This window comes from Rhodopseudomonas faecalis (assembly GCF_003217325.1).
GTDB lineage: Bacteria > Pseudomonadota > Alphaproteobacteria > Rhizobiales > Xanthobacteraceae > Rhodopseudomonas > Rhodopseudomonas faecalis.
In genome coordinates this window covers 1-53,980 of sequence record NZ_QJTI01000026.1, presented here as the reverse complement: position 1 = coordinate 53,980, position 53,980 = coordinate 1, and the positions used below count along the sequence as shown (strand labels likewise).

At 61.7% G+C, this 53,980-nt stretch carries 48 protein-coding genes and 1 riboswitch; of the genes, 34 read left to right on the top strand and 14 right to left on the bottom strand.

The features are described 5' to 3' along the window. Positions 1-215: 215 nt before the first annotated feature. Positions 216-428, top strand: a complete 213-nt coding sequence (locus tag BJ122_RS19070) for a hypothetical protein (protein ID WP_210205469.1) — start codon at positions 216-218, stop codon at positions 426-428. Between the two features lie 216 nt (positions 429-644). Here the strand turns inward: BJ122_RS19070 and BJ122_RS16665 are convergent, their stop codons facing one another. Together BJ122_RS16665 and BJ122_RS16660 are read right to left on the bottom strand one after the other, a co-directional pair. After that, positions 645-1,568: a hypothetical protein gene (locus BJ122_RS16665; RefSeq protein ID WP_146227213.1), complete on the bottom strand. Its 924-nt coding sequence runs from the start codon at positions 1,566-1,568 to the stop codon at positions 645-647. A gap of 216 nt (positions 1,569-1,784) precedes the next feature. Continuing rightward, positions 1,785-1,992, bottom strand: a riboswitch (cobalamin riboswitch). 47 nt (positions 1,993-2,039) lie between these two features. Beyond that, a complete protein-coding gene (locus BJ122_RS16660) occupies positions 2,040-2,936 on the bottom strand; it encodes an SDR family NAD(P)-dependent oxidoreductase (protein ID WP_110782327.1) in 897 nt (298 codons plus the stop codon). Between the two features lie 262 nt (positions 2,937-3,198). Here BJ122_RS16660 and BJ122_RS16655 point away from each other — a divergent pair, with 262 nt between their 5' ends. Then, on the top strand, positions 3,199-3,486 hold the full coding sequence (locus tag BJ122_RS16655; RefSeq protein WP_181418976.1) for a hypothetical protein: 288 nt from the start codon (positions 3,199-3,201) through the stop codon (positions 3,484-3,486). A gap of 14 nt (positions 3,487-3,500) precedes the next feature. Here the strand turns inward: BJ122_RS16655 and BJ122_RS16650 are convergent, their stop codons facing one another. Continuing rightward, complete coding sequence (locus BJ122_RS16650; protein WP_245407766.1) at positions 3,501-4,433, bottom strand: APH(3') family aminoglycoside O-phosphotransferase; 933 nt, start codon at positions 4,431-4,433, stop codon at positions 3,501-3,503. 34 nt (positions 4,434-4,467) lie between these two features. On the opposite strand from BJ122_RS16650, the gene BJ122_RS16645 reads away from it, so the two are divergent. The 3 genes from BJ122_RS16645 (at position 4,468) to BJ122_RS16635 (ending at position 6,419) form a co-directional block, all read left to right on the top strand. Continuing rightward, positions 4,468-5,229: a helix-turn-helix transcriptional regulator gene (locus BJ122_RS16645; protein WP_110782319.1), complete on the top strand. Its 762-nt coding sequence runs from the start codon at positions 4,468-4,470 to the stop codon at positions 5,227-5,229. 73 nt (positions 5,230-5,302) lie between these two features. Next, entirely contained in the window at positions 5,303-5,704 is a 402-nt protein-coding gene (locus BJ122_RS16640) for a VOC family protein (RefSeq protein ID WP_110782318.1), read from the top strand. 127 nt (positions 5,705-5,831) lie between these two features. Next, entirely contained in the window at positions 5,832-6,419 is a 588-nt protein-coding gene (locus tag BJ122_RS16635; RefSeq protein ID WP_110782317.1) for an acyl-homoserine-lactone synthase, read from the top strand. Between the two features lie 44 nt (positions 6,420-6,463). Here the strand turns inward: BJ122_RS16635 and BJ122_RS16630 are convergent, their stop codons facing one another. Next, entirely contained in the window at positions 6,464-7,078 is a 615-nt protein-coding gene (locus BJ122_RS16630) for a TetR/AcrR family transcriptional regulator (protein WP_110782316.1), read from the bottom strand. A gap of 68 nt (positions 7,079-7,146) precedes the next feature. Between BJ122_RS16630 and BJ122_RS16625 the strand changes: the two genes are divergently transcribed. Then, complete coding sequence (locus tag BJ122_RS16625; RefSeq protein ID WP_110782315.1) at positions 7,147-7,578, top strand: VOC family protein; 432 nt, start codon at positions 7,147-7,149, stop codon at positions 7,576-7,578. A 29-nt stretch (positions 7,579-7,607) separates the two neighbouring features. On the opposite strand, the gene BJ122_RS16620 is transcribed toward BJ122_RS16625, so the two are convergent. Continuing rightward, the gene (locus tag BJ122_RS16620; protein WP_110782314.1) at positions 7,608-8,081 is read right to left on the bottom strand and encodes a MarR family winged helix-turn-helix transcriptional regulator; all 474 of its coding nucleotides are present in this window, start codon (positions 8,079-8,081) and stop codon (positions 7,608-7,610) included. Between the two features lie 126 nt (positions 8,082-8,207). On the opposite strand from BJ122_RS16620, the gene BJ122_RS16615 reads away from it, so the two are divergent. Then, the gene (locus BJ122_RS16615) at positions 8,208-8,555 is read left to right on the top strand and encodes an ArsC family reductase (RefSeq protein ID WP_110782326.1); all 348 of its coding nucleotides are present in this window, start codon (positions 8,208-8,210) and stop codon (positions 8,553-8,555) included. On the opposite strand, the gene BJ122_RS16610 is transcribed toward BJ122_RS16615, so the two are convergent. Then, on the bottom strand, positions 8,539-10,032 hold the full coding sequence (locus BJ122_RS16610; RefSeq protein WP_110782313.1) for a pyruvate kinase: 1,494 nt from the start codon (positions 10,030-10,032) through the stop codon (positions 8,539-8,541). The genes BJ122_RS16615 and BJ122_RS16610 overlap by 17 nt on opposite strands. 276 nt (positions 10,033-10,308) lie before the next feature. On the opposite strand from BJ122_RS16610, the gene BJ122_RS16605 reads away from it, so the two are divergent. The 6 genes from BJ122_RS16605 (at position 10,309) to BJ122_RS16580 (ending at position 15,691) form a co-directional block, all read left to right on the top strand. Continuing rightward, positions 10,309-11,064 carry an ABC transporter ATP-binding protein gene (locus tag BJ122_RS16605; protein ID WP_110782312.1) on the top strand — a complete coding sequence of 252 codons (756 nt, stop codon included), beginning with the start codon at positions 10,309-10,311 and terminating at the stop codon, positions 11,062-11,064. Next, complete coding sequence (locus BJ122_RS16600) at positions 11,057-11,803, top strand: ABC transporter ATP-binding protein (protein ID WP_110782311.1); 747 nt, start codon at positions 11,057-11,059, stop codon at positions 11,801-11,803. Before BJ122_RS16605 ends, BJ122_RS16600 begins: the two co-directional genes overlap by 8 nt. Positions 11,804-11,837: 34 nt before the next feature. Continuing rightward, positions 11,838-13,058: an ABC transporter substrate-binding protein gene (locus BJ122_RS16595; protein ID WP_110782310.1), complete on the top strand. Its 1,221-nt coding sequence runs from the start codon at positions 11,838-11,840 to the stop codon at positions 13,056-13,058. Positions 13,059-13,143: 85 nt separating this feature from the next. After that, the gene (locus tag BJ122_RS16590; RefSeq protein ID WP_110782325.1) at positions 13,144-14,007 is read left to right on the top strand and encodes a branched-chain amino acid ABC transporter permease; all 864 of its coding nucleotides are present in this window, start codon (positions 13,144-13,146) and stop codon (positions 14,005-14,007) included. A gap of 1 nt (position 14,008) precedes the next feature. Continuing rightward, positions 14,009-14,977, top strand: coding sequence for a branched-chain amino acid ABC transporter permease (locus BJ122_RS16585; protein WP_110782309.1), 969 nt, complete (start codon positions 14,009-14,011; stop codon positions 14,975-14,977). Positions 14,978-15,241: 264 nt separating this feature from the next. Beyond that, the gene (locus BJ122_RS16580; protein ID WP_027276937.1) at positions 15,242-15,691 is read left to right on the top strand and encodes a hypothetical protein; all 450 of its coding nucleotides are present in this window, start codon (positions 15,242-15,244) and stop codon (positions 15,689-15,691) included. 1,149 nt (positions 15,692-16,840) lie between these two features. Here BJ122_RS16580 and BJ122_RS16575 read toward each other — a convergent pair. Next, positions 16,841-18,754, bottom strand: coding sequence for a DUF4407 domain-containing protein (locus tag BJ122_RS16575; RefSeq protein WP_110782308.1), 1,914 nt, complete (start codon positions 18,752-18,754; stop codon positions 16,841-16,843). Between the two features lie 611 nt (positions 18,755-19,365). Here BJ122_RS16575 and BJ122_RS16570 point away from each other — a divergent pair. Next, positions 19,366-20,013, top strand: coding sequence for a DUF47 domain-containing protein (locus BJ122_RS16570; protein ID WP_430694792.1), 648 nt, complete (start codon positions 19,366-19,368; stop codon positions 20,011-20,013). 14 nt (positions 20,014-20,027) lie between these two features. Then, positions 20,028-21,032, top strand: coding sequence for an inorganic phosphate transporter (locus tag BJ122_RS16565; protein WP_027276940.1), 1,005 nt, complete (start codon positions 20,028-20,030; stop codon positions 21,030-21,032). A gap of 4 nt (positions 21,033-21,036) precedes the next feature. Here the strand turns inward: BJ122_RS16565 and sugE are convergent, their stop codons facing one another. Further along, positions 21,037-21,351 carry a quaternary ammonium compound efflux SMR transporter SugE gene (gene sugE, locus BJ122_RS16560; RefSeq protein WP_110782307.1) on the bottom strand — a complete coding sequence of 105 codons (315 nt, stop codon included), beginning with the start codon at positions 21,349-21,351 and terminating at the stop codon, positions 21,037-21,039. 195 nt (positions 21,352-21,546) lie between these two features. Between sugE and BJ122_RS16555 the strand changes: the two genes are divergently transcribed. The 6 genes from BJ122_RS16555 (at position 21,547) to BJ122_RS16530 (ending at position 30,235) form a co-directional block, all read left to right on the top strand. After that, the gene (locus BJ122_RS16555; protein WP_027276942.1) at positions 21,547-23,172 is read left to right on the top strand and encodes a peptide chain release factor 3; all 1,626 of its coding nucleotides are present in this window, start codon (positions 21,547-21,549) and stop codon (positions 23,170-23,172) included. Between the two features lie 367 nt (positions 23,173-23,539). Next, positions 23,540-24,787 carry a tetratricopeptide repeat protein gene (locus tag BJ122_RS16550; RefSeq protein WP_430694791.1) on the top strand — a complete coding sequence of 416 codons (1,248 nt, stop codon included), beginning with the start codon at positions 23,540-23,542 and terminating at the stop codon, positions 24,785-24,787. Between the two features lie 11 nt (positions 24,788-24,798). Then, positions 24,799-26,487, top strand: coding sequence for a FecR family protein (locus BJ122_RS16545; RefSeq protein ID WP_245407765.1), 1,689 nt, complete (start codon positions 24,799-24,801; stop codon positions 26,485-26,487). Positions 26,488-26,523: 36 nt separating this feature from the next. Then, positions 26,524-28,800 (top strand): CHASE2 domain-containing protein, encoded by a 2,277-nt coding sequence (locus BJ122_RS16540; RefSeq protein ID WP_110782305.1) that lies wholly within the window; start codon positions 26,524-26,526, stop codon positions 28,798-28,800. A 321-nt stretch (positions 28,801-29,121) separates the two neighbouring features. Continuing rightward, positions 29,122-29,778, top strand: coding sequence for an outer membrane protein (locus BJ122_RS16535; protein WP_110782304.1), 657 nt, complete (start codon positions 29,122-29,124; stop codon positions 29,776-29,778). Between the two features lie 76 nt (positions 29,779-29,854). Beyond that, positions 29,855-30,235 carry a hypothetical protein gene (locus BJ122_RS16530; RefSeq protein WP_347337814.1) on the top strand — a complete coding sequence of 127 codons (381 nt, stop codon included), beginning with the start codon at positions 29,855-29,857 and terminating at the stop codon, positions 30,233-30,235. Positions 30,236-30,416: 181 nt separating this feature from the next. Here BJ122_RS16530 and BJ122_RS16525 read toward each other — a convergent pair whose 3' ends face one another. The 4 genes from BJ122_RS16525 to BJ122_RS16510 all read right to left on the bottom strand — a co-directional run bounded on the left by BJ122_RS16525 (position 30,417) and on the right by BJ122_RS16510 (position 33,125). Beyond that, the gene (locus tag BJ122_RS16525; RefSeq protein WP_110782302.1) at positions 30,417-31,343 is read right to left on the bottom strand and encodes a cation diffusion facilitator family transporter; all 927 of its coding nucleotides are present in this window, start codon (positions 31,341-31,343) and stop codon (positions 30,417-30,419) included. Then, positions 31,340-32,008, bottom strand: a complete 669-nt coding sequence (locus BJ122_RS16520; protein ID WP_245407764.1) for a TetR/AcrR family transcriptional regulator — start codon at positions 32,006-32,008, stop codon at positions 31,340-31,342. The genes BJ122_RS16525 and BJ122_RS16520 overlap by 4 nt, the downstream gene beginning before the upstream one ends. Before the next feature lie 323 nt (positions 32,009-32,331). Next, on the bottom strand, positions 32,332-32,787 hold the full coding sequence (locus BJ122_RS16515) for a hypothetical protein (RefSeq protein ID WP_110782300.1): 456 nt from the start codon (positions 32,785-32,787) through the stop codon (positions 32,332-32,334). Positions 32,788-32,828: 41 nt separating this feature from the next. Beyond that, positions 32,829-33,125 carry a hypothetical protein gene (locus tag BJ122_RS16510; protein ID WP_110782299.1) on the bottom strand — a complete coding sequence of 99 codons (297 nt, stop codon included), beginning with the start codon at positions 33,123-33,125 and terminating at the stop codon, positions 32,829-32,831. Positions 33,126-34,041: 916 nt separating this feature from the next. Here BJ122_RS16510 and BJ122_RS16500 point away from each other — a divergent pair. Next, positions 34,042-34,692: a hypothetical protein gene (locus BJ122_RS16500; RefSeq protein ID WP_110782297.1), complete on the top strand. Its 651-nt coding sequence runs from the start codon at positions 34,042-34,044 to the stop codon at positions 34,690-34,692. Between the two features lie 146 nt (positions 34,693-34,838). Here the strand turns inward: BJ122_RS16500 and BJ122_RS19680 are convergent, their stop codons facing one another. After that, positions 34,839-35,471, bottom strand: coding sequence for a type II toxin-antitoxin system HipA family toxin (locus tag BJ122_RS19680; RefSeq protein ID WP_245407763.1), 633 nt, complete (start codon positions 35,469-35,471; stop codon positions 34,839-34,841). Here BJ122_RS19680 and BJ122_RS19675 point away from each other — a divergent pair. Together BJ122_RS19675 and BJ122_RS19850 are read left to right on the top strand one after the other, a co-directional pair. After that, positions 35,470-35,766 carry a hypothetical protein gene (locus tag BJ122_RS19675; protein WP_245407768.1) on the top strand — a complete coding sequence of 99 codons (297 nt, stop codon included), beginning with the start codon at positions 35,470-35,472 and terminating at the stop codon, positions 35,764-35,766. The two genes, BJ122_RS19680 and BJ122_RS19675, sit on opposite strands and share 2 nt — an antisense overlap. Positions 35,767-35,793: 27 nt before the next feature. Then, positions 35,794-36,063, top strand: coding sequence for a hypothetical protein (locus BJ122_RS19850; RefSeq protein WP_347337813.1), 270 nt, complete (start codon positions 35,794-35,796; stop codon positions 36,061-36,063). Positions 36,064-36,087: 24 nt separating this feature from the next. Here the strand turns inward: BJ122_RS19850 and BJ122_RS16490 are convergent, their stop codons facing one another. Continuing rightward, complete coding sequence (locus tag BJ122_RS16490) at positions 36,088-36,429, bottom strand: helix-turn-helix domain-containing protein (protein WP_110782296.1); 342 nt, start codon at positions 36,427-36,429, stop codon at positions 36,088-36,090. Positions 36,430-36,936: 507 nt separating this feature from the next. On the opposite strand from BJ122_RS16490, the gene BJ122_RS16485 reads away from it, so the two are divergent. The 10 genes from BJ122_RS16485 (at position 36,937) to BJ122_RS16440 (ending at position 53,727) form a co-directional block, all read left to right on the top strand. Next, the gene (locus BJ122_RS16485) at positions 36,937-37,875 is read left to right on the top strand and encodes a tyrosine-type recombinase/integrase (protein ID WP_245407762.1); all 939 of its coding nucleotides are present in this window, start codon (positions 36,937-36,939) and stop codon (positions 37,873-37,875) included. A 404-nt stretch (positions 37,876-38,279) separates the two neighbouring features. Further along, positions 38,280-40,262: an anti-phage ZorAB system protein ZorA gene (gene zorA, locus BJ122_RS16480; RefSeq protein ID WP_430694793.1), complete on the top strand. Its 1,983-nt coding sequence runs from the start codon at positions 38,280-38,282 to the stop codon at positions 40,260-40,262. 10 nt (positions 40,263-40,272) lie between these two features. Then, positions 40,273-41,145 (top strand): OmpA/MotB family protein, encoded by an 873-nt coding sequence (locus BJ122_RS16475; protein ID WP_110782293.1) that lies wholly within the window; start codon positions 40,273-40,275, stop codon positions 41,143-41,145. Between the two features lie 77 nt (positions 41,146-41,222). Continuing rightward, positions 41,223-42,533 (top strand): EH signature domain-containing protein, encoded by a 1,311-nt coding sequence (locus tag BJ122_RS16470; RefSeq protein WP_181418975.1) that lies wholly within the window; start codon positions 41,223-41,225, stop codon positions 42,531-42,533. Beyond that, positions 42,533-45,520, top strand: a complete 2,988-nt coding sequence (locus tag BJ122_RS16465; protein WP_110782291.1) for a DEAD/DEAH box helicase — start codon at positions 42,533-42,535, stop codon at positions 45,518-45,520. Before BJ122_RS16470 ends, BJ122_RS16465 begins: the two co-directional genes overlap by 1 nt. Next, positions 45,517-46,437 (top strand): ASCH domain-containing protein, encoded by a 921-nt coding sequence (locus BJ122_RS16460; RefSeq protein ID WP_110782290.1) that lies wholly within the window; start codon positions 45,517-45,519, stop codon positions 46,435-46,437. Before BJ122_RS16465 ends, BJ122_RS16460 begins: the two co-directional genes overlap by 4 nt. A gap of 154 nt (positions 46,438-46,591) precedes the next feature. Continuing rightward, on the top strand, positions 46,592-48,181 hold the full coding sequence (locus tag BJ122_RS16455) for a type I restriction-modification system subunit M (protein ID WP_110782289.1): 1,590 nt from the start codon (positions 46,592-46,594) through the stop codon (positions 48,179-48,181). After that, on the top strand, positions 48,178-49,302 hold the full coding sequence (locus BJ122_RS16450) for a restriction endonuclease subunit S (protein WP_146227211.1): 1,125 nt from the start codon (positions 48,178-48,180) through the stop codon (positions 49,300-49,302). The genes BJ122_RS16455 and BJ122_RS16450 overlap by 4 nt, the downstream gene beginning before the upstream one ends. 12 nt (positions 49,303-49,314) lie before the next feature. Then, on the top strand, positions 49,315-52,737 hold the full coding sequence (locus BJ122_RS16445) for a DEAD/DEAH box helicase family protein (protein WP_110782288.1): 3,423 nt from the start codon (positions 49,315-49,317) through the stop codon (positions 52,735-52,737). A gap of 42 nt (positions 52,738-52,779) precedes the next feature. Continuing rightward, positions 52,780-53,727, top strand: a complete 948-nt coding sequence (locus BJ122_RS16440) for a DUF5655 domain-containing protein (RefSeq protein ID WP_110782287.1) — start codon at positions 52,780-52,782, stop codon at positions 53,725-53,727. The last annotated feature ends 253 nt before the right edge of the window (positions 53,728-53,980 follow it).

Genomic DNA, 53,980 nt, shown 5'->3' with positions numbered 1-53,980 from the left:
GATCCTACCAGCGTCGAGTTGGTCCACCCCGAGACGATCGGCGTCAAGCGGATTCGGCTCGAAACAACCAGCGACGAAGTGACGACGGGGATCGAGAAGCGACTACCTTGGCTAAGCGATCGAGGGCCTTTGTTGGACTCACATAGTCGGATGACGATTCATCCTACGTTGGCCCAAACGATAAACCATGATGAATTTTGGCGGAGGTCGAAGCGGTGAGCAATGATCCGGCGACTGATGGCTGCCAGGCTGACCTCATCTACGCCATTGTTGCGATGGTCTCCGACAACCTTGGTGATGTAACGGCCATCGAGTACGTCGTACGTAGCCCGGATGGAGCGCAGCGAAATCCGGGTTGTTCGTCGGTTGCTTCCGTCCCGGATTGCGCTGCGCTCCATCCGGGCTACCTGCTGGGGCTTTCGACGTGAGTAGCTGCTCGTAGGGCGCAATAGCGAAGCGTATTGCGCAGCGATAATGGCGGAGGACCGGACGAGGGCGGCGCCGTTGCAATCGCTCTACCGCGCGTTGGCGACGCAGTCTGGTAGCAACGCGGATGTCACGGCCTGACCGTGATCATGACTGTGTTGATGGCGCGAAGCGAGGCCGGGCCCGCCGCGCGCCGTCGCGCGGCAGGCCGGATCGAACTAACTGAGCGTTGGTGAGCGTTGGTTGTCGGCCGTCATCGCCTCGACCTCCGCCGCGATCAACAGCCAGCTGGTCTCCAGATTACTATCAAGGGCCGGCGCCCAGATCGGCCGACGGCCAAGACGCCGCGAGGTTTCGAAATCGACGCTGCCGGGTGGCCCCGCAAGATCGATGATGACGGCTGTTTCCGGCAGCCGTGCCACCACGGTGGCGCCGACGGGCCGGGCGAAACTGGTCGAGATCAGCAGATCGATCTTGGACGCGACCGCCGGCATGTCTTCAAAGCGATGCGGCACGGCGCCCGCGCTGCGCAGCGCGGCATAATCATCGATGGTATCGGCAGTGGCGTGCACCCGAGCGCCAAGTTCGAGGAGACGATGAACAAGCGATGTGAACGCATCGCCATGACCCACGACGCCGACTGCGATCGCCGGGCTGTGGTGCGGCTGATCGGGCTCCATGGCGAGGGCGTTGATCGATGGCGTGGCCAGATCCGGCCCGGAGCAGCCATGGCCGATGCTGAGCTGACGCTGCCACGGGTCGTCAATTGCTGGGGCGCTCGGCGCTGCCGCGGCGGCCGATCGCAGGTCGAGCGGGCGCGGACGTTCACGCAGCACCGCGATCCGCATCAGCATCTCCACGGTGCGTAGCAGGTGGAACTGCAGCCGCCACAGGTGCGCTCGCCAATCGCGCCGGCGAGTGCTTTGCAGCGCTTCAGGCAAAATCGACGACGACGCATTGATGCGCCGCGCAGGCGGCGTCGCAGAGAGCTCGGGGTGATGGAACGCCGCAGGCGGCTGCACCGTGCTATCGCCATGCAGCATCAGTGTGATCGCGAGCGGCAGCCCAAAATCCTGGTGCCGCTCGGTCGACACGGATTGGCGCGGCCCTGCAACGAGCCGCTTGGAATGCTGTGCCTTCACCGCCTCATTCCCTCTGCTGCGCGAGCGCGACCAGCGGATCAGCGTGTGCGGGCCGCGGCGCGACCGGCCGCGCGGCGGCAACAAATTTGCTTTCGAAAGACATCACCCAAAACCCCGGGGTTGCTGGGGCAGGGGCCAGGCGGAGACATGAGCAACAAGGAGGCCTTAAGGACCGCGACCGCTGTCATGCGACCCACCGGGACACCCCGCCCAGGGACGATTGCATTTGTCGCGGCAGGTCTCCTGGCTCGCGGGTCCTTGCGTCGGTCCTGCCTTCCCGGGCCGTTCGGGCCCAGTGGCGATGTTCGGACGTCAGCTCGCCGCTTACAGTTGCGGGGGCAGCGCCGGTATTGCACCGGCTTCCCTCTTAGCTCTCGGGGCGCAAGCGAATGCGCCACGAAAGACCGTGACAGGCCGGCATTCTAGATCGGCCCCGCGACCGGTCAATCACCCGTGCATTGATTTAGGCGGTTATTGTTGGGAGGCACCGTGCCCTTCAGTCACCGTTTTCGCCGGCCCGCCGGTCAGCACTTCGCTGATTTGCCAGAGCTTGCGGTTCGCCTCGGCATCGCGCGCTTGCGCAGGGGCTAGAATGGTTTTGCGATGGCCAAAGTACTGACCGGTGACGTTGGCCAGCTCCGGCGCGTTGGCGAGGTAGAGCACCCGCTGCGCCGCGCGCGCGGCGGAGGGGATCGCCCAGCCAAACCAGTCGGCAAACAGTTTTAGCCACACGCCCTGGGCGCCATCGGTGCCGCCGAGATTTGATTTGAACACCCCGGGAAATACGCAATTGACGGTGACGCCGCTGCCATGCAGCCGGCGCGCCAGTTCGAACGTGAAATGCAGATTGCCGAGCTTGGATTGGCCATAGGCCTGCATCATGCGATAGCGCCGGCGCTGCCAGTTGAGGTCATCGAAATCGATCGCGGTGTTGATGCGGGTGCCGACATTGATGATCCGCGCCGGCGCGCTGTCCTTCAGCCGCTCCAGCAGCAGATTGGTGAGCAGAAACGGGCCAAGATGATTGGTCGCGAGCGCGCATTCGATGCCCTGCGGACTGAGCCGCCGCTCGGCGAACGCGGTGCCGGCATTGTTGATCAGCAAATGCAGCCGATCAAAGCGCGCCAAAATCGCCCGCGCTGCGGCGCGGATCGCGTCTTGGTCGGCAAGATCGGCGACGAACAGGTGCAGATCATCGTTGCCGGTCGCGGCGCGGATATCTTCGAGCGCCTTCTCGCCGCGGGCGCGGTCACGAACCAGCAGGCCAACGCGCAGGCCCTGCGCCGCCAGCGCACTGGTGATCGCCTTGCCGAGCCCGGAATTGGCGCCCGTCACCAGGGCGGTTTGTTGCGAGGCATTGCTGCTCATCGGACGCTCCATTTCGATCAAAGCAGGGCTAACACCTGAAGAGCTCAAAACAGTCAGCTGGCACAGCATAGCGCACACGCGATCGGCGCGCGACCTTCGACAATTGATGCGTTCTGCGGTAGCGGGTGATCGCGTTCGCCAGCGCTGCGTTATTGCAGAGAGAAGCGCACGTCGCGCATCGCGTCATCGGCGACCAGCGCAGGCAACGAGCCAGCGACGACCAGCAGTGGCAGCGCGGGGGCAGACCACCGATTTCACGCACATGACGCGCAAGGAGCTGTTCGACTGGATGAACTCCAAGATCAAGAGCGGCGAAATGTCGTTCGACCAGAGCGCCACCTTTGTCAGCATGACGCTGAGCTTTCCTGTCGATGGCGCCTACACTGGTCTCGATGATACCGAGCATGTGAATTTCATGCAGGCGGTTGAGAAAGGCATGGTGGGGGCCCAGCAGCGCAACGACTCGGAATTGTTCGAGCGGCTGCAGAACGCGCTGCGCATCATGGATCGCTATCAGGGCGAGATCAGCGGCGTGGATATCCGCGCCTGAGTGAGGCCGATCGTTCAGAAGAACTCATCGAGCAGCCGGTAGAACGCGGTCTTGTTCCAGTCGAGCGGCTGACCGTAGCTGTTGAGGAACGGCCCGACCCAGCCTTCGCCGAGCTCGGCGGCAATGTCGCGCGTCGCCAGTGCGAGATCCTGATGACGGTCAGCAACGCCGAGCCGACCGCAATCGATGAAGCCGGTGAAGCGACCGGCCTCCGCCATCAGATTGGGCAGGCAGGCGTCGCCATGCGTGACCACGGGGGCGGTGACAGCCGGTTGCTGCGCCACCAGTTGCTGCAGCAACTCGGCGGGTGGTACGCCAACATTCTCCTGATCGAAATCCTCGGGATCGACCAGGCCCGCTGCCAGGCGCTCGCGCGCCAGCGCGATCCTTTGATCGGCACTGTGATCGAACGGGCAACTGCCCGCGTCGAGCGCGTGCAACTGTCGCAGCGCTCCGGCGAATAGAGTGACCAGCTCGCGCGGTGACAATTCCGCAGCGCTCAGGTCGCGGCCCGGCACGGCGGATAGCAGCAGCCAGTCGCGATCATTGGTTCGCGTGCTGGCGAGCACCTGGGCGCAGGGCAGCCCGGTGCTTGAGAGCCAGCGTAGCCGCGCTGCTTCGCCGGCGAGTTCGCCGCACGGCTGCGACGGCGCGGTTTTGACGTAGAGCGTTGGCCGGTCGGGGGCCGCGAGCCGGAATACCGCTGCCTCCGAGCAGCCCGTCGTTGCACGCGTCCAGTCCAAGCCGTCGATGCGGCAGTGCCAGGCCGCAGGGACGGGCCACGGCACGCCCGCGGGGTGCGCGCTGCTGGCTTTGGCCGCTGCGCCGCTGCCGGTGTTGTCCGTGAGGCCGTTTGTCATCGAAGCTCTGCCACTCAATCCCGTTTCGCGTCGCCATCGCGAGGCGATATTTTTGTCTTTCAAGTGAGGCGGCTTTGCTGGAAACACTGCCGCAACTTAGGCTAGCCGGAATCTCTCCGCGATGCGTTATCTGGAACTGCTGACGGCGCCGCAGCATGGCCTTGAAGCGGTGTGGCTGTCGCTGAGCGCGCGCGCCGAGCATTATCGGGTGCTGCCCGATGGCCGCTGCGACGTGATCGTGCAATTCGACGCCAGTGCGCGGCCGCTGCGCCCGATCGCGGTGCTGATCGCCGGCCCGGCGACGCGTTTTTATGACGTCGCGCACGGACCGGAAATCGGCTTTGTCGGTGCGCGGCTGCGGCCGGGCTATGCCGCGCCGCTGCTCGACCTTGAGCCATCGTCGCTGGTCGATGGCCATGTCGGCGGCGAGGCGGCGCTAGCGCGCTGGCCGGCGCTGCGCCCGCTCTATGCCCCGGCGCAGGACGGCCACGAGATCGCCGCGCGGCTCTTGGCCTGGGCGGCGGAGCGGATCGCGGCGGCGCGTTTTCAGCCCGATGGCTTGCTGCGCGATCTGCTCGGCAGTTTCCATGGCGCCGGCGGCCGGCTGCGCATTCATGACACCGCCGCGCGCCATCAGGTCAGCGAGCGCACCGTGCAGCGGCTGCTGCGCGAGGCGATCGGGCTGCCGCCCAAAACCTTCGCCAACATTTTGCAATTCCACCACGCGCTGCGGCTTTTGAGCGAGCAGCGACTGTCGCCGGCCGAAGCGGCGCTGCAGGCCGGCTTTGCCGATCAGGCCCATATGAGCCGGGTGTTCCGGCGGCTCGGTGGTTTTACCCCGGGGCGGCGGCCGGAGCTGACCCTGGTCAACATCCGCGGCTGATGTCCGATTTGTTCAAGACCGAACTGCCGATCTGGCGTTTGCAAGGGCGATCGCCTTTCGGCAGGAGACCATCGTGACGTTGAAATCGGCTTCCCCTTGCATCACCACCCAGCAGATCGCCGCGACCCGCGCGTTCTATCAGGACGTCTTTGGCGCCAGCGTCAGCTTTGATTGCGGCTGGTACATCAATCTCGAACTCGCCAGCGGCGTCAGCCTGCAATTCATGGAGCCGCAGCAGGGCCAGCCGCTGTGCGTTCCCGCCGGGCTGACCTATAATTTTTGCGTCGACGACGTCGATGCCGAGTATCAGCGGCTGCAAGCGCGCGGCCTTGATTTCGTGATGCCGATCGCCGACCACCCCTGGGGCGACCGCGGCTTTGCGATCAGCGATCCGAACGGCATCATGCTGTATGTCTATTCCGACCGCGAACCGGCCCCGGAATTCAAGCCGTTCTTCCGACCCGCCGCGAGCTGACGCGCGGGGCCGCGCCGGCTGACAGCCGGAGCGCGACGAAATCATGGGTTGAGCGCGTCGGTATCTTCGCGTTCAATCCGTTCGCCGGGCGGCGCAATCGCACAAGGCGGCGCGCGGCGGGGGATACATGATCCGGATTGTCGAGGCGGCGAGCCTGCAGCGCCATGCCGTGTCGCTGCGCCAGCATTTTGAGCTGCGGCACGCGATTTTCGTGCGCGAGCGCGGCTGGACCGATTTCGACCGCGGCGACATCGAAACCGACCAATATGACAACCACCACGCGGTCTATGCGCTGTGCATCGACGCCGACCAGCAGGTGATCGGCTGTTTTCGGCTCTATCCGACCGTGCTGCCGCATATGATCAGCGAGAGCTTTGCCTGGACCGTCGAAGGCGCGGTGATCCAAGAGCCCGACGTGCTGGAATTGACAAGGTTCGGCATCAAGAAGGGCCATCGCGGCGGCCCGGTCTATCTGGAATTGTTTCTCGGCCTCACCGAATACTGCCTGCACAATGGCATCAGTGGCACCACGGCGCTGATCCGCGCGGTGCGCAAGCCGGTGATGGAGGATTATGGGCTGAGCGTGCGCGCGCTCGGCCCGCTGCTGCCGATCGACGGCGAGATGCATCTGGCGGTGCATTTTGCGATGGACGAGGCGGTGCTGGAGCGGCTGCGTCAGCGAGCCGGCGTGTCGGGTAGCGTGCTGGAAAATTGATCGCGATCAGCGATATATCATATGCTTAGTCGAGAATATTCGCGTTAATTCTGAATGTGAGCCGGTGCGTCGCGCTTCAGTCCGCCGAGTACGGCTTCGATCACGCTCTGGATCTCTTCGACCTTCTGCCCGGACGCCAGCGCCAGTGCGCCGCGGTCGTACAGCGCCGACAGCATCAAGGCGAGCGGCTCAACCGGCAGCTCGCGCAGCACTCCGGCCTTGATCGCGGCGTCCAGTCCCTCGGCCAGCGTGCGGCCGCCATGGCGGCGGTCGAGCGCCGCCAGCTCCTCAAAGCCGAGCACCGCCGGCGCCTCGATCAGCAGCAGGCTGATACGGCCGGGCTGCGCCATCGCGGCGAAGAACGCGCGCCCGCCTGCGATCAGCGCCTCGAACGGCGGCAATGCCGGCGGCGTGGCGCGCTCGATTTCGAGCGCCACCGCGGCCATCTCGGCGTCGATCACGGCCCGGAACAGCGCCTTCTTGTCCTCAAAGTGATGGTACAGCGCGCCGCGCGTCACCCCGGCTGCGCCGACGATCTCGGGCGTTGCGGTGCCGGCAAAGCCCTTGGCCAGAAACAGCGCGCGGGCGGCGCTCAGCAGTGCCTCGATGGTCTGTTCACGGCGTTGTTGATTGCTGCGGCGGGCGACGGTCTCTTGCATACATACAGCCTGTATGTTACGTATCTGGATACAGGCGGCATGTATATATCGCGACGGGAGGAAAGGCCATGCAATGCACCCAATTCTACCCCGTGATCATGACCGGCGACGTCGCCGGCACCGCGGCGTTTTATCGGGCTCATTTCGGCTTCGCTCCGCAGTTCGAGAGCGATTGGTACGTCCATCTGCAATCAACCCAGAATGATCAGGTCAATCTGGCGGTGCTGCACGGCGACCATGATACCATCCCGCAGGACGGCCGGGGCCGCGCCGGCGGGCTGCTGCTCAATTTCGAGGTCGAGGATGTCGATGCGGTCTATGCCCGGATGAAGGCCGCCGGGCTGCCGATGCTGCTCGGTCTGCGCGATGAAGCCTTTGGCCAGCGCCATTTCATCACAAGCGACCCCAATGGCGTGCTGATCGATATCATCACCCCGATCGCGCCGAGCGCCGAATTTGCCGCGGCCTATGGCTCCAGCCCGCAACAGGGCACTGCATAGCGACGGCCGGCGCGCCGGCCGGGCCCGGCTCAGTCGGTTGCGGCGTCGGCCGGCTGCTCGAGCCGCTCGCGCAAGGACGCCAGCAATTCGATGGCGCTGCGCAGCTCGGCGGGATTCACCCCGGCGATCAAGGCGTCGCCGACCGGCTGCCACAGCGCGCTGGCGCGCTCAAACACCTCTTGGCCGCGCGGCGTCATCACCACCAGCTTGGCGCGCTTGTGCGCCGGATTGGGCGCAAACGCCACCAGCCCGGCCGCGGCCAGTTCATCGACCACGCGCTGCACCGATTGCCGCGCCAGCCCCATATTGTCGGCCAGCCGCGCCACCGAATAGCTGCCCTGGCCGTGCACGACCGAGCCCAGCACCTGCCAGCGCGCGCTGCTCAGCCCGAGCGGTTTCACCAAAGCATCGCCGCATTTGATCAGCGCGCCGTTCAGTCGAAAAATCTCCAGCACCAGTTCGTTGACCGGGGCATCGAAGGGAATCGCAGCGGAGGGAGCCATGGCGACTGTCATCTCAAGCGGACAGCATGCTGTCAATAGCGGTCACCGGCATCCGCGCGGTCCGCATTGACCATGGCGCGGTGCTATGCCCCGATCGCCGCCAACTGGTCAGCCGGAGAATCGACGTTGAGCATCACGCTGTATGGCATCAAGAACTGCGACACCATGAAGAAGGCGCGCGCCTGGCTCGACAGCCACGGCATCGCTTACACGTTCCATGACTATAAGAGCGCCGGCATCGATCTGGCGACATTGCAGGGCTGGGTGCGGCAGCTCGGCTGGGAGCCGCTGCTCAACCGCGCCGGCACCACTTTTCGCAAACTGCCGGACGAGCAGAAGCAGGACCTGACGGAAGCGCGCGCGATCGCGCTGATGCTGGCGCAGCCCTCGATGATCAAGCGGCCGGTGCTGGTGCATGCCGGCGGCGTGCTGGTCGGCTTTAAGCCGGAGACCTATCTCAGCGCGCTGCGCTAGCGCGGCTCCAGCTTCGCAGCGCGCGCAGTTGCGGCGTCTTCTTGTGCTGATGGCCGCCCATCCGCGACAGCAGCGTGTCGAGTTCGGTGATCGCCTTGAACAGATAGGGACCCTTGTTCAGCATCACGCATTCGGCGCGCGCCGCCATTGCGGCGTCGGTCATCTCGCCGCGCGATGGCGTGCCTTTCTTGACCAGATGTTCCAGCACCTGGGTGGCCCAGATCACCGGCACATGGGCGGCTTCGCCGATCCACAAAATTTCCTCCTGCATTTCCGCCAGCCGCGCAAAGCCGATTTCCACCGCCAGATCGCCGCGCGCGATCATGATCGCGGTCGGCTGCCGGCCGGCGGCCTGCACCACGATGTCGGGCAGATTGGCGACCGCTTCCGGGGTCTCGATCTTCAGCACCAGCGACAATTGGCGCCAGTCGTTGGGCCGGCGCTCGGCCAGCGCCGCCTGCAGCATTTCGACATCGGCCACCGACTGCACGAATGAGAACTCGATACCGTCGGCCTGCGCGACGATGAAGTCGAGGTCGCTAAGGTCTTTGGCGGTCAGCGCCGGGATCGTCAGCGGCGTGTCGGGGAAGTTCAGCCCCTTTTCTGGTTTCAGCCGCAGCCCATTGGCGGGTGCGGCGGTGACCCGACCGAGCAGGCTGAACGGTTCGCGGCGCTCGATGCGCACGCACAGCTTGCCGTCATCAACGAACACCCGATGGCCGGCAGCGGCGATCGTTAGCGCGTCGGGCAGGGTGCATTCGATCGCGGCGTGCGGCTCGTCGAGCCGGATGCGGTTCAGCCCGCCTTGCGGCACGATCACCAGCAGATCGCCGACCGCGATCCGTTCCACCCCTTCGGGCAGCAGCGCGGCGCCGGTGCGGATTTTCGGGCCGGCGATATCCATCAGGATTTTGATACGGCGGCCGGTGGCTTGTTCGGCGGCATGAACGTGATTGATCATGCGCTGCCAGTGCTCGGGACTGTCATGGGCGCAGTTGATACGGACGGCATCGACGCCGCGTTCGGCCAGCCGCAGCAGAAACGACGGATCGTCGCCGGCCTCGGTCGGGCAGGTGACCAGCAGCGCGGTGTGGCGCGGTCCGGAACGCGGCCCGAACAGCTCACTGCTACGCTCAGCGAGGTAGTGCTCGCCGGCAAAGAACTGCCGCGACGAGGGCCGTTCGGTGGTGGGGGTGCCGCACAGCGCCGCGACGCTGGCGCTCACCGCTTTCAGAGTCGGCAGCACCCGGCTTTCCAGCCGGCCGAGCGAAGACATGCCGAGCGCCATCAACGCGCGTTGTAGCGGGCGCAGATCGTGACGGCGCACCGCCAGATAGTGCGCGAGATTGCTGGCGCTGGCCGCGAAGTCGGGGCGTTCGATGCGGTCCGCCCAGGAGGCCATCCGCAGGCTGCTTTCGGCAGCAATCTCGTCGATCAGCCGTTCGAGTTTCTTTTTCAGTGCCGCGACATCATGCATGCGAGCGCTCCCGGTATTCCTTTCGGCCGACCACGGCCGCAACAGGGTTCACTAGGCGATCTGCACGAAGCTGTTATGACGTTCGCCCTCACCGAACACAGCGACGATGCGCAGCAGGGTGGTGCCGGGTGCGGCGGTGCATTGCATCTTGCGCAACCCCAGCGGTTGATTGCATAGTTGCTATTCAAAGCGGACCCGCGGTGATCGCCGTCGAGGAGCTGCAGGAACAAAATCGGCAGGGCCCCAGCTATGGCACCGGCCGAGGGGGAGACGTGATTGGCCGATGACTTCATTCTTGAAACTCATAGTTTGACCAAGGAATTCGCCGGCTTCTTCGCCGTGCGCGACGTCAATCTGCGAGTGCGCCGTGGACATATTCATGCGTTGATCGGCCCGAACGGGGCCGGCAAGACCACGTGCTTTAATCTTTTGACCAAATTCCTGCGGCCGTCGGCCGGGCAGATTCTCTATAATAGCCGCGATATCACCACCATGGCGCCGGCAGACGTCGCGCGGCTCGGGCTGGTGCGGTCGTTTCAGATTTCGGCGGTGTTTCCTCACCTGACCGCGCTGGAAAATGTGCGCGTGGCGCTGCAGCGCCAGCACGGCAGTTCCTTCGATTTCTGGCGCTCGAAAGCGGTGCTCGATCGCTACAACGATCGGGCGCTGGCGCTGCTCGACGACGTCGGCCTCAACGAATTCGCCAATACGCCGGCGGTGGAAATGCCCTATGGCCGCAAGCGCGCGCTGGAGATCGCGACCACGCTGGCGCTCGACCCGGAGATGATGCTGCTCGACGAGCCGATGGCCGGCATGGGCCATGAGGACATCGACAAGATCGCGGCGCTGATCAAACGGATTTCGGCGAACCACACCATTCTGATGGTGGAACACAATCTATCGGTGGTCGCTAACCTTTCCGACGTGATCACCGTGCTGACCCGCGGCCATGTGCTGGCCGAGGGCAACTACGCCGATCTCACGCAGGATGAGCGCGTCAAGGAAGCCTATCTGGGAGCGGGTCATGGCTGATGCATTGATGGCTCCGCATCGCCCCGCCGCCGCGAGCAACGACACCGTGCTGTCGGTGCGCAATCTGCAGGCCTGGTACGGCGAATCGCATGTGCTGCATGGGCTCGATTTCGACGTGCGCCCCGGCGAGGTGGTGACGCTGCTCGGCCGCAACGGCGCCGGCAAGAGCACCACGCTGAAAGCGGTGATGGGCATCATCGGCAAGCGCAGCGGCGACATCCGTTTTGAAGGCCATGATATCAGCCGCGCGTCGTCCGATCGGATCGCAAGGCTCGGCATTGCGTTCTGTCCTGAGGAGCGCGGCATCTTCGCCAGCCTCGACGTGCGCGAAAACCTGATGCTGCCGCCCGCGGTGCGGCCGGGCGGGTTGTCGCTTGAGGTGATCTTTGAACTGTTTCCCAATCTGCGCGAACGGCTGAAAAGCCAAGGCACCAAACTGTCCGGCGGCGAGCAGCAGATGCTGGCGATCGCCCGCATCCTGCGCACCGGCGCGCGCTTTCTGATGCTCGATGAGCCGACCGAAGGTCTGGCGCCGGTGATCATCCAGCAGATCGGCCACACCATCGCGCGGCTGAAACAGCAGGGCTTCACCATCCTGCTGGTCGAACAGAATTTCCGTTTCGCCGCCACGGTGGCGGATCGTTACTACGTCGTCGAGCACGGCAAGATCATCGACGGCTTTGCCAACTCCGAACTCGAAGCCAACATGGAGAAGCTGCACGCCTATCTCGGCGTCTGAGCCATCCAAAAAGAATTTTTAGGGAGGAATTGAGATGCGTGCGACATTGATGGCGGGACTGCTCAGCACCGTGGCGGCATTGACGTTGGCCGGTGCGGCGATGGCCGACGACAAGGTGGTGAAGATCGGCGCGCTCAGCGATCAGTCCAGCCTTTATGCCGATGTCGGCGGGCCGGGCTCGACGCTGGCCGCGCAGATGGCCGCCGAGGATTCCGGGCTGATCGCCAAGGGCTGGAAGATCGAGGTGATTTCCGGCGATCACCAGAACAAGCCCGATATCGGCGGCAACATCGCCCGGCAATGGCTCGATGTCGACAAGGTCGACGTCATCGTCGACGTGCCCAATTCCGGCGTGGCGCTGGCGGTCAACAACATCGTCAAGGAAAAGAACGCGGTCTATCTCAATTCCGGTGCGGCCAGCTCCGACCTCACCAATGCACAGTGCTCGCCGAACACCGTGCACTGGACCTATGACACCTACATGCTGGCGCACGGCACCGGCGGCGCGCTGGTCAAGGCTGGCGGCGATACCTGGTACTTCCTGACCGCGGACTATGCGTTCGGCGCGGCGCTGGAACGCGACACCACCGCGGTGATCAATGCCTCGGGCGGCCGGGTGGTCGGCGGCGTCAAGCATCCGCTCAACACCTCCGACTTCTCGTCCTTCCTGCTGCAGGCGCAGGCCTCCAAGGCCAAGATCATCGGCCTCGCCAATGCCGGCGGCGACACCACCAACTCAATCAAGCAGGCGTCGGAATTCGGCATCGTCGCCGGCGGCCAGAAGCTGGCGGCGCTGCTGCTGTTCATCAGCGACGTGCACGCGCTCGGCCTCAATGTGGCGCAGGGCCTGAATTTTACCGAAACCTTCTATTGGGACGCCAACGACCAGACCCGCGCATTCGCCAAGCGCTTCTCTGAGCGCATCAAGAACAAGCAGATGCCGACCATGGTCCACGCCGGCGTCTATGCGGCGCTGGTGCACTATTTCAAGACGCTCGACCAGATGGGCGGCAATTCGCGGGACGGCGCCAAGATCGTCGAGAAGATGAAGTCGATGCCGACCGACGATCCGCTGTTCGGCAAGGGCGAAATCCAGGCCAATGGCCGCGCCATTCACCCGGCCTATCTGTTCGAGGTCAAGAAGCCGTCGGAATCGAAGGGGCCGTGGGACTATTACAAGCTGGTCGCGACCATCCCGGCCGATCAGGCTTTTACCCCGCTCGCCGACAGCAAGTGCGCGCTGTTGAAGAAGTAACATGACTGCGCCGGCGGCCACGCGCCGCCGGCCTTGCCCTTGAAGTCGGTTCGCAGGTCAGGATCACGGCACGATGGACATCAATCTGCAGGCCCTGTTGGCGCAGCTTCTGGTCGGGCTGATCAACGGCTCGTTCTACGCGCTGCTCAGCCTCGGCCTTGCCGTGATTTTCGGCATGCTCAACATCATCAATTTCGCCCATGGCGCGCTTTATATGATGGGCGCGTTCTGCGCCTATTTCCTGCTCAATGTGCTCGGCATCGGCTATTGGTACGCGCTGATCATCGCGCCGATCGTGGTCGGGCTGTTCGGCATTCTGCTGGAACGCACCATGCTGCAATGGCTGTCAGGGCTCGATCATTTGTACGGGCTGTTGCTGACCTTTGGACTCGGGCTGATCATCCAGGGCGTGTTCCAAAACTATTTTGGATCGTCCGGCCTGCCTTACGCCATTCCTGAGGAACTGCGCGGCGGCATCAATCTCGGCTTCATGTTCCTGCCGGTGTATCGCGGCTGGGTGGTGGTGTTCTCGCTGGCGGTCTGCCTGCTGACCTGGTTCCTGATCGAACGCACTCAGCTTGGCGCCTATCTGCGCGCCGCGACCGAAAACCCGACGCTGGTGCGCGCGTTCGGCATCAATGTGCCGCGCATGATCACCTTGACTTATGGGCTCGGCGTTGGCCTTGCGGCGCTCGCCGGGGTGCTGTCGGCGCCGATTAACCAGGTGCGGCCGCTGATGGGCGCCGATCTGATCATCGTGGTGTTCGCGGTGGTGGTGATCGGCGGCATGGGCTCGATCATGGGCTCGATCATCACCGGCTTTGCGCTCGGCATCATCGAGGGCCTGACCAAATATTTCTATCCGGAAGCGTCCAACACCGTGGTGTTCGTGTTGATGGTGCTGGTGTTGTTGATCAAGCCCGCGGGCCTTACTGGACGGACTGCCTGAAATGACCTCGATCACTGAAAACGCCATGCCTGTCGGCCGCCGCGCCGTCCGCGACGAGATGATCGCGTTTGCGATCATGACCGTGGTGCTGATGGCGCTGCCATTCACCGGGGTCTATCCGTTCTTCGTGATGCAGGGGCTGTGCTTTGCGCTGCTGGTCTGCGCTTTCAATCTGCTGATCGGTTATGGCGGGCTGCTGTCGTTCGGCCACGCCATGTTCCTCGGCACCGCCGGCTATGTCACCGGGCACGCGCTGAAAGTGTGGGGGCTGCCGCCGGAACTCGGCATCATCGCCGGCACCGCGGCCGCCGCCGCGCTCGGCGTGCTCACTGGCCTGATCGCGATCCGCCGCCAGGGCATCTATTTTGCGATGATCACGCTGGCGCTGGCGCAGCTGATGTACTTCGTCTATCTGCAGGCGCCATTCACCCATGGCGAAGACGGCATCCAGGGCATTCCGCAGGGCCATCTGTTCGGCTTCATCAACCTGTCCAATCCGACCACGCTGTATTTCGTGGTGCTGGCCGGGTTCCTGTTCGGGTTCCTGATCATCTACCGCGCCATCAATTCGCCGTTCGGCGAGGTGCTGAAGGCGATCCGCGAGAACGAGCCGCGCGCCATCTCGCTCGGCTATCGCACGGACCATTACAAGCTGTTGGCATTCGTGCTGTCGGCGACGCTGGCCGGCTTTGCCGGCTCGCTGAAAGTGTTCGTGGCGCAAAACGCCTCGCTCACCGACGTGCATTGGACCATGTCGGGCGAAATCGTGCTGATGACGCTGGTCGGCGGGCTCGGCACGGTGTTCGGGCCGGTGGTCGGCGCGTTCGTGATCATCGCCATGCAACAGTATCTGGCCGGCTTCGGGCAATGGGTCACGGTGATCCAGGGCGCGATCTTCGTGATCTGCGTGCTGACCTTCCGCCGCGGCGTGGTCGGCGAAATCGCGCACTACTTCAAACGTTCGCTGTGATAGACCAGCCCTGCGCCGGCCGGTTCCGGCGCAGTTCCAGAGCGAGGGCGGGCGCCGCCGTGCGGCGATGGCGAAAAATACGGTAGCAAGGTACAGTGATTGGCTCTTGACGCGCCAATCCAAAGGAACTTGTCGCTCTGAATCAATGTTTTTAAGCGGGCATAGAGTAAGATTGCTTCACACTGCTGATTCTAAGTCCGGCCTCTCTTCGGAGAGAGACACAACCTTAAAAGGGCACCCAGAACCGGGTGGGAAGGTCGTCAAATGCAATATTGGATCGCTGCCTTTGCAGCCGCACTCGTAGTCGTAATCGGCTACGCCGCCGGTCCCATTGGGGCCATCATCGCCATCGCCGCGTTCTCGGTCGCGCTGTTCCTGCTGTGGGCCTATCGCCTCGGTTTCAACGGTGCCTGGACCAGCTTCGGTCTCGACCGCTTCACCGCGCCGCTGTGGAAGTCGGAAAACTGGGATCGCTTCAACGCCATCTTCGCTGATCGCGAGAAGGTCGTGAAGGCTGCCACCGTGGCCGTGGTGCTGATCGCGGTGTCGCTGGTGCTGCCGACTAATCAGGTGATCATCGCGGTGGCCGCGGTCGCCGCTTGGTACGTGTTCCAGGTCTACCGCGCCAACAAGCCGGCCCGTCCGGCCAGCTCGCTGGAATCGCCGGTCTATCCGTCGGTCGAAAACCGCAACGAGATCTCCCGCATCAACTGATCGCGCGAGAGTCTTACGCAGCGGCAGGCGGCGCGCACGAACGCGCCGCTTTCGGGTTGAGCAAAACCCCTCGCAGGTCCGGAGCATTTCCGGCGGCGAGGGGTTTTTGGTTTTTGGGGCGTGCGGGAGCGCGGGTGGTTATCGCGCCGATCGTTGGACATGGGCGTAGGACGTTGGGTGTCGGAAGTTGGGCGTGGGACGTTTGGTGTCGAACTCGGCGCGGGCCGTGGGCGACAAGGCGTTGGCCGCACGGTAGGGGATGGTGATGCCGTCGCTGGTGATGCCGCCCAGGCACTCCCATCGAGACCCACCGTTCCCCCACGGGTCGATATCCTTGAGCTGTGGGGCGAGCCGAGCAGGGCGCTTCTAACGAAGCATCGGCAACAGAGGTCGAACCGGACGGCGCGGCAAACGAGGATAGCCATCTCATACCAATGGCTCCTGCCATTGACTCGTCATGCCCGCGCTTGTCGCGGGTATCCACGTCTTGAAAGCGCTGTCGGATCAGAGACGTGGATGGCCGGGACGGAGCCCGGCCATGACATGCGGATGGGTTGGTATCAATTTACGTGGGTATCAGCCCGCGGATGGCGGCCTCGCAGTGGACAGGCGTGCTCGGCCAGAGTGAGCAGGCCGATCGATCGGGCTCGGTCAGTGGAAGTGGTTGAAGGAGGGGCGCCCCTCAGTCATGACATCGGGTCTTATCAATGAATGACCGTCATACCCGCGCTTGTCGCGGGTATCTTGAAATCGCCGCAAGATCAAAGACGTGGATGGCTGGGACGAACCCGGCCATGACGTGCGGACTGGTCGGTATCAATTGCCGTTGGTATCAGTAGGCAGCAAAGTGCTGCGGGACAGCGCCACGCGCTTCTTTTCCCTCCCCCTTGCGGGGAGGGTGGCCGGCCGTAAGGCCGGTCGGGTGGGGGTATTACTGCCGAGCGGGACGAGGCAATTAAGGAGCGTCGGGCGTCGGCGGTTAAGAGCGTCGAGATACAATCAGAGCTGTGCCCAGCCACACCAAACCGCGTGCGTAGGGGGTGGTGAAGTGGCTCCCCCGGTTCGCTTGCCAGCGAAACCAGGGAAGCGCCGCCGCTACCGCAACGACGCATCGTGAGCGGCGGGCTTGTGGGTCCGCCAGCCCGTCCGCTACGGGCTCTGCAAGGCGCCGTAGCGCAGCGAGTAGTTCATTGACGAGAATCCGCCCTTGCCCTGGCCGGCGGCGTCGGCCGCGCTCCGGGCGGGCTCGATATCGCGCTGCTCGGCCTGCTCCGGCCTGGTTGCCGGATGGGTGCGGTCGTCGAAATAGGCGTTGGTCAGCGCCGCGCTGCTCACAGCGGCGGCGGGCACCGCCGCCACGGCGTCGGCCGGTGCAGCACGCGCCGGCTCCGGCCGGTCGCGGTTGGTCATCGGGATCGCGGCCAGCGAGGCGCCGGCAGCGGCGGCTTCGCGCACCACCACGCCCTCGCGGCGCGGCTGCGGCACCAAGCGGGGCTGTGGCCGCGGCTGCGGCTCGCGGTGCTCCGCTGCAGCTCTGGCAGCCGGCGTCGCGGCCGGCTCGGCCTTGGCGGCATGGGCGTGGTGACCGTTAGCGTGGTGACCATTGCCATGAGCCGGCGTATGGCCGCGCGACCGGGCGGTTGCGGCGGCGGCATTGTTCAAGGCGGGTTCGGACTTCTTGAACAGCGTGCGGGCCAGCCGCGAGCCGAGGCTCGGGCGCGGCCGGCGCTCCGGCTGCGGTTCCAAAGGCGGCAGCGGTTCGGACGCGGCCTGCTCGATCCGGCGCCGTTCGCGGTCCACTTCAGCCTGGATCTTGGCGGCGTAAACCGAGGGCGGCGAAAAGAAGATTTTGGCAACAACTGGAACGATTTCCAGGAAGATGATGAAGAAGCGTGTCATCCACGAGAACAGCGCGATGGTACCGCCGTCCTTCGGATCGTTCTTCAATTCCTGATAGGCGGCCATTCGGGTCAGCGGGTCGGCCTTGTCCTTCTTCTCCTGATAATAGGACTCGGTCATCACCTTGCGGCGGAAATCCTCGACCGCGGTGGCGCGGTCGGTTTCCAGCTGCTTGATCTCGGCGCGGGCGGCGTTGACCTGGAGCTGCAGCGCATCGCGCTTGGCGGCGATGGTGGCGCGCTCGCGGTCGCGGGTCTGTTCGGCCTCGGCGGCGATCCGGGCCTGGACCGCGCGCAGCTCGTCACCCTTGGCTTGCAGCTGCGCGATCTCGGCCTCGCGGGCGGCGCTCTGCGCCTGGAAGATTTCTTTCTGCCGCTTGGCGAATTCGTAGCGCGGCCCGGTGCCGGCGCGGCCGCTATTGGTCGGGGTGTTCTTCTGGCCGAATTCCTCGGCGTTCATGTCGGCGGCGTAACGCTGTACCGTCTGTTCGATCTGGCGCTGCTCGGCGCGCAATTCGCCTTCGCGGACCATCAGCGCCTTGATCTGCTGCTCGACATTCTCGCTGCGGGCCAGCGCCGCCGGGTCGATCGGCGGGGTCTCGTGCAAGGCGGCCTGCAGCAAGCCTTCCAGATTGGCGGAGGCGTCGCGGCGGCGGTCGATCTCGGCGCCGAGCTGGGCGTCATATTGGGCGATTTTCTGGAAAATCGGCTGGTTGGCGGCGACGCGGTCGCGCTCGATCTTGTCATTGATGGTGCCGGAGAAGATCGCCAGTTCCAGGAACATCGCGATCACCCAGGCCAGCCCCAGCGACAGCACCAGCCGGATCGCGATCCTGCCGAACCGCCAGGTCGACTGCCGGGCCTCGGCGCTCGATTGCGGGCTCGGGTTACCGTTCCAGAACGAGCCTTGATAGAACCAGTCGGATTGGCACAGCGCGCGGTCGAACATCAGCACCGTCAGCGCGATCACCAGGGCGACCAGCGCGCGCGTGGTGATGTTGTCGATCATGTAGCCGGTGGCGTGAAACGACACCCCCAGCACCACCAGGAATGACAAGCAGAGCGAAAAGCCCAGATGGGCCGCCCACATCTTGTCGGTGGCGGGGCAGGTCTCAAGTGTCTTGCGGTCAACACCAGCGACGAAATTGAGGACGGTACGAATCATGGCTGTCCACTCTGCGATGCTGCGTCGCGATCTGGCTCGCAATTGCGAGCACAATAAGATGGCAGATCGGCGACAGGGCTCGAGATCAGGTCCGCAGGCATTCCATTCACAACTAACTTGCTCCAGGACGACCGCGGCTCGGCCGCAACGTTGGAAAAGTCTGTTGTTAGGACACAGCCCAGCGCGCTGGACGTGCTTACGCCATTATTGGAAGTCGTCGATCACGCCTTGAACTGCGGCTCTCTGCCCGCTTTGCGAACAGAATTACGTCGCAGGGTCCGCCGCCTCGATTTTCGAGCGGCTTAACCACCAAGGAGCCTCGCAACTCTATGTCGCGGGACCAGCGGTGATTCGCACTCTCAGATTATCGTTCAACGCCGCGGCGAGTGGCCAGCGAAATCGATGTCGGAACCGAGTTGCTCACGGGATTGGTAAATGTCGGCGGTATAATGATCCGTGTGACAGGGGTGATGTAATCCGGTGCCACAAAACGGTGGATGACGGCCGAGCACGCAATGGAGATTGCCTGTGCGGTCAGGAAATGATCTATGACGCCGCTGTGACAAGGTGTCGCCGTGCGGCGTGCGCCGTCATAACAGATGGGTCCTTCGATGTTGCTGCAGTGGTTTCGCGCCTTTCTCCCAAGGGAAGAGAGGTTTTTTGACCTGTTTTCTCGCCACTCGGATACCGTTTTGCTGGGCGCGGGGGCGCTGCAGGACATGCTGCGCGGGGGCAAGGAGACACCGCTGCACTGCCAGCGCATCAGCCAGTTCGAGGCCGATGCCGACGCCATCACCCGCGAAGTGCTGACCGCAGTGCGGCGCACCTTCATCACCCCGTTCGACCGGGTCGACATCAAGAACCTGATCACCTCGATGGACGACGCCATCGACCAGATGCAGCAGACCAGCAAAGCGGTGATCCTGTTCGAGGTTCACGAATTCGAACCGCCAATGCGCGAGATCGGCACCTTGCTGGTCGAGAGCGCCAAGCTGGTCGGGCGGGCGCTGCCGCTGCTCAAGTCGATCGGGCCCAATGTCGCGATGCTGTCGGCGATCACCGAGGAGCTCGGCAAGCTCGAGGGCCGGGTCGACGATCTGCACGACATCGGCCTCAAGGAACTGTTCCTGAAACATCGCAACGCCAACACCATGGATTTCGTGGTCGGCGCCGAGATCTACGACCATCTCGAAAAGGTCGCCGACCGTTTCGACGACGTCGCCAACGAGATCAACAGCATCGTCATCGAACAGGTTTAGGGTAGGGCCGCGCCGTGGACGCCACGCTAGGGCTACCGATCCTGATCGGACTGATCGCAGTTGCGCTGCTGTTCGACTTTCTGAACGGTCTGCACGACGCCGCCAATTCCATCGCCACCATCGTTTCGACGCGGGTGCTGCGGCCGCAATATGCGGTGCTGTGGGCGGCGTTCTTCAATTTCATCGCCTTCATGGTGTTCGGGCTGCATGTCGCCACCACCATCGGCACCGGCATCATCGCACCGGGGGTGATCGATGCGCAGGTGGTGTTCGGGGCGCTATGCGGCGCCATCATCTGGAACATCATCACCTGGGCGCTCGGCATTCCCTCCAGTTCCTCGCACGCGCTGATCGGCGGCCTGATTGGCGCCGGCGTCGCCAAAGCCGGTCTGTCCGCGGCGGTGTGGAGCGGGCTGTCCAAGGCGCTGCTGGCGATCGTGCTGTCGCCGCTGGTCGGGTTCCTGCTGGCCCTGGTGCTGGTGGCGATCGTGTCCTGGGCTGCAGTGCGGTCCACGCCCTATGCGGTCGACCGCGCGTTCCGGATTCTGCAATTCGCCTCGGCCTCGCTGTATTCGCTCGGTCATGGCGGCAACGACGCCCAGAAGACCATGGGTATCATCGCCGTGCTGCTGTACTCGCAGGGCTATCTTGGCAGCGAATTCTCGGTGCCGTTCTGGGTGGTGCTGTCGTGCCAGGCGGCGATGGCGCTCGGCACGCTGCTCGGCGGCTGGCGCATCGTGCGCACCATGGGGCTGCGCATCACCAAGCTGACGCCGATGCAGGGTTTTTGCGCGGAAACCGGCGGCGCCGCGACGCTGTTCATGGCCACCTTCCTGGGCGTGCCGGTCTCCACCACCCACACCATCACCGGCGCCATCGTCGGCGTCGGTGCCGCGCGCCGCATGTCCGCGGTGCGTTGGAATGTGGCCAGCTCGATCGTCTACGCCTGGGTGATCACCATTCCGGCGTCGGCCCTGGTGGCGGCCGCCGCCTATTATGCCGTGCAACTGGTGCGCTGAGCGATCACGCCACCAGTTTCAGCCCGACGATCCCGGCGACGATCAGGCCGATGCACATCAGCCGCAGCGCCGTCGCCGGATCGCCGAACAGCATGATGCCGAGCACGGCGGTTCCGGCGGCGCCGATGCCGGCCCACACCGCGTAAGCGGTGCCGACCGGGATCGCTTTCATCGCCAGCCCGAGCAGCAGCACCGAGCTGACCATGCAAATCAACGTGCCGATGGTCGGCAGCGGCCGGGTAAAACCCTCAGTGTATTTCAGGCCGATCGCCCAGCCGATTTCCAAAAGTCCGCCAACAAAGAGATAGATCCAGGCCATCAGGCCTCCCTGCGCCGGGCGCCCGCTCACAGCGCGGCCACGCCAAGGCGTCATCCGAAAGGGGGCCGGGCCGTCCCAGCCAAATGGGTGATTTTGAGGTCGTCCTCGGCTCTCTATATGAGAGACGCCGTTCCGCGACGCAACCGGGGCCTTGCCCCTTGATCGCGCCCGCTTTCCCTGCCACAGGCTGCAGCCATGTCCGACATCGCCCAACCGGCGGCCTCGACGCCGTCTCCGTCCGCCCCGCTGGCCGCCGAAGTGGCGCGCCGCCGCACATTTGCGATCATTTCGCATCCTGACGCCGGCAAGACCACGCTCACCGAAAAGCTGCTGCTGTTCGGCGGCGCCATCAATCTCGCCGGCCAGGTCAAGGCCAAGGGCGAGCGCCGCAACACCCGGTCCGACTGGATGAAGATCGAGCGTGACCGCGGCATCTCGGTGGTGACCTCGGTGATGACCTTCGAGTTCGACGGGCTGGTGTTCAACCTGCTCGACACGCCAGGCCACGAGGACTTTTCGGAAGACACCTATCGGACCCTGACCGCGGTCGACAGCGCGGTGATGGTGATCGACGCCGCCAAGGGCATCGAGGCGCGCACCCGCAAGCTGTTCGAGGTGTGCCGGCTGCGCGACATTCCGATCATCACCTTCATCAACAAGATGGACCGCGAAAGCCGCGACGTGTTCGATCTGTTGGACGAGATCGAAAAGACGCTGGCGCTCGACACCACGCCGATGACCTGGCCGGTCGGCCGCGGCCGCGACTTCCTCGGCACCTATGATCTGCGCGACGGCGGCGTGCGCCTCTTGGAAGGCGGCGGCGCCAAGACCGGCGCGGCCGAACAGATCGACATTGCCGATCTCGGCAAGCGTCATCCCAATCTCGACGTCGCCGCGGTCCAGGAAGAACTGGAACTGGTGTCGGAGGCCTGTAAGCCGTTCGATCTGGAAGCGTTCCGCGAGGGCCATCTGACCCCGGTGTATTTCGGCTCGGCGCTGCGCAATTTCGGCGTCGGCGATTTGCTGCAGGGGCTCGGCCGGTTCGCGCCGCCGCCGCGCGCCCAGGACAGCGATCTGCGCAAGGTCGAGGCCAGCGAGCCGCGCATGAGCGCGTTCGTTTTCAAGATCCAAGCCAATATGGACCCCAACCACCGCGACCGCATCGCCTTTGCGCGGCTGTGCTCCGGTAAGCTGACGCGCGGCATGAAGGCCAAGCTGGTGCGCACCGGCAAGAACATGTCGCTGTCGGCGCCGCAGTTTTTCTTCGCGCAGGACCGTTCGGTGGCCGATGAGGCGTTTGCGGGCGACGTGGTCGGCATTCCCAATCACGGCACGCTGCGCATCGGCGATACGCTCACCGAGGGCGAGGATGTCACCTTCGTCGGCGTGCCGTCATTCGCGCCGGAAATCGTGCGCCGCGTCCGCCTGAAGGACGCGATGAAGGCCAAGAAGCTGAAGGAAGCGCTGCAGCAGATGTCCGAAGAGGGCGTGGTGCAGGTGTTCCGCCCGCGCGACGGCGCGCCGGCGCTGGTCGGCGTGGTCGGCTCGCTGCAGCTCGACGTGCTGAAAGCGCGGCTCGACGCCGAATATCAGTTGCCGGTGGAATTCGAAGTGTCGGAATTCCAGCTCGCGCGCTGGATCTCGTCGGCCGACCGCAAGAAGCTCGACGCCTTCATTGCCGCCAACAACTCATCGATTGCCGATGACGTCGATGGCGACCCGGTGTACCTCGCCAAGAACGAGTTCTATCTCGGCTACACCCGCGAGCGCGCCGAAGACATCACCTTCTCGAACGTCAAGGACGTCAAGAAGAAGGTTTGAGGCGAGGGCGCTTGCCCTCGCTGCCTCGCACGGCCCGGCGCAGCACGCGCCCGGCTGATGCCGGTCGGTGGTGATACTGCTGATCACAACAGTCGCTGACTTGCTGTGCGGCGTGGCAAAAAGGTCACGCCGTTCGTCTTTGCTAGGGCCTCTCAGCAGAAACCCGTACCATTCGCCCCCGGTTCGCCCCTAGATTTGAACCATTAAACGGCCACTGCACAACAAGCGGCCGCATTCATTTCAGGGGCGTCAGGTGCGAGTTATTGCAAAGGCCCGCGCGGTAGCACTTGCTATCAGCACTGCAGCGATCGCCGCGGTGATCTTACTCGCGCCCGCGTCTCCCACCGCCGCGCAGACGGTGACACCTGTGACCCCGGCCGCGGTGGTGCAGGGCGATTACGAAGCGCTGTTCGCGCAGATGTATCGCAATCCGTCCGATCTCGATGTCAGCTTCCGGTTCGCGCATGAAGCCGTGCAGCGCGGCGACTATGAAGCGGCGATCGGCGCGCTGGAACGGATGCTGTTCTTCAACCCCGATCTGCCGCGGGTGAAGCTTGAACTCGGCGTGCTGTATTTCAAGCTCGGCTCTTATGACATCGCGCGCGGCTATTTGCAGGACGCGATCAAGGGCGGCAACGTTCCGGATGAGATCCGCGCGCAGGTGCGCGCGTATCTGGCAGAGATCGATCGGCAACTGTCGAACCACGAATACAGCGTGTTCCTGCATGCCGGTGTTCGCTATCAGACCAACGCCAATGTCGGCCCGAACGGCTTGTTGGTGCGTGCGCTCGGGCAGGATGCGATCCTCGATCCGCGCTTTGGTAAGCAGGCCGATTTCAACGCCTATCAGACGGCGGTGGCCAACTACGCCTACAAGCTCAACCGGCGCGGCGACGCCATCGAACTGACCGTGATCGGGCTGAATTCGCGGCAGAACAAGCTGAGCCAATACGATCTCGGCCTTGCCGAAGTGATGGTCGGCCACCGCGTCGGGCTCGGCCAGAATGCCTCGATCAAATATTACGCGATCGGCGATCAGGTCTGGCTCGGCGACGCCACTTATTTCAATGCGCTCGGCGGCGGTGTGGCGGCGCGCATCACCTTGGGAGAGTGGGGGCTTGCGGAAGCGTTCGCGGAAACGCGCCATCGCCGCTTCTTCAATTCCAACAATTATCCGACCGCGTCCGAACAGACCGGCGATCTCACTACCGCAGGCCTGTTCACTGATCTGCGCAAAGGCGGCCTGCATTGGACCAGCCGTTTTACGTTCGATACCAACCAGGCGATCTACGACTTCAATAGCTACAAGCGCTATTCGGTCGATATGGCATTGCCTTACGAATTTGCGCTCAGCGTGTTTGGCGCCGCGCGGCAATTCGTGGTCGCGCCGACTTTCGGCTACAGTTTTGTGCGCTATGACGCACCCAACCCGATCGTCGATCCGTTCGTGGTTCGCCACGACAATGAATGGCGGGTCGGCGGCATCTTTGATGCGCAATTGGTCGACAATGTCGGCATTCGCACTCAGTTGAACTACTTCAAGATCAATTCCAATCTGCCGAACTACACCACCGACAATCTTGCGGTCTCGGTGGGACCGACCGTGCGGTTCTAAAGGAGCCTGCGATGCAGCGGCGTGCACTGATGGCGACTGTAGCGGCGGTGGCGGCAAGCATGGCGGCGATCGCCGCGCCGCCTGCGATAGCTCAGGAAGTCGGCAAGGCCTCGGCGGTCAATCCGGCGGCGACCGCCAATTTGCGCACCATCACCATCGGCTCCTCGATCGCGCACAAGGAACGCATTAAGACTGCCGCTGAAGGATCGGTGCAGATTCTGTTCGTCGACAAAACCTCGATGACCATCGGGCCGAACAGCGATCTCACCATCGACGAATATGTTTACAATCCGAACGCTGGCACGGGAAAGCTGGCAGCCACGCTCAGCAAGGGCGCGCTGCGCTTCGTCGGTGGTCAGATTAGCCATTCCGGCGATGCTGAAATCAAGACCGCATCGAGCGTGGTCGGCATCCGCGGCGGTGTGGCGCTGATCACGCCGCAAAACGTCTTCGCCGGCTACGGCACCTCGACCGTCACGGGCCAAGGCGGCACCGTGACACTCACAGCCGGCGAATTCACCAGCGTGGTCGGCGGCGCGCCAACGGCGCCGGCGCCGCCACCACCAGGCTTCGTCGCCGGCTTGATCCAGAGTTTTCAGAGCGCGCCCGGGCAGAGTGGCGGCGCGCCGCGCGGAACGGCGTCGCCGAGCAATGTCGCGCGTGCGGAATCACGGGCGACCGGGGGCAGCGGTTCGGTGGCGGGCGAGTTGGCACCGGGCGTCAACCAAATTCCGGTGCAACGGATCAATCCGGGCTCGACGCTGACACAGACCATTCAGACCACCACGCAATCCACCGCTGCTGAAGCGACCATCGCCACTACGCCGAGCCATCTGAAGGGATATGTTGGTGGCATGATGGCGACCAGCCGCGAACCGGGGGTCGTGTCCGCGATCATCGGGCTGGCAGAACTGTTGATCAATCCGCCCGGCCATCGGGTGCAGGCTAATTTTGTCGGCGGTGCCTTCGCCGGCAATGACACACCACAAACGGTGGTCTTCAACTATCAATACGGCTCGCAGAATCCGGAACTTGACCCGAGAAGCGAATATCGTGACCCGAAGAATTTTGGCGCGCTGCCGGCGATCGATCGCGAGGGACGGCCGATCTCAACCATCAACGGCCAGCCGCTGAGTAGCCAATCTGGTGGGATGACTACCGTCACTGCGGATCAAGCTCGGCAATTTGCGTGGGCGCGTGGCTATGATCTCACGGTGTGCGATTGCGACTATACTCGCTGGGGGATCTGGGGCAGCAGCAGTCAGCAGGGGGGCGACAGCGCTGTGCTGAACGACGTCGCGAGCGGCTTCTGGGTGGCCGGTCGCCCGATCAGCAACAGTGACGTGCCGACCGTGGGGCAGGCCAGCTATGCTGGCCATGTGGTGGCGCAGGTGCAGAACGGCAGCAGCAACTACATCAGCGCCGGCAATCTCACCACGACGGTCGATTTCGCCAGCCGGCATGGCACGGCCTATGTGTCGAATTTCGACGGCTTGAACTATTCCGGCAATCTCTATGTGTCGCCGAGCCAGCCGCACCTCACGGCAGGTCTGAATTCGATCGGCAGTGATCGCTCGATGTTGCTAAGTGGCGAGTTTTATCGCGGTCGCACGAGCCCGGTTGGCGAGATGGGCGGTGCGGCGCTGGTCAGCGGCACGAACTATCTCGGCAGCGGCATTTTTGCCGCGCGCATGAAATAGCCGGCTTGGCGCGAGCGGCGCGGCGGGGAGGGCAGGATGAGCGGCCGATCCCCGCATAGCGCACCAGATTGGCGCCGCCGCGCGGCGTGGTTCGGCGCCAGGCTGCGTCGCTTCGCGCGCAGCCGCACCGGGCAGGCGCTGGCTGCGGCATTGCTGACGGTGCTCGCGCTGACCTTGCTGCGTGCCTTCAATCCCTGGGTGGTCACCGAATTTCGCGATCGCACCTTTGATGCCTACCAGCGGCTGTTGCCTCGGCCTTACAGCGCGCAGCCAGTGCGGATTGTCGATATCGACGAGGCCTCGATCGAAGCATTCGGGCAATGGCCGTGGCCGCGTAGCCGGCTGGCGGCGATGAACCGCCGGCTTGGCGAACTTGGCGCCGGCGCGGTCGCTTACGACATCATTTTTGCCGAGCCCGATCGCACCACGCCATCGCGCATCGCCGCCGACCTGGCGCTGTCGGACGGTGACGACCACGAGCGCGCCATTGCCGTGCTGAAAACGCTACCCGACCATGACAAATTGTTCGCCGAGGCGATCGGCCAGACCGCGACCGTGCTCGGCTTTGCCGCCGGCAGTCGGCTCCGCAACCCGATCAGGCCGCCGCTGAAAGCCGGGTTGGCGTTTGTCGGCGTTGAGCCCAGCAAGGTGCTGCGGCCGTTTCACGGTGCCGTGGTCAGTCTGCCATTACTCAACCAGGCCGCCGCTGGCGTCGGTGCCATCAATCTCAGCGCGCGCGATCGCAGCGGCGTGATCCGCCGCGTGCCGATGCTGCTGTCGGATGGCAAGCAGCTCTATCCGAACCTCGCGGTCGAGGCGCTGCGGGTCGCGCAAGGCCAGCAGAGCGTGGTGGTGCGCGGCACCGGCGCCAGCGGCGATGCCGATACCGGCCACGCGGCGCTGCTCGACATGCGCGTTGGCGCGTTCCGGCTGCCGCTCACCAATGATGGCGAGGCCTGGGTTTATTTCGATCACGACCGGCCGGAGCGCTACGTCTCGGTCAAGGATCTGTTCGACCCCGCCAAGGACAGCGCGGTGCGCGAGCGCATCGAAGGATCGATCGTGCTGGTCGGCACCTCAGCGTCCGGGCTGCTCGATGCGCGCACGACGCCGCTCGGCGAAACCGTGCCCGGCGTGGCGATCCTGGCGCAATTGCTCGAGCAGATTTTGGCGCAGGATTTTGTCGATCGGCCGGATTGGGCCGATGGTTTTGAGATCGTGCTGACGGTGTTGCTCGGGCTGTCGATCGCCGGACTGGTACCGTTGATCGGGGCGCGGTTTTCGCTGATCGCGGGCGTGGTCGTGCTGATCGCGGCAATCGCGGCATCCTGGTACGCTTTTGTGCATTTTCGGCTGCTGATCGATCCGATCTATCCGTCGCTGGCGACGCTCGCCACTTACATTGCGGTCGAGCGCGTGCTGCATCTCGCTGCCGATCGCGACAAGGCATTTGCGCGCCAGGCGTTTGCGCAATATCTGGCGCCGGAGCTGCTGGCGCGGCTTGAAAGCTCGCCGGATGGCATGAAGCTCGGCGGCGAGAACCGCGAGCTGACCGTGATGTTCATGGATGTGCGCGGTTTTACGCCGCTGTCGGAAGCGTTGAGTGCGACCGAACTGGTCGATTTCATCAACACGCTGCTGGCGCCGCTGACCGATGCCATTCAGGCCGAGCTCGGCACGATCGACAAATATATCGGCGACTCGATCATGGCATTCTGGAACGCGCCGGTCGATGTCGAGGACCATGCCACGCGCGCCTGCCGGGCAGCGCTGGCGATGCGCGCCGCGCTGCAATCCCTCAATGACGCCGACGCCTTTGGCTTTGCCGCGCGCGGCATGGCGGAGCCTAACGTCCGGATCGGGATCGGTCTCAACACCGGGCTGGCCTGCGTCGGCAATATGGGGTCGGCGAAACGCTTCAATTATTCGGCGATGGGCGACGTGGTGAACGTCGCAGCGCGGATCGAGGCGGCCACCAAGGATTTTGGCGTCGATATATTGGTGTCAGAGCAGGTAGCGCTCGCCGCCCGTGGCATCGCGCTGCTGGAGGCCGGCGAGATCAGGCTGAAAGGGACCTCGCGTCCGACCCGGCTGTTTGCCGTGCTCGGCACCACGGCTGAAGCCGAGGCGCGCGGCTTCGCCGCCCTGCAGCGCCTGCATGGCGAATTGTTGCAGGCGATCGCTGCGGGCGATTGCGCCCATGCCGAGGTGCTGCTGGCGCGTTGCCGTGCCCAGTGCGGCGATGATTACTCGGGGTTGTATCAGCATCTGGCGCAACGCCTCGGTGTATTGGCGCGCGCTGCGCGCGGGTGAATCGCCCGCCCATGCCGTCGCCGAGCGGCATGGCGCACGGCTCACGGCATGAATCAGATGGGGTGCGCCGCAACACGGGGGCCCGAGTCGTTGCTTATTTTGGTTGCGGTTCGTCGTGAGATGCAACGCAGGCGCGAGCCGTTCGGGCCGGTCTTGTGGATAAAATCTAGGCAAATGGTAATATGGTGAGGTACGGGGCCGGTTTCTGTCGCCGAATTGCCACACGTCGAACCTGATGCCAGCCGCACTGCATCAAAACGAATGCAATTCTCCGGGAAAGGAGCGAGATGACGTCATTGAATTGTTAAGGAGACTTCAACCATGAAGAAAATGCTGCTCGCCACCGCCGCGCTGCTGGCGATGGGTGCCACCTCGAACGCGGCCGACCTGGCTGCCCGCACCTACACCAAGGCGCCGCCGGCCGTTGTGGCCCCCGCCATCAACTGGTCCGGTTTCTACGTCGGTGCGATGGGCGGCTACGGCTGGACCCAGACCGTGTCGCTCAACGGCCAGAACTTCAGCGACGAGCTGAATGGCGGCTTCGGCGGCGGCACCATCGGCTACAACTGGCAGATGGGCTCGCCCTGGGTGTTCGGTATTGAGGTTGACGCCGCTGGCGCCAGCATCAAGAAGTCGGAACTCGGCGCTGAAGCCAAGATCGACGCGTTCGGCAGCGTCACCGGCCGCGTCGGCTATGCCGCCGATGCCATGCTGATCTACGCCAAGGGCGGTTTCGCCTGGGCCAACAACAAGGTCTCCGCGCTCGGCCTCTCCGAGAGCAAGACCCACGCTGGCTGGACCATCGGCGCTGGCCTCGAATACATGTTCGCCCCGGCCTGGTCGGTCAAGGCTGAGTACATGTATGCCGACTTCGGCAAGGAAACCTACCTCAACACCTTCGACGTTGGTGCTGACCTGCACACCGTCAAGGCTGGCGTGAACTATCACTTTGGTGGCCCGGTGGTTGCCAAGTACTGATAGCTAGAGTTGATAGTTGGCCGGCTGCCTGTGGCAGCCGGTTGGCTCTCCTCTCCAGGACGAAAGGCCGGCAGCAATGTCGGCCTTTTTTCTTTTTGGGGATACGGTCGTGGCACGCCGCCGCCTGACACGCCGCGGGCAACGGTGTTCGCCACGATGCTGCCGCGATCGCTACGCAGCCTTGGCCCAAAGGGCGAGGGCCGGGGACATGATGGCGCCGGTGCAGCATAAGGTGACGTGGCAGCAGGTCGGGCGCGTGACCAAGCCCGGACGCTATCTGTTCCGATTCGGCTGGCTGACGATTGCCGCGGCTGACATCAAGATCTGGCAGCAGCATCCCGAGGCGGCTTTGACGCTGGTGTCCGCGCCGTCTTCTGGCATTGCGGAAGAGTATCATCTCGGCGTTTTTGAGCTGCCGTTGCCGGCGGCTGTGCCGATCAAGACGGTTTCCGCCTGACGGTTTTGACTTACCTCAAGGCTCGCCGGGCGCCGCTGTCGTTCGCTGTGCAAGTCAACGCCGCGGTTCTCTCCAACTGCCCGGTGATGGCGGGAGCCCCAGGCCCACCTCCCCAAAGGCTGACGAGTGCCGGGGCTCCCATTCATCTCCTTGCCCTTGCACCATCACCATCGGTTTTGCCCTAATCGGCCCATTCCGGATCGGTGGTGAACACGATGGTCAGCCAGCGGTCGGGGCTGTCGCCGCCGATCAATTCGCTGATCTCGTCGCTGAGCTTGTCCCACTCTTCAAGGCGCTTGGCCGGCCAGCCGGTCGGCACGATGAAATACAGCTCGATCTGCCGGCCACGGCCGACCCGCGCCACATAGGCGCGGTACGAGAGAAAGCCGTAGCGTGCCACGATCTGCTGCGCGACCTCGTCGACATGGTGCTTGAGATCGGCAGGCGTCACCAGCAGCACGTCGGCCAAGGCTTGGCGGATGGTGTTGATCGGCATCGGGATCATCGCCAGACACACCACGGTCAGCACCAGCGGGTCGATATAGGGCGAGATCCATGCGATCGGCGTGCCCTGGATCGCATAGCCGAACAGGAAGGCGATCAGCAGCGCGGCGGTTAGCGCGGCCGACATCAGCCAGGCCTTGGCGTCGAGCGCCAGAAAACCGGAGTTCAGCTTGCGGTTGGCCCTGATTTCAAAGATCGCCATGGCGATCTCCGCGACCACGGTGACCGCGGCATAGATGATGGCCTGATCGAAGGCGAGCAGCCGGCCGCCGGTCATCAGGCTGCCGATCGCGTTGATCAGCGCATAGATCGCCGCACCCATCAACAGCATGCCATTGAGGCCGAGCACCATCGGTTCGAGATGCCAGAACCCCATGGTGAAGCGCTCGGCGAGCTTGCCGTTGGCCGGCCCGGCCGCGGTCGAACGCGCGATCAGATTGGCCACCAGCAGCGCCAGCATGGTCATCGAGGCGTCGGTCAGCGAATAGATGCCGTCGAATACGATCGAGGCCGAGCCTGACAATAGACCGAACAGGATGCCCAGGCCGGCCAGCGCAAAGGTGACGGCGATCGACACGCGCAAAACGTTTTGTTCGGTGGTCATGGTGTCGCCTCGCGTCGCTGCGCTGTTCGCCGCGCCGCGCCATCCAGGCCGTCCAGCACTGCATCGATCATCAGCCGGTAGCTGCGTTCTGAGTCGAGCGTGTGAAATGCCGGCACCAGCCGCTGCACGGTGGCAAAGGAGGCAGGCGGCAGCTTGGTGATTTCGAGCGTGTCGGCGTGGCTGGCGCTGTGCAGAAAACCGCGCGCCTCGGCAGCCGCGAGGCCAATCACGGCGGCGTACCAGCCGAGTCCGGCTTCAGCCAATCGCTGATCGTCAAAACCGGCGTCCTGCAAAGCGCGGTACACCAGTTCGATATGCTGATAGTCGGCGGGGCCGGTGGTCCAGAACCGCGCCATCAATGCAAAGCTGCTGGGAAAAGCCAGCGCGACGCGGCGATATTCCAGCGCCAGCGCGCGCAACCGATCGCGCCAGCTTTGCGACGGGTCGGATGCGGACAGCTGGGCGGAGAGATGATCCGCCATCGCGCGCAGCAATCCGTCTTTGCTCTTGAAATGATAGAGCACCGTCATCGGGTCGCAGCCGAGCCGCTGGCCGAGTTTGCGCAGGCTGAAACCGGCTTCGCCGTGCTGTTCGAGTAGCTCGATCGCCGTCACGACAATCAGCTCCGGCGAGAGCGGCCGGGGCTCGATGGTCGTGCCGGGCATCATGATCATCACCTCATAAACGGAGACCGTGGGGGCGGCGAGGTCGACGAAGGCAGCCCCCGCCGCACCTCGGACGCCTGCCTGGGTCCATATGCAGACCACTGACGGCCCAATTCTACACTGTAGAGTATAAGCCGTAGAAGCGTTTTTGTCAAACTTGAAGGTATTTTATAACCGTTCGATGCGGCGGGCAGAGCAGGTGCACACCACTCAACTGCTGCGACAATTGCCGGAAATCGGCGACAAGCGGTTGGCTCGGCCGCGCGCCCCGTTCCGCGAGGCGCGCGCCGAATTGGCGTCGGCTTACCTTCAAATGCAGAGTTCTAGCCCGCCGACTTCTTGGCCCCAAGAATCCGGCGCAGCGCCGACAGGATCGCAAAACTGGTCGAGAATGCGCTGCCGAAATCCTCGATGCGATGGGCGCTGGCGCTGATGGCCGAGCGCAGCCCCTGGGTGTCATTGCCGAATGCTTCCAGCGCGGCCGCTTCCATCTCCGACAGCGCATCGAGTTCAGGTGAACTCGGCTCGTGCAAGGTGTAGAGCAACAGCCCAAGCCCGATCACCAGATAGACGCCGGCGATCACCACCGCGGCCAGGACGTCGCCGAGCGGCACGCGCAGCGCCTGGAATGAGGCATAGGTCAACAGCCCGGCAGCGACGATCAGCGCCGCAACCGCCAGCGCCCCTGCCACCGCGCGTTTGATCGCTTGGCGCAGCAGCACCCGGCGCCGCAGCAGCGCGATCCTGAAATAGAGTTTGCTTGAAGTCATGCCGGTCATGACGCGCTCCGATTGCAGAAAAATGGATTAAGCAACACCGCCTATCGGCTCTGGCGGCCAGCGAAAATGCCGACCGCAAGGCCAAGCCCGAATGCCGCGATCGCCGTGAGCCGCGGATATTTGTCGATATCCTGCTGCAACTCGTCGATCACCGAATTTGCGGCCGCGATCAGCTCGTCGGGGCCGATCCCTTTCGGCTGATCGGGGTCGGCGGCCTGGTCATTGGGCGGTGGCGGTGGCGGCGGCGCGGCAGAAGCGGCCTGCTGCTGCAATTGCTGCTGGTGGCTGAGCTTGGCGACTTCTTCGCGCAAGGCCGCGATTTCGTCCCTCAAGGTCATGTTCGTTCTCCGTCTTTGGGTCGCGCCCGCGCGGCACGTCAGACAGTCAGATCGCAAGGTGCGATCCCGCCGATCATGGCCGCTTCTGGAACAAGTGCAATCCCCGCCGTTGGGGGCGCCAGATGAGGGGGCGGCGGATCCGGTCTAAGGCGCCTGCTGGTGTAAGGCGGCTCTCGTAGTCTTGGCGGTCCTGCGGCACCAAGCTGCGCGACGGGTTCATGATGTTTGAATCGTGGTCCCCCGGAGACGTACTGTCACTTTGGTGATCTGGCCGGAAGTCACCGCCGCGCATGCGCTGCTCCAGAACCTGCTTGGAGATCATGGGTCGACAGCGAGAAGGAGTAGTTGCACCACAAATTAAGTTCTGGCGGCGTATTGCCGAGACCGAAAAAATGAGACGAACGAGTTGGCCGCCAACGACAATACTCTTGCGGGCACGCCGATTTTCAGGACCGGTGTATAACGTTGATTAAATTGAAGTTTTTGGCGTTTCACAGTGATTGTTGCAGCATTGTTGCAGACTGGAGCCAAAAACGCAATTTTTTGCGTGATTAGTAAGCGGTGAAATTTGGACGTAACTACGCGTCTTTTGAGCGCTCAGGGGCTCGCCTCGACGTCGATCAGCAAAGTGCAAAGAACCGGCGCACGCTCCCCACGGGGAGTGTCAGGGTAGGGCACGCTGAACGTCCAATACGGCTTCAGGTGGCGGCATGTTTCTGGCGCTGATACGCCAATGCGATCGTCGCATGCCCGCGGTTTTGATCGTCGTACGATCGTCCGTTGAACCAAGTCTGGAAAGGGTCAGAAGTGGACAGCAGACAATGATTGTATTTCCCAAAACTCACTGGAACGACGCATGTTGATTGTCGTGATCTATTTTGGCATCTATTCTGACCAGAAGAGTTAAGGAAGGCCTATGAAGAAGCTTGTCGTCACAACGATCATCGCCGTGTGCGCCTTCTTCATTGTGGGTGGTGCCGCTGCCTATTTTGGTAAGTTGGATAAAGAGATCTACATTGTAGTCACGGGTATTGTCGGAGGCCTTGCGTCCGTTATCGGGCTGGTTGGCCTTTTCTCCAAGTCCTCGATCACTGCGAATGATATGCGAAAAGTGGAAGTCGAGCTGGTTCAAGGCTTGGCCGATACAATGAAGACCGTAAATGAATACGAGTCTCGGATCTCCACGAATAGGCAAGAAATAGATCGACTGGAGAAAGAAAGAGCCGAGATTGAGCTGCTAGTGCGCCAAGCCAGTCTTAAAGTATTTTTAGAAGAGAAACTTAGGTACATAGCCGAGGAAATTGACAAGAGGGTCGGAGCAGATACACGCCTAATTGAATTGCTTAGTGATTATGACGACGCCAGCTCACAAGTTGTAAGGATTGGCGGCCAAATTCAACAAAGTGAAAGGGCCGAGCTGATACAGCAAGTTTTGTCTACTGTATCTCGCGCCAACGGCAATCGTTCAGATATTTCGGATGATATCATTAGGATATTCGCCGAGATGCTGCCGGGAGGAGAAATTATGAGAAGAGCGGCAGTGTCGATTATCAAATTGTATCACTAAGAACTCGGGAATTCGAGGCGTCTCCGTCCGGTGTCCGCTATGGGTCACAAACAGACGAGTTGAGAGTTCTTCGAGAGCGGCGAAAGCTTCGTCTCCTCGCCTCCTCTGGGGGGCAGCATTAACTGCTGCTGGCAGCTTCCGCCTTGTCAGAGCGAAAACCCTGGATACACGAAGGCGCTGCGGATCCTTTCAACGTCTTGTTCTGCGACGCCGTGAGCGCGCATTGTGTCGTACCATGTCCCTTCCACCTGAGCCTTCATGTCGTTGACGATCTTCTCGGCTTCGGGACGCTCGAGCAGGAACCGTGCGTGTTGCGACAGGATATTCTTGGCGTTGGCGTAGCGCCCCTGATCACCGCAATCGAGTGCGAGATCACGGCGTTCCAGGCTGATAGGCGTCGAGGGCGTGAGGTCGTAAGCCGGAGATAGCTTCCAGCTTTTCTCTTTGGCGATGATGGCGTGATTGCGCGTATGATCATCGGTGTTGGAGATCAGCACATTGAAACAGACGCGGCGGAAGAGTTCTTTGGCGTCCTTTTTCGGCTCCTCAACGATGCGGCGCAGCTCTTCGACCAGGACGGGATAAGACCAGTTCTGGCGCGCCCCCGGCGCTTCGTCGGCGCGCAAAATGGTCAGGCCGCTGACCATGCGCGCCCGCGTGTAGCCCTTGTTTGTCTTCTCGCGATCGAAGCGCTTGACGAGAAGAACATCCTTGCCACCCACGGTCTCGATCCGGCTTTCGACTGTGACGATCCCGCATTCGCGCGCGAGCTGCAGCATGGCACTCGACGCGCGTGTTGTTCCAGCCGTCGTCAGCCCGGTTGAATTTCGCCACCCATGGCGCTCCGTCGGCTTGCACGACCGCCCTGGGCCGCGCGCCGCCCATCGAGTTGCCGAGCAGCATCAAGTCCTGCACCTGCTGCGCCTGCGGATCGGTTGGCAGGTCGTCCCTGACCAGAGCGTCCGCCAAGGCTTGCAGCTTCTCGAGATCGATCGTCTGGTTGAATTTGCGCTTGGGCGCCGGAGGTTCCGTGTTGAGTCCGAAGCCGAGCGCGCCCGCACGGTCGTCGGGTGATTCCAGCAGGTAGTCGAGTTCGCCGAGTTGCGCTTTGCCCGCATGCTTTTCGATGACGCGCCGGCCCCAAAAATCGGGACCGGCGTCGCGCAGCGCCCCGAACAGGCCATTGAGCCGAACGGTTTCGTAGGTGCGCTTGGACAGCTTGAGTTCGACCGGATCGATCTCAACGGCGCGCGGATCATCGAGATACTTTCCGCGGTAGACGAACTGCCCGAGCGCGTCGTTGCGCGCGTTTTGGCTCAGCACGAACTTGCCGCCGTCACCGCTGACGTTTCGCTGGGCAGGGTGATGTAGACGAAGCACTCGGCGGCAGACGCCTTAGAAATCACCGCTCAGCCCCTTGCTCTTGCGCACGCGCATCTTCTCCTTGGCCGACGCCAGCGCCAGCCCTTGTTCGTCGGTCGCCGGATTGGCGAGATCACTGAATGGGCCGAGCAGGTCGTAGGCCCATAGCAAGGCGACGTAGACGCCCGAGGCCGTCGATGCCTTTCCCTTTTCGGCCTCCATGACGGCGCGGCGGCCGGTCCCGATCTTTTCGGCCGCCTCTTCGATCGTGATCCGGCGCCGAATGCGGGCCACGCGCAGGTTTTCGCCCAGGCGCTTGAGCGCCTGTTCGACCGGGTAGGGCGGAGCTTGCAGGAGCGGGTTCTTGTTGGCCATGTGCCGTCAATGAAACCGCAAAATCGTTATGGTGAAGTATAAATCCTTCATCTGCACATTTCAAGAATAGTGCTTTCAAAGAAACAAAATACGGTCTTGGGTGCGGTCAAAAGTACATTCACGGCGTCAAATTCGTCTCGCCGCCGGCTTTTTCTTAGGCCAATCCGGAAGCTGTAGTCCGATCCCAGAGGGCCACCTAGTTTCCAGGAATCGCCGCCGACGATTCCAACATTCAGCTGCAGTTAACCTTGCGGGCACACCGGTTTTTGAACCGCTCTTGACGTTGATTTCACGGCGCCTTTAGCATTTTCCGGAGCCTCGTTGCCGAATTGTTGCAGATTGGATCGGAAATTAGTCATGTCGAGTTTGAGTAAGCGTAACGGTAAATGGACTGCAACGGCCCGCCTGCCGGATACTTTTCAGGGACCTGCTTGGGGTTCGTCCGTCACACAAACGTTCGCACTCAAATCCGACGCCAAGCTTTGGCTCAATAAGACCGAGTCGGAAATGAAACTCGGGATTTGGCGCGATCATCGGCTCGAGCCAAAGAACTACGGACCGCTTGGATGGCCCGAAAAGCCCTTTGCAGAGGCGCTGGACGCCTATCGCGTTAAGGTCACGCCCGAGAAGAAGGGGGCGTCGCAGGAAGCCGCAATGCTTCAGATGTTGGGCCGGGAGGACTTCGCCAAAAAGCGCATCCGGGATCTGACCGTATCCGACTTTGTCGACTTCCGCGATGCACGCAACGAGGCTGGGAAGTCGGCGTCGACCATCAGGAACAATTTAAACACGATCTCGGCCGTCTACGAGTGGCTGATCCACGAAAAGTCCGTGGAGATCGCCAATCCGATTGCCTCGCTTCGGAAGCGTCGGCGAGGCGTGCCACAGCCCACCGTGCACCGTGAACGGCGACTCTTCAACGGCGAGGAGGAGGCTATCACCAAGGCGATCGAGGGGCTTTCGGTCGACCCGACCCGCCGGCAGTGGCGCGCACTCTTTCCGCTGCTCCTTGACACTGGAATGCGACTTGGAGAGGCAATCTCGATCGAATGCGCCTGGATCCGACGGGAGTACGGATTTGTCTGCATTCCCGACTCAAAGAACGGCAGCGCGCGGCACGTTGCGCTTTCGGATCGAGCCTACGCCGGTCTGCTCGACCTGACGGACGGGGAGCCTGCCGACAGCAGAGTCTTCCGGTTCACGGACTGGGTCGCCAAAGACGCCTGGCGGAATGAGATCAGGGTGAGGGCAGGGTGTCAGGACTTGAGAATTCACGATCTCCGGCACGAGGCTTTGTCGAGGATGGCGGCGAGGGGAACTGATCTGAAAACGCTGATGCGACAGAGTGGTCACAAGACGGTGGCGGTGCTCATGAAGTATCTGAACCCAACGCCTGCCGAGCAGAGGGCGAGGCTTTTCCCCGCAACGGAGAGCGCGGCAACCTAGGCCAATGATTGAGGGCGAATGAGGCGACACCAAACTCGCCTTCCGCCAACATGCGACTTGCGCTGTGAGTCGAAGTGCCGTGTGTCTCCCCGACCCCTTGTCCCGCGAAGTGGTGTGGCAATACAACTGACTGATTGCGCCGCGAAGAGAAATGAGGTCAAAAGAAGATCTGGTTTTGACGCTGGGACAATCTGGAAATGCGGCTCTTTTCTTCGCGCGTTCTCTGGAACGGGTGGCTTCGGTTCGTCTTGTTCTGGGGTATCGTTTCGACTGTAGTGTATGCGAGCTCGTTGGCGTTTCCGGTTCTCGACTTTGATCTCATCCAGAAGACAATCGGCGTTGCGTTTTCTACCTGGCATGTTGAAGGTCTGAGCTCCCAGGATTTTGCTTTTGCGCTAACATGTATGATCTTCGCGGTCGCCCTCGGGTTGGCTGCTGCCTACGGCGTAATGCACGTGGTGCTCATTCCTCGCGCCATTTCTGATGCCACTCGGCGGATCAAGAGTGCGCAAAATCCAGCTCAGTTTTCCGATGATTTCGACGCGATAAGCCAGCGCCTCTCGAAGCATCCGCTGCTTGGGAGCTCATGGAGCGTCTTTGAACAGACGCTGGTTCGCATACCCGGAGCGAAAATAATCAATGCTACGGTGCGCCCCGGGAGTCTGTTGAATTTCAGTGCTGCTAGAGAGCAGCTTGCTGGCTTGAAGATGATCGGCAGCATTCCCGGCTATTTTGTCGGCGTTGGCTTGCTTCTCACATTTATCGGATTGATTCTCGCGCTTAAGCAAGCGTCGGCTGCGGTCAGCAGCAGTGATGCAGATGGTATGCAGATGGCTACGCGCCAGTTGCTGCAAGTGGCGACATTCAAGTTCGCGACATCGATCGCTGGCTTGGCATCATCGATCGTCCTGTCCATTCTTTTTAGATTTTACATTGTCCGGATCGAAGCGGCATTTGATCATCTCAATAGCCAAATTGAACAGCGCGTGAGGATCGTCTCATCGCAGTCGATCGCATGGGATATGAACGAAGCTTTGCATGCTCAGCTGACTGAACTTAAGCAGATCAACAGCGCTGATTTCTTCGCTCGCATGGGCGAGAAAATTTCACCGCAGATCCAATCGGCTCTCTCAAATGCGATGTCGCCCGTCACCACCAGTATCGATAACGCAATGGCGAGGCTTTCTGATTCGAGCCAGAGCGGCGTTTCGGACCTGATGAAGGAATTCAGCAAAACACTTCAGGGCGGAGCTGGCGATGAGCTCCGCGAGCTGACCAAAACGCTGCAAACGATGCAAGGCGCGATGGTTGAAGCACAAAATGGGATCGGCCGAACCGGGGAGGATTTTGGTCGCCGGATGACTGAAGCTGCCGAAAACCTGAATCGGCTGGTGGCGGATGCGGGTGGGCGGATGAACGAGAGTTCGGAGCAGAGCCGAAAGGCGCTCATGGACGTGGTCGGAGCATTGCGCGAGACATTTGAGCGAGCCAACCAGCAGGTCGATGAGCAGCTTGAGCAAGCGGCATCAGGTGCATCTGGGAGGATGGAGGAAGCCATGGCCCGAGTCATGGCTAAACTGGAAGGGCAAGTCGAAAACTTCCGCGGCGGTCTCGATGCATACCATCAGGATATGTCGAAGAGATTGAGCGAGACTAATGCAATCGTCGGTTCGGCGCAGGCGGATGCGGTGAGTGCTGTGGCAGCAGCGTCGAACGAGGCTGCCAAGGCTCTGAGAGAAGGCCTCGCAGACGCGTTGCAGACAATCCGCGATGAGCTTGAAGCGTTTTCCAACACCATTCGCAACGTTGAGCTTGGAATGGCGTCGCAAGTGACGGCGCTGAAGGATGCGACTCAGCAGACGCGGTTGGCTGCAGACGCATTCGGGGTCACGGCTCAGGACGTTCGGTCAGCTTCAGCTCCGCTCTTGCAGTCGGGCGAACGGATTGCTGGGGCGAGCCAGAGCTTGACGTCGGCTGTCTCTGGCGCAGGCGAACGCATCTCTGTGGTTGTCGCCGAGTCCAGTGCGAAACTGGCCGATTCTGTCGCCCGATCAGTCCAAAGCTTTGAGGCTGGGCAGCGATCGGCAGCAGAGTTTGCTGCGGCGCTCCGGGCGCATATTGACCAGCTGTCGAGCGTTTGGACTGGATATTCTGAGAAGTTCGAGCGCGTTGATGAAGATCTTGGACGGGCTATCGGCGACCTCTCAGAAGCCGTAACCAAGCAGGGCGAGCAACTCGTACACTATTCGTCGAAGGTCGACGAAGGCTGTGCAACAGCAATCTCTCGGCTCCGTGCAGTCCTTGAAAGCTTGGAGAGCAATACCGACGAACTCGGTGAATCAGTTTCGGAGCTGAAGAACGCCCTTCGTGCTGCGGTTCATAGTTGAGGGCTGACTCATGATCGCGAATGAAAGCACTTCGGAATCTGAAGAGGGTGAGAATTACTTCGTTTCCATGACCGATATGATGGTCGGTGTTCTGTTCATTTTCTTGATCATGCTCATGATCTTCGCTCTTGATTTTAGGACCAAGACCGATGTCCAGGATAATGCCATCGACGTCGCTCGAGAAATCGCGCGCAAGCTAGACGATCTTCAGAAAGATGTGACGGCAGAGATGGCTTACCTGGACCGGAGCCAGGAAACCCGCCGTAAACTGTTGATGACCTTAAAAGCCGAACTCAAGATGGACGGGATGGACGTCCAGATCGATGAGGCGAACGGTGTTTTGCGTCTGACGGAAGATGCGGTCCGATTCGATGCCAGTCAATCTGTTCTGTTGGATAGAGCTAAACTGAATGTCGATCGGATCGCGCGGGTGCTCGAAAGAGTGATTCCAAGCTACGTGGCGTGTCAGATTGTCGCTGGACAGAACAAGTGCCGGACGGGACTCGAATCGAGCGTCGAGACAGTCTTCATTGAGGGGCATACCGATTCCACGGGAGCCAGAGGTGGCGACGATCGCTACAACTGGCAGCTATCAGTGGAAAGATCGGTCAACACTTATCGCGAAATCGTCAATGTAGCACCCAGTCTGCGGGGATTGCGCAACACTCGCAACGAAGAAATCATGTCGGTTTCCGGCTATGCATCCACCCGACCAATTGACCCGAATGAAAACCGCGAGGCATGGGCGAAGAATCGCCGAATTGACCTTCGTTTTGTCATGGAAGTCGATGCCAAACAGCGCCTCAAGCAGATCATCAATCTGACTGAAACGATGAAAGGCGAGATCGAGCGCCTGGTGACCGTAAGCGGGGGGCGCAAGTGAGTGGTTTGAGGGCTTCGATACGAGGCTTGCGAACGACCTTCCGCCCAGCGCTGCCGATCCCGCCCATAGCTCACACCGTGCGTGAGGCGGAAAAAATCGCTGCTTTCGCTCCTGGAAGCGATGCGCCAAGACTCGGCAAGGACTACAACCGCGTTGCCCGCGACATCTTGGACAGGGTGATTGCGACGGGCGAACTCACTCGCCGGGAAGCGCGGGATGCAGCTTGGTGTCTTTGGGAGACGAAACCGGAACTCGCGTCAAGCCGTCCGGTCGTCACGTCGTTGATAAAGGCCACGGAGACGTCAGGTAGGAAACAGCCGTTTCGGGCGTTGGCCTCGTCCTACATTGCGAGTTATGCGCCCGACCGTGCGGGGATAGCTGAGATTTCCGCTGTGTTGATGCGGTTGGCAATCAACATGGGACAGCCGTGGGTGTCCCTTCAAAATGAGCTCAATCTGTTTCATGTATTAGAAGGACCGCAAAATCTCGCACGAAACGCCATCGAGCGGGGCATCTCGCCGACTGAAGTGCTGTCTGCCTATGGGCTAGGCGCATTGAATGTGCAGTCGGGCTTTGCGAAGTTTTGTATCACCAGAGCGCTCGAGCAGATTCGGGATGGCAAGCAGTTGCGCCACGACGTTCGGCTAGAATTTGTCACAACATTCGCGCTGCGCGAAGGGCGCGAGCTGTTGTTTGAGGAGCATGCCCCACTGGTTGCCGACGCCTTGCTGCTTCCATTTGGAAGCGAAACCCCTGACGAAAGCGTTACGGATCGGTTCTTGGCAGTCTTGCTTCGGCTCTTTGGAGATCCGCGATCACAGCCAACGAAATGGGCTCGGATGCGCGAGGCTGCAGCGATTGTCCGTCGCTGGCTGACCAAGCAATCACTTCGGCAATTCCTAGAGGTGGTTGATAAAACTGCGGACGATAGAATGTGGAAGTATCGGAGACCATTTTGGAGTGCGGTCTATGAGCGCGGGCTCATTTCAGACGCCTGGGTTGTATTCGCGCCGGTTGGCGTGCGGGTGGCGCGCCGTACGTTCGGAAATGAGATTTCTTTTGCCACGTTTGCTGGTGGCACAGTTCAGAACGATCATGCTGTGCTGCTGTTGCGTATCGGCCGCGGGGTAGTCGCTGAATGGAGCCATTCAGGTAAGTGTGTGATTTGGAACGATGCTGATGCGCTGGGAGCACCTCAGCTCCACGCGCCAACATATCATGCGGCAGCTCTCCGCTCTCCATATCATGCTGACTCCAGCCTGAGTGATCCTGTCTTCGCAGTCACACATGGTGGTTCTGAGAAATACACCTGGCAGCAGAAGGTTGCTGCGAAGCTTCATCAGATGACCAGCGTTCGGATCGCGCAGCACGAATATTTGGTGAACTAGTGTCGTTCAGATTTCTCTCCTCAGTGCTGCCGGAAGGCGTTCGGATCGAAGCCAAGCGACGGCGTTTGCTGAAGTCGGTCCCTGTTCCGGTCTGTGAGTGGGTTGATGAACCAGGCAGCGCGGGCGTCGCAGCGCGAGTGGTGATGTCGGCCGCAAACGGCAGGGAGATGCGCGCTGACGACCGATTCATTTTGTTGTCTCACCAGCACGCGGCGAAGCTACCTTCATCGATCGCAGATCGACTGAATTTGCCGGCGTTGTCGTTGCTGTCGGTTACGCTGACATTCAATGGCCGTGTCGAGACCCCAGATGCCACTATTCGAGCGCGATGGTTTGACGAATACACCAGGCCCGTTGCCACCAAGCGCGTCGGCGCCTTTGTCCAAGTTGGAGATCAGACCTCACGCCTGTCTTCGTCGTTGTTCGAGCTGCTTGAGGCGATTGATGGTTTCAATGAAAGCGTCGGCTGTGGCCTCGAAGCTCGTATTAGGAAATGGCAGCCGGTTCAGGTCGCACTGACGGAGGTCACAGGATCGCAAGTCAAAGCGGATGGCTTCCTCGGTTCGCTGACAATCTATCAAGCCGGTAGCTTCGCGCTCGATGTCCGCGAAACTGCCAACGGCCCAGACCTTGTTCCCGTTCTGATGGGGCGCAACAAAGCGCCGTCGCTAGACGACAATGCTCCAGCTGAAGATGATGGGGAGGATCCAGATAGCGAAGTCCGCGATGATGTTGCCGATGCGTTGTTGCCGCCCGAGCTGCAAAGGCAGTTTGCCAACGAGCGTTTTGGATTGGCGGATAAAACGCGCGACGCCTACGTTCTTGCCAAAAACACCTTCGTCATTCTGGATCGTGACCTGAAGATTGCGCTCGACGTCGTTCGCGATATGCGCAAAGCGTCTGCGGAAGCCAGGCGCGATTTCCTACGCAATCCACGGCCAGCGATCGCAGCTGCGCTGAGACGGGACGATGCGGATCTAGCGGCGGTTGGTCTGTTCGTCGAAACCAAGCAATATTCAGAGCGTGTGCTTGGCCTCGGCATATGGGATCCGCCAAAGCTGCCGTGGTTGCCGAAGAAGGCGGAGCAATGGGCTCCCGAAACCTTTCCTGTCACCTTGCGTGGGCGAACGATCGAACTGACGCCAGAGCGTTTGGATGAAATTATCAAAGAGGTTGACGTCGCAAAGCGCGAACAACGCGCTGACATTTCGATCGATCAGGAATTGTACTCTGTCGCGGAGGTCGATGCTGCAGTCGGAGGATTGCGGGCCAATGCGGACAAGCCTGATACCGATCAACCCCCGGAAAGTCCGGAAGATGAGGGGAAGGCTGGTTCCGACAAGAACGTCCTCGTTATCAAACAGAATATCGATGGCGTTGAGTATCAATTCAGTCACCCGCGGCGCCCTGTCGCGATCAGCCGGGAGTTGCCGATAGGCAGCCTGGTGATGACGCGACCAAAACCGCACCAGACAGAAGGGTTCAAATGGCTGGTTGACGCTTGGGAAGCTGGCTGGCCGGGGGTCTTGCTGGCGGATGACATGGGTCTCGGAAAGACTTTTCAGGCACTGGCTTTCATGGCTTGGGTTCGAAACAACGCCGCCGCGAAGCGTCGAGGAGCGTCATGCGCTCCTGCCAAAGGTCCGATTCTGATCGTAGCGCCGACCGCTTTGTTGCGAAACTGGGCAGCAGAGGCGGAGCTTCATCTTAGGCCGCATGTTCTCGGTGACCGGGTCGATGCATTTGGCTCCGGCCTGAAGCTGCTCAAGAGTGCGAAGACAGCGGAGTGGACGCCGGAAGACGCTCTTGATGTCGAAAGGCTGCGCGATGCTGATTGGATCCTGACGACTTATGAGACGCTCGCCGACAATCATCGCGCCTTTGCGCGCGTTCCGTGTTCGGTTGTCATTTTTGACGAGATGCAGAAGGTGAAGTCTCCGGGCACGATCAACACCCATGCCGCCAAGGCGATCAATGCGGATTTTGTGCTTGGCCTCACCGGGACCCCGATCGAAAACCGGCTGGAAGATCTTTGGTGTATCATGGATCGCGTGGCGCCGGGCTATCTCGGGGATCTCAAGACTTTCTCGGCAACGCACACCGAAGACAACCACGACGCGTTGAAGGACCTCAAGGCAAAGCTTGATGAATCCCGGCTTGGTCTGCCGGCAATCATGCTGCGGCGGATGAAGGACCAGATTCTGGTCGGGCTGCCGGACAAGAGCATCAAGCCTTATCGCGTTGACATGCCGCCAGCGCAAAGCGACGCCTATGCCCGAGCGGTTCGGGAGGCGCAGTCTGGCGATCGGACGCCTGCCACGATGTTGAAGGTGATCCACGCGCTTCGTTCGATTTCACTTCACCCAAATGGCGGTGGTGATTTTGACCCGTATGATCCGGAAGCGGCAATTAGATGGGTCAACGAGTCGGCCCGGGTTCAGCAGGTGTTCTCGATCCTCAAAACAATCGAGGCGAACGGGGAGAAGGCACTTGTGTTTCTGGAGCATCGCGACGTCCAGACGACGTTTGCCGCCGTGGCCGCGACGCTGCTCGGGTTGAGATCGGAGCCTGCGATCATCAATGGGACGACGCCGGGTTCGAAACGCCAGGACATTGTCGATCGTTTTCAGAACGGACCGCCGGGCTTCAATTTGATGGTGCTGTCGCCAAAGGCGGCGGGGGTTGGCCTGACCATCACCGCCGCCAACCATGTGATCCACCTCAGTCGTTGGTGGAATCCGGCCGTCGAAGATCAGTGCAATGATCGCGTCTACCGCATTGGGCAATCGAAGCCGGTGACCATCCATGTGCCGATGGCGTTGCATCCGGCGCTCGGCGATCGCTCCTTCGATGCCAACCTCGACAGGTTACTTGAACGCAAGCGTTCGCTGTCGCGGCACATGCTGGCGCCGCCGGTGGGAGAGGCCGACGTCGGCGTGCTGTTCGATGAGGCCATTGGAACGTCTGGAGCCGGGTCGCCGCAATGAAGGGCCTGATTATTCGGGAGCCATGGATCGGCATGATCCTGGATGGCTGCAAGACGTGGGAGCTGCGCACCCAGCACACCACCACGCGCGGCGAGATTGCGCTGATCCGAAAAGGCAGCAGTCAGATCGTGGGCGTGGCAGATCTTGTCGACAGCCTGCCTCCGCTGGATCGAAAGGGGCTTGCGGAGTCTGTCCAGTTCCACCGTGTGCCGCCCGCTGAACAGGAGAGTGCCCTCGCCAATGGCTGGCTGTTCCCCTGGCTGATCGTCAATGCGAGACGGCTGTCGACGCCCGTGCCCTATCTTCATCCCAATGGCGCGGTCACCTGGGTGAATCTCGATCCTGACACTAGCCAGTCGATCGCACGGGCGAGGCAGGCAACCCGCGCTGAACCGGGCCTGGTGCCCCTCAAGACTCCATCGCAGTCGGCAATCGTCCATTCGGGGCTGGCAGTCGATGCTGGAGTAGCTTCGGCGCGGGGGCCCGATCGCAACGGCGGCCTTGGAGCCAAGATTTCGCCGGCACTGGAAGCCGAACTCGTTGCCACGGCCGATCGGCTTGGCGTCCGGGTTAAAGCGCTCAGATCTGACACCACCAAGATGCGTAGCTTTACCGTGCCGTCGCGGGCAGGGGACCAGATCGTGCTAGTGCACCGCGATGCGCGGTCGACGTCTCATGTCCAGATTTTTCTCGCGCCGGCGCTGGACGGCCGTGTCGCGCATGAGATCGCTGGCATCCCTGGCGTTCAGCGCTACGTCAACGCCAAAACCAACGACCATCGCATGCGCCACAGTGCGTTCCACGTTTTCAAGGAGCCGCAGCCGATTGGTGAGCCGTTCGGGCACGGTTGGCTGCTGGATCAGCATCGCGCCGGCGAGCTGTTTGGCAAGCTGGTCGAGATCATTCGCGGCAAATAGACGTCGCAACGAACGATTGCCTCGAAAAATCAATGTCATATTACATTGTTTGGGGGCGTTGGAGCATGACTGTCCGCGATGACTTGATCTGGTTGCAACCTCGTGAATCTGCCAATCTCCGGTAAGCGAGAGTTGCGAAGGGTTTTGGGACTTCATGCTGACCGGCGAACTGCGATCTAAAATCGATAATGTTTGGAATGCCTTCTGGGCGGGCGGCATCGCCAACCCGATGGAGGTGATCGAGCAGATCACCTATCTGTTGTTCATCCGCGGGCTCGACGAGGCGCACACCCGCGAGGAGAACAAGGCCAACCGGCTGAAGAAGCCGATGTCACGGCGGATTTTCCCTGAAGGCAAAGACGGCATCGGCAAGGGCGGCGGCGTGCCTTACGAGGAGCTGCGCTGGTCGCGGCTGAAGCACCGCGATCCGGCGACCATGTTCGATCTCGTCTCCGAGCACGTGTTCCCGTTCCTGCGCACCATGGCCGAGGAAGGCACTGCGCACGCTACCCACATGAAAGGCGCGCGCTTCACCATTCCGACCCCGGCGCTGCTGGCCAAGGTGGTCGACCTGCTCGCCGAGATTCCGATGGAGGATCGCGACACCAAGGGCGACCTCTACGAATACATGCTGGCGAAGATCGCTAGTGCCGGCCAGAACGGCCAGTTCCGCACGCCGCGCCCCATCATCGCGCTGATGGTCGAGATGACCGCGCCGACCCCGAAGGACGTGATCGTCGATCCGGCCTGCGGCAGTTGCGGCTTCCTGGTCGCCGCCGGCGAATTCTTGCGTGAGCGGCACCCAAAACTGTTTCACGACGCCGAGACGCGCGACCACTTCAATCAGGAAATGTTCCACGGTTTCGATTTCGACAGCACCATGCTGCGGATCGGCACCATGAACATGACGCTGCACGGCGTCGATGACCCCGACATCCGCTACAAGGATTCGCTCAGCCAGGAGCATTCCGGCGACGAGGGGCGCTACTCGCTGGTGCTCGCCAATCCGCCCTTCGCCGGCTCGCTCGATTACGACACCACGGCGAAGGACCTGCTCAGCGTCGTCAAGACCAAGAAGACCGAGCTGTTGTTCATGGCGCTGTTCCTGCGACTGTTGAAGCCGGGCGGGCGCGCGGCGGTGATCGTGCCGGATGGCGTGCTGTTCGGCTCCTCGACTGCGCACAAGACCATCCGCAAAATGCTGGTCGAGAACCATCGGCTCGATGGCATCGTTAAACTGCCGTCCGGTGTATTCCGGCCCTATGCCGGCGTCTCCACCGCGATCGTGCTGTTCACCAAGACCAATTCCGGCGGCACCGACCATGTCTGGTTCTATGATTGCCAGGCCGACGGCTTTTCGCTCGACGACAAGCGCAATCCGCTATTGCCAGAGGACAAGCTCGGTCCAAAGCCGGGCCTTTGGGAGGAGAAGCCGGGCAGGGAAAAGAAGTTCATTCCTATCGAGCTCTCGGAGGACGAGTTACTAAAGAACAATCTGCCCGACATCGCTGCGCGCTGGAAACAGCGCAGCGCCACTGAGCGCGACCGCCCGCGCACCGCGCAAAGTTTCTGCGTGCCAAAGGCCGAGATCGCCGCGGCCGGCTACGACCTGTCGCTCAACCGCTACAAGGAAGTAGTGCACGAAGCCGCCGAGCATCGTCCGCCGAAGGAGATCATCGCCGAGCTGAAGGCGCTAGAGCAGGAGATCATCGCCGGGTTGAGTGAGCTGGAGGCGATGCTGTGAAGGCGTCGCGCTCAGCCCTCCTTGGTGACATCTGCGAATTTAGATACGGAAGGTCGTTACCAGCAAACCAGCGATTACCTGGGAATGTGACTGTCTTCGGATCAAATGGCCCTGTTGGAAGGCACTCAGAAAGCCTGCTGCAAGGACCCGCGATCGTCGTTGGTCGCAAAGGCTCATTGGGTGAAATCCACTTTTCAGAGAGAGCACTCTGGCCAATTGACACTACCTACTACATCGACGAGACCGCAACAGAATGTGATCTGCGTTGGCTATATTATCTATTGAAGCATCTGCCGCTGACCAGCCTGAACAAGTCAGCAGCGATTCCCGGACTGAATCGGGAAGATGCTTACAGGTTGTCTGTCCTTGTGCCTCCGCTCGACGAGCAGCGGCGGATCGCGGCGATCCTGGACAAGGCGGATGCGCTGCGCCGCCAGCGCAAACGGGCGATTGAGCAAATCGACAGAATCACTCAATCGACCTTTTTCGAATTGTTCGGGCATACCAGCGACGAGGTTTTGCAGTGGGGCAATCCTGTTGCCCTTGCTGATTTGGCCGACATCGGCTCCGGCATAACGAAGGGGCGCAAACTGAACGGGCAAAAAACGCGCGAAGTGCCGTATATGGCTGTCGTGAACGTCCAAGATCGACGACTTGATCTGTCGACAATAAAGATGATCGAAGCCTCAGAGGAGGAGATTTCCCGCTACCGTCTTGCGGATGGTGACCTTCTGCTGACCGAAGGCGGAGATCCTGACAAGCTTGGACGTGGCACTCTCTGGGCAGGCGAGCTTCCCGAAGCCATCCACCAGAATCACATTTTCAGAGTGCGCGTCAGGTCAGACAGTCTGTTGCCCTTGTTCCTGAATTGGCTTGTAAGCAGCCCATATGGTAAGCGCTACTTTCTAAATGTCGCTAAGCAAACGACTGGGATTGCTTCAATCAATAAGACACAGCTTTCTCAATTCCCAACTATCGTTCCTCCGATCGAAGTGCAGCAGCGGTTCGTCGATGTGGCCAACGCTGTCGCTGCTGAGACTAAGCATCTTCTTTCTTCCTCAAATAGTATCGATTTTCTCTTCTCCTCCCTCCAACACCGCGCCTTTTCCGGCCAGCTCTGAACGGACGCGCCCATGTCCAACTTCGCCTTTCTCTCCGCCGAATTTCCCACCGTGCACGAGGCGGCGGTGGCGGCGGAGCGGCATGCGGCGTCTGATCCGACCGCGGCGGCGTTCTTCGCCGGCAAGGCGGTCGAGGTTTTGGTGAAGTGGGCGTTCCGCGCTGACCCTGCGCTCAAGCTGCCTTATCAGGACAACATCGCGGCGCTGCTGCACGAGCCGAGTTTTAAGAAGGCCGCCGGCGAGGCGGTGTTCACCAAGGCTAAATACATCAATGCGCTGCGCAACCGCGCGGTGCACGAGGAAAAGGCGATCAAGCCCGGCGATGCCGCCGGAGCGGTCAAGGAGCTGTTTCACGTCTGCTACTGGCTCGCCCGCACCTATGGGCGCCAGCACAAGCCGGCGCCAAACCTGACCTTCGACGCCGCGGTGCTGACACGGCGCGACGAGGCGCTGAAGAAGGCGTTCAGCTACATCAAGGCGCAGCAGGCCGCGCTCGACGCCAAGAACGGCGAGCTGACCACGCTGCTTGCCGACAAGCAAAACCTCGACGACCAAATCAAGGAACTACGTGCCCAGGTCGCCGCTGCCCGCAAGGCCGCCGAGACGACGCCGGATGCGCACGACTATAACGAGGCCGAGACCCGCGACCGCTTCATCGACCTGTTGTTGCGCGAGGCGGGCTGGACGCTCGACCATCCGGACGATTTGGAATTCCGCGTCGAAGGCATGCCGAATAATGAGGGCGTCGGCTTCATCGACTATGTGCTGTGGGGCGCCGACGGCAAGCCGCTCGGCTTGGTCGAGGCCAAGCGCACCCGAAAAGACGCCCGCCAGGGTCAGCAACAGGCCAAACTCTATGCTGATTGCCTGGAGGCGCGCTACGGCCAGCGCCCGGTGATCTTCTATTCCAACGGCTACGAGCATTTTATCTGGGACGACACGCGCTATCCGCCGCGGCAGATCGGCGGCTTCTATAAGCGCGACGAGCTGGAACTGTTGATCCAACGCCGCACCAGCCGGCAAGAGCTCGCCAACACTAAGATCAATCTCGCGATCGCCGGCCACAAGCGGCCTTATCAGCAGCGCGCGATCCGTGCCATCGCCAAGCATTTCGAGCAGGACGGCGAGCGCAAGGCGCTGTTGGTGATGGCGACCGGCTCCGGCAAGACTCGGACGGTGATCGCGCTGGTCGACCTGCTGATGCGCGCGAACTGGGTGAAGCGCGTGTTGTTCCTCGCTGATCGCATCGCGCTGGTCAACCAGGCGACCGGCGCGTTCAAGGCACATCTTCCGGACTCCGCGCCTGTGAACCTCGTCACCGAGCGCAGCAGTGATGGCCGGGTGTTTTTATCGACCTATCCGACCATGATGAACCTGATCGAAGGCAAGCAGGACGGCAAGGTCAAGTTCGGCCCCGGCCATTTCGATTTGATCGTGATCGACGAGGCACACCGCTCGGTCTATCAGCGGTTTCGCGCGATCTTTGAGTATTTCGACTCGTTCCTAGTGGGCCTGACGGCGACGCCGAAGGACGAGATCGACAAAAACACCTATTCGCTATTCGACCTGGAAGACGGTGTGCCCACTGACGCCTATTCGCTCGACGAGGCGATTGCCGATGAAGTGCTGGTGCCGCCGGTCGCGATCTCGGTGCCGCTCAAAATTGTTCGCTCGGGGCTGCGGTACGACGAGCTCAGCGACGACGAGAAGGACATGTGGGACAGCCTGGAATGGGGCGAAGAAGACATTCCAGACAGCGTCGAAGCCGCCGAGGTCAACAGGCGTCTGTTCAACGAGGACACCGTCGACAAGGTGATCGCGCATCTGATGGAGAACGGCGTCAAGGTTGAGGGCGGCGACCGGCTCGGCAAGACGATCATCTTCGCTAAGAACCAGGCGCATGCGCTGTTCATCGAGAAGCGTTTCAACGCGGCGTATCCGCATCTCGCCGGGCATTTCGCCCGCGTCATCACCTATGAAAGCGGAGCTTACGCCCAGACGCTGATCGACGATTTTTCCAAGAAGAACGCCAATCCGCATATCGCAATCTCGGTCGACATGCTCGACACCGGCATCGACGTGCCGGAGGTGGTCAATCTGGTGTTCTTCAAGCAGATTCGCTCCAAGACCAAATTCTGGCAGATGATGGGACGCGGCACGCGGCTGTGCCCGGACTTGTTCGGTCCCGGCCAGCACAAGGAGTTTTTTCGCGTCTTCGATTATTGCCAGAACCTGGAATTCTTCGGCGCCAATCCGGAGCTGAAAGAAGCGAGCACAGCAAAATCGCTGTCCGAGCGGCTGTTCGCCGCCCGGCTCGATCTGATTGGCGCGCTCGACAACAAGCAAGGCAAGCCGGACGGCTTTGCGGCAGGCGAGCAGACGCCCTACCAGGCGGACGAGGATGCGGCGCCGAGCGAGGCCGATATTCGCGCCGATGCGCTGAAGACGCTGCAAGACACGGTGACGGGGCTCAACCCGGACAATCTCATCGTCCGGCAGCATCGCCGCGCGGTCGAAAAGTTCGCCAAGCCGGAGGCCTGGGCCACGCTCGACTCTGCCACCCGCGACGAATTGGTCAAAGAGATCGCCCCGCTGCCCTCGTCGCTGCAGCTCGGCACCGAGGAGGCGAAGCGGTTCGACCTGCTGATGTTCTCGCTTGAATTGGCGCTGCTCAAGGGGACGAAACGCTTCGTCACGCTCAAGAAGCAGTTGATCGAGATCGCCTCCGCGCTGGAGGAGCAGACCGGCATTCCTGCGATCGCTCAGCGTGCCGCCTTGCTAGAGGAGATTCAGACCGATCAATGGTGGGAAGGCATCACCGTCCCGTTGCTGGAATTGGTACGGCTACGACTACGCGATCTGGTGCAGCACATTGAGCGATCCAAGAAGGCGGTGGTGTATTCCAACTTCGCCGACGAGATCGGCGATGGCGTCGAGCACGAGCTGCCGCAAATCGGCGCTGTCGATTTCGCCCAGTTCAAGCGCAAAGCGCGGCATTTCTTGAAAGCCCACGAGAACCATCTTGCGCTTCATAAATTGCGTCATGGCCGGCCGCTGACTGCAACCGACCTCGGCGAACTGGAAAAGATGCTGCTCGATGCCGGCATCGGCGAAGCTGGCGACATCGAACGCGCCCGCGAGGTCAGCCAGGGTTTTGGCCGCTTCGTCCGCTCGCTGGTCGGCCTCGACCGTGCGGCCGTGACCGATGCGTTTGGCGACTTTCTGGACTCGGGCACCGCATCGGCGGCTCAGATTGAATTCATCAACATGGTGGTCGATCATCTGACCGCTCAAGGGATCATGGATCCCGCACTGCTCTACGAGTCGCCGTTCATCGATGTGGCGCCAACCGGACCGGACGATCTTTTCGGGGAGGAGCGGGTTACTAAGCTGTTCGCGAAGATCGAGACGTTGAATGAGAGTGCGGTGGCGTGACTTTGAACCCGATCGATGCGGCCGCACAGTTGAGTGTAGCTGATGAGTGACGTTAAGCTTTTTCGGATCGATGATGGTTCCGTCCACGAATTGCCGGGTGAGGCACTGCAGGTCGAGAAATCGCTACAGGTGCTGTTCGAGGCCAATCTGGAGCAACTGCTCGGAATACGATTTCTTGCCACCGAGCATTCAACCGGTTCCGTCCACAGCGGGCGTATTGATACGCTTGGGCTCGACGAGGACGATTGTCCCGTCATTATCGAGTTCAAGCGGGCGGTGAATGAAAACGTCATTAATCAGGGATTGTTCTATCTCGATTGGCTGCTGGATCATCGCAAGGAATTTCAGTGGCTCGTGATGGAGAAGCTCGGTCCAAACATCGCCAAGGATGTCGACTGGAGTGCGCCGCGGCTGATCTGCATCGCGGGCGATTTCACGCGCTACGATCAACACGCGGTGAAGCAGATCGCTCGAAATATCGAACTTATCCGCTACCGTAAGTTTGACGCCGGGCTGCTGATGCTCGAACTCGTGCATGCGCCGAAGCAATCGAAATCGATCGCGACGATTGTCAGCGGTGGAGCGACGCAGATAGCGTCTGTAACCGAGGAGGCAGTGGAGGATCCCTATCTCAGTGCGCGCATCGAGTCGAAGATACGCAAAGCCGATCCCGCACTCCTCGACCTTTTTGAAGGTGTTCGCCAGTTCCTAATCGGTTTAGGTGACGACGTTCAGGTCAAGGAGCTGAAATACTATATCGCTTTCAAACGACTAAAGAATTTTACTTGCGTCGAAATCTCTCCACTGGTGAGAGTTGTAACGCTCTTTCTTCGACTGGATCCAACGACAGTCGAGCTTGAAGAAGGCTTCTCTCGCGATGTCACGAAAATTGGGCATGCCGGCACGGGAAACCTCGAGCTGACGCTCAGGTCGATGAACGACTTTGCCAAAGCGCAACCGTTGATTAGACGAGCCTATGAGGGCTCGTAGTGAATCCCGGCAGTTTCATGTCGTCGGAGATAAATATATCGCGTGCCCTGAATACGCGGCCTGAGCACCTTGACGTAAAGACTGCGAATGAATGCAATCGGTGAACGGTTTAGTCGTCGAGTTTCTGCCGGCGATGCAGGGTAGTGCGGCTGCTCTTGGTAAGCGCTGTTTCGGCCCCACCTTCCATTGAGGGCGTCGGCTGAGGAATGATCGATCTCTGACGGGAGATCGGCTTGTGTCTAAGCTTGACCAT

Bases quoted from the DNA above. Each gene is read 5' to 3' on its own strand.
- BJ122_RS16660 (WP_110782327.1), bottom strand. From the start codon at position 2,936: ATGAGCAGCAATGCCTCGCAACAAACCGCCCTGGTGACGGGCGCCAAT.
- BJ122_RS16655 (WP_181418976.1), top strand. From the start codon at position 3,199: ATGACGCGCAAGGAGCTGTTCGACTGGATGAACTCCAAGATCAAGAGC.
- BJ122_RS16645 (WP_110782319.1), top strand. From the start codon at position 4,468: ATGCGTTATCTGGAACTGCTGACGGCGCCGCAGCATGGCCTTGAAGCG.
- BJ122_RS16635 (WP_110782317.1), top strand. From the start codon at position 5,832: ATGATCCGGATTGTCGAGGCGGCGAGCCTGCAGCGCCATGCCGTGTCG.
- BJ122_RS16630 (WP_110782316.1), bottom strand. From the start codon at position 7,078: ATGCAAGAGACCGTCGCCCGCCGCAGCAATCAACAACGCCGTGAACAG.
- BJ122_RS16625 (WP_110782315.1), top strand. From the start codon at position 7,147: ATGCAATGCACCCAATTCTACCCCGTGATCATGACCGGCGACGTCGCC.
- BJ122_RS16620 (WP_110782314.1), bottom strand. From the start codon at position 8,081: ATGGCTCCCTCCGCTGCGATTCCCTTCGATGCCCCGGTCAACGAACTG.
- BJ122_RS16610 (WP_110782313.1), bottom strand. From the start codon at position 10,032: ATGCATGATGTCGCGGCACTGAAAAAGAAACTCGAACGGCTGATCGAC.
- BJ122_RS16600 (WP_110782311.1), top strand. From the start codon at position 11,057: ATGGCTGATGCATTGATGGCTCCGCATCGCCCCGCCGCCGCGAGCAAC.
- BJ122_RS16595 (WP_110782310.1), top strand. From the start codon at position 11,838: ATGCGTGCGACATTGATGGCGGGACTGCTCAGCACCGTGGCGGCATTG.
- BJ122_RS16585 (WP_110782309.1), top strand. From the start codon at position 14,009: ATGACCTCGATCACTGAAAACGCCATGCCTGTCGGCCGCCGCGCCGTC.
- BJ122_RS16580 (WP_027276937.1), top strand. From the start codon at position 15,242: ATGCAATATTGGATCGCTGCCTTTGCAGCCGCACTCGTAGTCGTAATC.
- BJ122_RS16575 (WP_110782308.1), bottom strand. From the start codon at position 18,754: ATGATTCGTACCGTCCTCAATTTCGTCGCTGGTGTTGACCGCAAGACA.
- BJ122_RS16570 (WP_430694792.1), top strand. From the start codon at position 19,366: ATGTTGCTGCAGTGGTTTCGCGCCTTTCTCCCAAGGGAAGAGAGGTTT.
- sugE (WP_110782307.1), bottom strand. From the start codon at position 21,351: ATGGCCTGGATCTATCTCTTTGTTGGCGGACTTTTGGAAATCGGCTGG.
- BJ122_RS16555 (WP_027276942.1), top strand. From the start codon at position 21,547: ATGTCCGACATCGCCCAACCGGCGGCCTCGACGCCGTCTCCGTCCGCC.
- BJ122_RS16545 (WP_245407765.1), top strand. From the start codon at position 24,799: ATGCAGCGGCGTGCACTGATGGCGACTGTAGCGGCGGTGGCGGCAAGC.
- BJ122_RS16540 (WP_110782305.1), top strand. From the start codon at position 26,524: ATGAGCGGCCGATCCCCGCATAGCGCACCAGATTGGCGCCGCCGCGCG.
- BJ122_RS16535 (WP_110782304.1), top strand. From the start codon at position 29,122: ATGAAGAAAATGCTGCTCGCCACCGCCGCGCTGCTGGCGATGGGTGCC.
- BJ122_RS16530 (WP_347337814.1), top strand. From the start codon at position 29,855: ATGTCGGCCTTTTTTCTTTTTGGGGATACGGTCGTGGCACGCCGCCGC.
- BJ122_RS16525 (WP_110782302.1), bottom strand. From the start codon at position 31,343: ATGACCACCGAACAAAACGTTTTGCGCGTGTCGATCGCCGTCACCTTT.
- BJ122_RS16520 (WP_245407764.1), bottom strand. From the start codon at position 32,008: ATGCCCGGCACGACCATCGAGCCCCGGCCGCTCTCGCCGGAGCTGATT.
- BJ122_RS16515 (WP_110782300.1), bottom strand. From the start codon at position 32,787: ATGACCGGCATGACTTCAAGCAAACTCTATTTCAGGATCGCGCTGCTG.
- BJ122_RS16510 (WP_110782299.1), bottom strand. From the start codon at position 33,125: ATGACCTTGAGGGACGAAATCGCGGCCTTGCGCGAAGAAGTCGCCAAG.
- BJ122_RS16500 (WP_110782297.1), top strand. From the start codon at position 34,042: ATGAAGAAGCTTGTCGTCACAACGATCATCGCCGTGTGCGCCTTCTTC.
- BJ122_RS19675 (WP_245407768.1), top strand. From the start codon at position 35,470: ATGGCACTCGACGCGCGTGTTGTTCCAGCCGTCGTCAGCCCGGTTGAA.
- BJ122_RS19680 (WP_245407763.1), bottom strand. From the start codon at position 35,471: ATGCTGCAGCTCGCGCGCGAATGCGGGATCGTCACAGTCGAAAGCCGG.
- BJ122_RS16490 (WP_110782296.1), bottom strand. From the start codon at position 36,429: ATGGCCAACAAGAACCCGCTCCTGCAAGCTCCGCCCTACCCGGTCGAA.
- BJ122_RS16485 (WP_245407762.1), top strand. From the start codon at position 36,937: ATGAAACTCGGGATTTGGCGCGATCATCGGCTCGAGCCAAAGAACTAC.
- zorA (WP_430694793.1), top strand. From the start codon at position 38,280: ATGATCTTCGCGGTCGCCCTCGGGTTGGCTGCTGCCTACGGCGTAATG.
- BJ122_RS16475 (WP_110782293.1), top strand. From the start codon at position 40,273: ATGATCGCGAATGAAAGCACTTCGGAATCTGAAGAGGGTGAGAATTAC.
- BJ122_RS16460 (WP_110782290.1), top strand. From the start codon at position 45,517: ATGAAGGGCCTGATTATTCGGGAGCCATGGATCGGCATGATCCTGGAT.
- BJ122_RS16455 (WP_110782289.1), top strand. From the start codon at position 46,592: ATGCTGACCGGCGAACTGCGATCTAAAATCGATAATGTTTGGAATGCC.
- BJ122_RS16445 (WP_110782288.1), top strand. From the start codon at position 49,315: ATGTCCAACTTCGCCTTTCTCTCCGCCGAATTTCCCACCGTGCACGAG.
- BJ122_RS16440 (WP_110782287.1), top strand. From the start codon at position 52,780: ATGAGTGACGTTAAGCTTTTTCGGATCGATGATGGTTCCGTCCACGAA.